This window comes from Meiothermus luteus, from assembly GCF_003574085.1.
GTDB lineage: Bacteria > Deinococcota > Deinococci > Deinococcales > Thermaceae > Meiothermus > Meiothermus luteus.
Genome location: NZ_QWKZ01000007.1, coordinates 1 through 45,260, shown reverse-complemented (window position 1 = coordinate 45,260; position 45,260 = coordinate 1). Strand labels below are relative to the sequence as shown.

Genomic DNA, 45,260 nt, shown 5'->3' with positions numbered 1-45,260 from the left:
GGGTTGGGGAGGGGGGTTGCCCACCAGCGCTTGGCGTAGGGGGTAAACACGGTGTAGGGGCCCCCATCGGGCTTTCGCAGGGTTCCGGGCTCGTGGATGTACTGGCCTGGCAGTAGGTGCAGGGGCCGGCCGAGGGCCAAGGCCACCTTCTCGTCGCGGAAGCGGGCATAGGGGGTGGTGTTGCGGACGGCGTAGACCGCGCGAACCCCTAGCTCCTCCACCAGCCGTGGCAGCACCTCCCAGGGCGCTCCGGTGCGCACCAAGAGCACCCCGCCCCGCTTTTGGTAGCCCTCCTGTAGGGCTCGAGCGTTCCGGTAGAACCAGGCCCGCCGCCGGGGGGTGGTGGCCTTTAGGATCTGGGGATCAAGGACCACCACCCCTAGGGTGGGCCCCCCCTGGAGGGCCTGCTGGAGGGCCGGATTGTCGTGTAGGCGCAGGTCGGCGCGGTGCCAGACCAGGTTCACGAGGCCATGATGCCCCAGGCGGCCTGGGGGAAGTTGGGGATGGCTTACAGGCTAGGGGCCTACGCCGCGGGTCGGCCGTCGGGAAGAGGGGGTGGGAGGGATGGCCTAAGCCCCCTGCGGGGCCCAAGGGGGGCCTCTCGGTAAGCGCTGCGGATAGCTTCGTGTGCGGCCCGTTTGCCGCTGGCGTAGGCCCCGTGGACCGTGGACGCCCAGGCGTTGGGTGCGGTGTGCTCCCCGGCGAAGAAGAGCCGGTTTCCCACGGGTTTGGCCAGCACCTGCCGGGCTTCGGAAGCCCCTACCCGGGCCATGCTGTAGGCGCCTAGGGTGTAGGGGTCGTCCCGCCAGTGGACCAGGCGTGCCTTGCTTGGGGTAAGGCTAGGCTGGCCCAGGGCCTGCTGTAGGGCCTGCAGGGCTTCCCGCAGGGCCCTTTCCTCCGGCAGGGCCATGAGCGCGCGGGCCTTTTCGCCGGTGGCCAGGGCGGTCAGAACCTCTATCCCCTTGCTGTGGCCTAGAGGGTTGCTCCAACATTCCTCCAGGGCCGCCCCAGGGGCGTATAGCTCCACAATGCCAGGTGGGAAGACCGGCCGGTCAAAGCGGAAGAAAAGCTTGACCGCGTCGGTCAGCCCCAACCGCTCTATGGCCTGCCGTTTCTCTTCGGGTAGTTCGGGAACAAAGCGCACCCCTTCGGCTTTGAGCACCCCTAGGGGCAGGGCCACCACCGCCCGGTCGGCTGGGTACACCCGCCCGTCGGCCGTGAAGGCCCGAACCCCCCACGGGCCCCACTCGAGCCGCTCCACCGCTGCCCCCAGCCTTATGTCAAGGCCGGCTGCAAGTTTTATCGCTAGTTAATCGTAGCCATCAAGAAGGCGGTAGTCACCCTCCTCTGCTGAGGGGTCACACAGGTACTCCCGCGCAGCTTTGGCGCTCAGGTACCTGGGGTGGTCAAAGTCGGAGATGTATTCCTGTAGCTTGAAGGGAATCGGTCTTTCGCCTAAACGCTCCAGGTAGGCTTCCAGCGACTCCTCGCCGTTCACCTCTGGCCAGTCCACCAGCCGGACGTTGTCGTAGCCCTGCTTTTGGGTGCCCACCTCGGCGATGGTGCGCAAAGCGCCGTCGGGCAGACGCACCAGGGTATCGTTGTGCTGGTTGTAGTGGAAGGTGCGGAGGCCAAGCTTCTGGGCTAGCGAATAGGTGGGAACCTGGCTGCTGTGGATAAACTCAGCCCCCAGCTCAATGGGGACCTCGGCGAAGCTCCGGTCGGTGTGGATGCGCCCTCCGACCCGGCTTCGCGCCTCCAGTAGGATAACCTGATGGTTGGCTTTCCTAAGCTCTTGGGCTGCCGATAAGCCGGCGATGCCGGCGCCTATAACCAGGGTTTTCATGAGAGAAACCTCTTTTTACACTTTTTTACCTTTCCCCCGAGAATTGTTGTGGATGCTCGGGCATCACCCTGCCGACTTGGCCGCACCACCACCGCGGCGGCATACCGCGGAGTGGGGTTTCGTCGAGTTGCCTATAGGCCGAGATGCCTTGGATGTAAGGCGGTCTCTACCGAACGCTCACCTCCCTTTTGGGTCTGGATTCCCCAGATGGGGCAGGTCTGAGTGTAGCAGATGGGCTTTGGGCCAAGTTGGAGAACTACACACAATTGCCCCTCAGAGGGCGTAGCACTCAAAGGCCTCCGGGTCAAAGCCACACCCCTTTAGATCCTCCCAGTACAGCCAGCCCTCCTTGAAGGGGGGGAAGGGGCAGAACCCCCCTTGGGCCTTGAGGTGGAAGGCCAGCTCGCAGGGCTCGCTCACCCCTTCTTGGAAGGCCAACAGGGCGGTCTGGTAGGCGCCGAAGCTGGATAGGGCCTGGGAGCCCACCATGACCCGCTTGCCTTCGCTTCTGGCCAGGGCCAGCATCTCCAGGCTCTGGGTGTAGCCGCTCCGGGCTGGTTTGATGTTCAGGATGTCAAAGGTCTCGAGCTGGACTTCCCGCCACAGATCCCGCAAGGTGAAGGCCGAGTCGTCGGCGATGAGGGGCAGCAGGCCGAGCTGCCGCAGCCGCCGCCGGGCCAGCACCTCGGCCACCGGGAGGGGCTCCTCCACGTACATCAGCCCCGCCTCGGCCCACCGCCGCAGGTAGGCCTCGGCGTTCTGGGGGGAGAGGGTTTCGTTGGCGTCAGCGTAGAGGGCCGCGTCGGGCAGGTGCTCCTGGAGGGCTGCGATGCGGGCTAGGTCGCCTTCCAGATCGCGCCCTACCTTTACCTTGAACACCCGCACCCCCGCCTGGTAGGCGGCCTGGGCGTCGGCCAGCATCTCGGCCTCCTCTGCGATGCCCAGGATGTAGCTGACCCGTACCCGGGGGTGGTGTGGCTCTAGAACCTGCCAAAGCTCCTGGCCCTCGCTCCTGGCCCAGGCCTCCCACAAGGCGATGTCCAGCCCACCTTTGAGCGTGAGGTGGTTGGGAAATCCCTGCAGTACCCCCTGGATGGCCTCGGTATCGTCCACCTCGAGGCCCAGCAGCCTGGGGGTCAGGTACTCCAGGGCTGCCCGCACCGTGGCCGGGGTCTCCCCGTAGATGGTGGGGCGAGGGGGAATCTCGGCCCGGCCCACCGAGCCATCGGAGAGCTCTACCTCCAGCAAGAGGTGCTCCAGGGCTTCCAGTTCTGAGGCCCGGCCCCAGCGCAGGGCCCCCCGCAGGGGCAGACGGAAGGGGCGGAGGGTGATGCGGCGCAGGGTGGGCACCCTAAACCCTCCCATGAACTACTCGCAACCAACTGCGTTTGGTTGGAGTTTCGCGCGACCATCCTCACAAGCTTTGACGTGTGTGGGGCACTCGCTTGCGGCTCCCTTTACGCGCATCCCCGTTCCAGGGATGACCCACGAAAGTATTATACAGGGCTTTGCCCTGGTGGGGCTATCCTTCCCCGGCCAAGGTGGAGCGCTTTGGCCGGGGACTGCCGCCCCACACCCCTATGGTTCAAGCTGGGCTACGAAGGCCCGGATGCGCTGGGCCTCCTCCTCGAGGGACAGCGCCTCGGTGTCCAGGAAGAGGGCTCTAGGGGAGCCTTCTAAGACGCTTCGGGCCCCGCTGGGGTCGTAGTTCTTTCGCTCCTCGGCCACAATTTTGAGCTTGGCGATCAGCTCCTCCCGAGGCACCGGCCATCCCAAGGCCTCCTCCAGCTCGCTCGGGCTGAGCACCCCTTGGGCCAGCTCTTGCACCTGGGCCCGCTCGGCCTCGCTCAGGGCCACCCGATCAAAGCGGTCCTCCCTTTGCAGGAGCCGGGCCAGCCGGGTTAGGTCGCGGGCCTCCAGGACGATGAAGTGGCTCTTTGGTAGGTTCTTTAGGGCGAAGGCCACCTCCTCAGCCCCCCGCAGCCCGTCTAGGAGGAGGGGCCAGGTAGGCTGGGCCCAGCTTTTCGCCAGAATCTCCGCAACCCCCCCTGGGTGCTCCTCCCGGAAGCGGCGGGTGAGGGCGAAGCGCTGGCCCCGGTCTAGCTGGGCCGTTGGGCTATGGCCGTAGCGGGGAAGCACGTAGCGGTCCACAATTTCGCGCCGGTCGGGTAGGGTGGGGTAGCCCAGCTGCCTTAGCAGGCTGGTTTTGCCCACCCCGGTCAGCCCTACCAGAATCAGTAGGGGCAGCTCGGGAAGGGGCCGGGCTTCCTTGGGGATGGCCTCACCAGGGAGAAAGAGTTGGGCTTTAGGCGGCATGGGCATCTCCGAAAGGAGTGTTTTCAGTAGCGCCGTCTGCGCTGGGGCAGGAGGAGCAGGATGACCCCCACCACCACACAGGCGTCGGCCAGGTTCCAGATGGGGTAGTTGTCCAAGAAGGCTATGCCGGTGCGGTTGATGTCCACGTAGTCCACCACCCAGCCGTGGCCCAGCCGGTCTATGGCGTTGCCCAAGGCCCCTGCAGCGACCAAGGAGAGGGCCACCTGGGGGAGCAGGCCGATCCGACGGGAGGGGAGGCTCAGGTAGAGGAGAAGCCCGAACCCCACCGCCAGGCTGACCCAGACCAGGACCCGGGCTCCCCCTTGGAAGATGCCAAAGGCCGCGCCGCTGTTGGGGATGAAGGTGAGGTCTACCACCCAGAAGAGGTGGGCGATGAAGACAGCCCCCACCCCAGGCTCAAAGACCTTGGGCCCCACCGCCCAGAGTACGGCCAGCTTGATGGCCTGGTCGGCCACGAGAAGGGCAGGCACCAGCCAGGTGGCGATGTTCATCGCCGGAAGTCTAGCACGGGGGGGTGGAGGTGTGCTATACTTGGCGGCGTTGCCCTTGCGCCGGGGGCCTCCCCCAGGCCGGAAGAGGAGCTTGTCATGTCAAAGGTTTGCGAGATCAGCGGAAAGCGCCCCATTGTGGCCCGCAGCATCATCACCCGGGGCAAGGCCAAGCGGGAAGGTGGGGTGGGCAAGAAGGTTACCGGTTACAGCAAGCGCTGGCAGGAGCCCAACATCCGCAAGGTGACCGTGGTGGTGGCGGGCCAGCCCGTCACCTTCCGGGTGGCGGTGAGCCACGTGCAGAAGGTCTACGAGCTGGTGGAGCGCGCCCGGGGGATGAACCTGGAGGGCCTCACCGCCAAGCAGATTAAAGCCCGCCTGCTCAGCCTGCTCTGAGCCCCGACGGGGCTCCGGGGGCCGGGCTGCCGGCCCCTTTTTTGCCCTAGAATAACCCCATGCCGATCAAGCCCGGCTGGATTTTGCTGGTCCTGGTTGCCCTTCTGGCCCTTTGGCAGGGCCTGCATCTATCCGGGGCGCGCCGCCAGGTGGCCAGCCTTCAGGCCGAGGTGGACCGGTTGAAAAAGCAGCTCGAGCTGGGCCCTGAGGGGTTTACCCTGCCCCTGCCGGGGGCCTGTCTGCCTAGGAGCGAGGCCAACCTGCCGGGGGCCCCCCGCCCTTACCGAAAGGGGGTCAACCCAGGGTTTGTCTTCGTGGATGGGGATGCCTGCGTACCGGTGCGCTACGGCATGGGGGTGGTGGCCGCGGCGGGGGGCGAGGTGATCAAGGCTGAGCTGGACTACAAGGAGCCAACCCGCGCCGAGCTCGAGGCCCTGTTTAGAGCGGTGGCCAATGGGGCCACCCCGGCCCAGATGGACCGCCTGCGGGGGCGGGAGGTCTGGATTCGCCACACCCAGGGCTTCACCACGGTCTACGCCCACCTCTCGGAGATTGCCCCCGGGGTGCGGGTGGGGGCGAGGGTCCACAAGGGCCAGTGGATTGGCCGGGTGGGCAACAGCGGCACCGAGGCCGCCCTAAGAGGCCAGGAGGGGGCCCGGCTCCTGTTTGAGCTTTGGGATGGGGAGCCCGACAAGGACCGGTACTTTGGCCAAGGTCTAAGCCCTCAGGCGCTGCGGGCCAGGGCTCGGCTCGAGTTCGGCCTGCCCTAAAGACGGAGGCCCACCTCGGGGGGCGGGCCTTCCTAGGTGGTGGGCCGTGCAGGACTCGAACCCGCGACCTGGCGATTATGAGTCGCTTGCTCTAACCGGCTGAGCTAACGGCCCAGGCAGGGACTAGTCTAGCGGGTTTGGGCTTTTTGCTCAACGCGGGGGGGGGTGCCGGTCCTGGCCGGTGAGCTGGTCCTCCAGCTCCCCGATGTAGGCCGCCAGGGTGTTGCCGGCTTTCTCTATGTCCTCCCGCAGCTCTTGCTCCGCCCGGTCTATGCGGGCCATCACCTCCTGCAGCTTAGCCTCGAGCCCGGCGGGGTTCTGCGCCTTCAAGGCAGCGAGCTCCCCCTCGAGCCACTTTCTAAGCTCAGAAAACCGGCTGGCCTCGGCCTCATCGGCTAGCTTGCGGGCCTGTAGGAGTTCGCGCGCGTACCTTTTGATCTCCAGAAGCGCGGCGGTCTCCAACCCCACCGTATAGAGGAAGTAGACCACCACCAAGGCCGCCATGATGCTGAGCATGAGGAGGCCAAAGGGCGCGGTGAACTCTGTGAAGAAGAGCGAGAGGGTTTTTCTCTCGCTGAAGACTGCCCAGTTGCGCCAGGCGAAGAGGCCCATCCCGGCGATGAGCAGCAGTAAGAACAGATTCCGCCCCCGCATTCCTAGGGGATTATATTCCTTTTTCTGGGGTCGCTTTCACCCGGCGGGGGCAGCGTCCTCGGTGAGCCGAAGAAAAAACTCCTCCAGGTCGGCGCTTTGGTGCTGGTGGAGAAGGGCCTTGGGGGGGCCCAGGGCGAGGAGCCGTCCTTTGTGCACCAGGGCCACCCGGTGGGCCACCTGCTCGGCCAGGTGGAGCTGGTGGGTGGCGTAGAGCACCGCCCGGTCCCCTTGGGGGTAGCTTCGCAGCAGCTCCCGCACCAGCCGGGTGGCGTGGGGGTCCAGGCCCACCATGGGCTCGTCCAGGATCAGGGCCCTGGGGTTGTGCAGCAGGGCCAGGGCCAAGGAGAGCTTCTGGCGCATCCCGTGGGAGTAGGTCTCAATGAGGGAGGAAGCGAAGCGTTCCAGCCGGAACTCGAGCAGCAGAGCCTCGATGCGGGCCTCGGCCTCGCGGCGGGGCAGCCGGTAGACCCCGGCCGCAAAGCGGAGCAGCTCGAGACCGGAGAGCTTCCCGTAGAGGTAGGGCCTATCGGGGACGTAGCCGAAGAGGGCCTTGGCCCGGACCGGCTCCTTCCAAACATCCACCCCATCCACCAAGGCCCGCCCTCGGCTGGGCCGGAGCAGCCCCACGAGGGCCTTCAGGGCGGTGCTCTTTCCCGCGCCGTTGGGGCCCAAAAGGGCCAGGGTCTCTCCGGGGCGCACCTCCAGGTTAAGGCCTTCCAGCGCCACGAACCGCCCGTAGCGCTTGCTCAGGTCCTCGAGCCGGATGACGCTTTCCACAGCCGAAGCCAGGCTAGCGAAGTTCTTCCAAGGCCCGGCGCAGGATGGCATCTTTGGCTAGGTCAACCTCGGCCTGGCCCCGCTCGGCGGGCAGGGTGATGGCGGGGCGGGGCTGGCTGAAGCTGAACTTGCCCTGAGCGTCGGCCTTGGTGGTGAAGGTTTGATTGCCGATGGTCAGGGTAACGGTCTCGCCGGGCTTGGCCCCGGCCCCCTCAAAGGCCACCGGAACCTCAAAGCGGGTGTCTTTGACCTCAATGTCCGGCTTGATGCCCTGTTTGTTGATGGCCCGCCGCTTGGGGGTGAGCCACTCAAAGGTGACCAAGGTCAGGTCGCCCCCGTTGGCCAGGTCAATCACGTTCTGCCCCACCCCCTTGCCGAAGGAGGTTTCGCCGATGACTTTGGCCCGCCCGGTGTCCTGCATGGCTCCGGCCACAATCTCCGAGGCCGAGGCGGAGTTGCCGTTGATAAGGACCACCATCGGCCCCGTCCAGCTCACCTGCCCGGTCGCCTCGCAGTAGAGCTGGGTCTCGTTCCGGGTACGCACATAGACGATGGGGCCCTCGCGGATAAAGGCCCGGGCCACCTGGCAACCTTGGTCCAGGAGTCCTCCGCCGTTGTCCCGCAGGTCGAAGACCAGCTTCTGCACCCCCCGCTGGCGCATCTCGTTCAGCGCGGCGTTGAGCTGCTCAAAGACCCGCACATTGCCGAAGGTTTCTAGGGCGATGTAGCCCACGTTTCCGGGTAGGACGGTACGGGAGACGGAGATAATCTCCACCCGCTGGCGAATCATCTCAAAGCGCAGGATGGCGTTGGTGCCCTCGCGCCGCACCCCCACGGTGACCTTGGTGTTCTGAGGCCCCCGGATCTGGGCCACGATTTCATCCAACTCGAGCTTGGTCACGTCCTGGCCGTTGACCTCAACGATGATGTCCCCGGCCTTGATGCCCGCATTAAAGGCCGGCAGCCCCCGGATGACCCCCTGCACCCGGGCCCCGCCCCCGTTCTCGTTGGGGGCCAGGGTGGCCCCAATGCCGAAGAACTCCCCCTGCAAGTCCTGGTTGCGCAGGTTGGCCCGGCGCGGTGGGGTATAGCTGGTGAAGGGGTCGTCGAGGGCCCCCAGCATGCCCCGTATACCCCCCTCCAGCACCCGGTTGAGCTGGTCGGGCTCGAGCCGGGTCAGGTACTGGGTTTGGAGGAGCTGGTAGGTTTGCAGGAGGGCTTGTCCGCTGGGGTTGCGGGCCAGGTCCGTTCCCCCGCTGGAAAGCTGCGCATAGACCAGGGCTGCCAGGATGCCGCCCACCACAAAAATCCAGGCTCTACGCTTCATGGTTTCGCTCACCTAAAGGGCAGTTTAACAGCTTCGGATGAGAGCCGAGTGTTCCTTGGAAGAGGAGCGTTTATCGCTCAGGCTGCAGCTCGCGCAGGAGCCTCATGGTGCGGCTCAAACTGTCTGATTTTACGCGGTGACAATTAAGGTCATAAATAAAATACCTTCGTGTGCTACTTGATCTGAAGCCCTGGGGTGTGAAAAGAAGGGGGGTGCTATGGAAGCTCACCGCGAGCACCCCCTTTACTATCTTGACGCAGAAACCCTCCTGGTCGCCACCTACTGCTGGGTAGACGACGCCCTAAAGGCCCTCCAAGCCCAAGGCATCAAACTCCCCAAGAGGCAGAAGCATCAAAAGGCCACCCTGGCCGAACTCCTCACCCTCGCCCTCTTCATCCTCCTTCAGGGCCAAGACCGCCTTGGGCTACGGGCGGGCCAAGGTGTTCGCCCTGCGGGAGGGGGATGGGTAGGCTCCTTCTGGCCCCGGCCCTCCTGGGGCTGGCCTGGTCTTGGGTGCGGCCCAAGCCCCGCCCCCGGTGCAGGGGGCCTTGGGGCCGGAGGATCCCCGGGCCCTCGTAAAGGGCCCCTACCGGCTTGGGCCCCTGGCCCGTTTCCTCAGCAAGGGCCGCTACCCCTACGACCGGGGGGCCGCCATCGCCCCTTGGGGCTTCGCCTTGGGCTGGGGGCGGGTGTTGGTCGCGGCGGCGGGAGCCTGCGCCATAGTCTGGGCGGCCCGCTTCGCCGTCCGGTAGGTACGGGAGCTGGCACGGAGCTCTTGCGCCGGGGCGCACTTCCTTGGTAGGCTTCCGCCATGAAAAGGGAGCGGCTGGTGCCCCTCACGGAGTGGGCCCGCATGCAGGGGATCTCGGAAAGCTTGGCCCGGAAGTGGATCCGGGAGGGCCGGGTGGAGGCGGTGCGCCTCGGCCACTACTGGTACATCCCCGAGGAGATTGACGGCCCCGAGCGGGGCAGGCAGGTCTACACCCTCTTCACCCACGCCGGGGGGGCGGGGAAGACCTCCTTGGCCCGGGATTTGGGGTTTGAGCTGGCCTCGAGGGGCTAGCGGGTCCTCTTGGTGGACGCCGACCCCCAGGCCAACCTCACCGCCTGGCTCGGCGTGGACCCGAGCACCGTGGAGGACGGGGAAACCCTCCTGCGGGTCATCCGGCAAGACGTTCTGCCCCGGCCCCGGGAGGTGGGGCGGAACCTCCACCTGGTGCCCGCCTCCGTGGACCTGGCGGTGGGGGAGCTGGAGCTGGAACGCAAGCCCTTGGGGGCCTTGGCCCTGCGCACCGCCTTGGAGAAGCTCACGGGCTACGACCTGGTCTTCGTGGACTCCCTGTCCTCCCTGGGCTCCTTGGCGGTGATGGCCGCCTTGGCCGGGGACGGGCTCATTGTGCCCGTGGAAACGGGCGCCAAGGGGGTGCAGGCCCTGAAGGCGGTGATCGGGGTGGCCAAGGAGTACCGGGAGGCCTTGCGCAAGGTGGACCCCGAGCGGGTGGCCGGGAGGCCGCACATCATCCGGGCCTTCGTCCCCACCAAGTACGACGCCCGCACCGCCGGGGACAACCGGGTGTTGGACACCATCAAGGAGCTTGAGGAGATCGCCCCCGTGGCCCCCCGCATCGCCTACCGCCCGGGGCCGCACCGCCGGGCCACGGAGGAGCAGGTGCCCATCCAGCTCACGGGGGACAAGGAGGCGGCGGAGGAGATCGCCAAACTGGCCGACTTCCTGCTCAAAGAGGTCTTCCGCTACGAGGAGGTGGTGGCGTGAGCGCCATCCGCGCTTACCTAAAGGGACTGGTGGAGGAGGCGAAGCGCCCGGCTTCCTCCACGGCGCTTTTGGGCGAGCTCGTCCCCCGTCCCCAGCCCCGCCGCCGCTTTGAGGAGGCCTCCCTGAAGGCCCTGGCGGAGTCCATCCGGGCCCACGGGGTCTTGGAGCCCCTCCTGGTGCGCCCCACGGGAGAGGGAAAGTACGAGATCGTCGCCGGGGAAAGGCGCTACCGGGCGGCCCAGATGGCGGGCCTCGCGGAGGTCCCGGTGGTGGTCCTGGAGGTGGACGAGCGGGCGGCCCAGGCCATCGCCCTCATGGAGAACCTGCAGCGGGAGGACCTGAACCCCTACGAGGAAACCGTGGGGGTCCTGGACCTCCTCGCCCTGGAGCTCGGGAGGGGCAGGGAAGAGGTGGCGAGCCTCCTCCACCGGATGCGGAACGAGAAGGGGGGTAAGGCTACCCAAAACGTTTTGGGTAGCCCCGAGGCCCAGAAGGTGGAGGAGGTCTTCCGCCTCCTCGGGCGCATGTCCTGGGAGTCCTTCGTGCAGGCTCGCCTCCCCCTCCTCACCCTCCCCGAGGACCTGAAGGAGGCCCTGGAAGGGGGCGCCATCCCCTACACCGCCGCCCTGGAGCTCAAGAAGGTGAAGGAGGAGGTCGCCCGGAAGGCCCTCTTGGAGGAGGCCAAGGCGGGGCTTTCCCTGAGGGAGCTCAAGGCCAGGGTGCGGGAGCTTCTCAAGCGGGAAGCGGTCCCCAAGCCCTGGCATCACGAGGTGGCGGAGAGGCTAAAGCGTCTGGACCTCGAGGCCCTCCCCCGCCATAAGCGCCGCCAGGTGGAGGAGAAGCTAAGGGAACTCTGGGCGCTCTTGGGCGAATAGGGCTCTGGGCAAGGGCTTCCTTCCAGGCTGGGGTGGGCGGATGGGACCCGTACCCAACGGCTCAGAGGGGACGCGGCTCCCCATGCCTGTCCTGACTGGGCCCCGCCGCCCGCGCCGTTCTGGAGACGGGGAAAGGGGTGCGTGATGGCCCTTTGGCTGGTGCGCGCTGGGAAAAGAGGAGAATATGAGGATCTAGTTCTGAAAGAGGGCGTGGCGGTCGTAGGCTGGGAAAGGTTGGGAGATCTTTCGGGCGTCCCGAGCCGCGAAGCCCTTTTGGCCGAGCTGGAAGAGGCTTACCCCGATAAGGGGAAGAACACCCTCCTTAACTGGCTGGGCCAGATCTGGCCTTTCTTGCGGGAGATGCAGCCGGGAGACTTGGTGGCGTTGCCCCTTAAGCAACGACCCCTGGTGGTGTTGGGCCGCGTGAAGGGCCCGTACCAGTATCGGCGGGAGCTTCCCCCGCCTTGCCGCCACACGCGGCCCGTGGAGTGGATCAAGGAAATCCCCCGCACCCGCATAGACCAGGACCTTCTCTATTCCTTGGGTGCCTTCATGACGGTTTGCCGGATTCAACGCAACAACGCCGAGGAGCGTTTCCGGACCTATCTGGAAGGACAGCCTTCCCTGCCGAGCGCATCTCCCCTTGAGATCCCAGAGGGGGGTGGAGAGGCAATGGACCTCGAGGCGGTGGCCCTGGACCAAATCCGGAGCTTCCTCTCCAGGCGTTTTAAAGGGCATCGCCTCACGGAGCTGGTGGCCGCGGTGCTTTCCGTCCAGGGGTACAAGGTATGGATTTCGCCCGAGGGGCCGGATGGAGGGGTGGACATCCTGGCGGGCTCCGGGGAGCTGGGGTTTGACCGGCCCCGGATTGCGGTACAGGTCAAGTCCACGGATAGCCCTGTGGACATCAAAACGGTGCGGGAGCTCCAAGGGGCTATGAAGAACTACCAGGCCGACCACGGCCTTTTCGTCTCGTGGGGAGGGTTCAAGCAGTCGGTGGACAAGGAGAAGGCCCGACTTTTCTTTGAGATCCGCCTTTGGGACTCAGACGATCTCTTACGGGAGATCCTCCGCTTTTACGAGAAGCTTCCCGAGGACCTACAAGCCGAGCTGCCCCTCAAACGCATCTGGGTCTTGGTCTCGCCGCCCGAGGGGGAGCCCTGAACGTAAGAACGGGGGTTGAGGCGCGGCCCAGCCCGTGTAGCGCACCTGGGCGAGGGGGTCCGGCAAGGTTGCCGGGAGGGGACGCTCACGGGGCCGGAACGCTAGGGGCAACCTAGCTAAGACTGCTTCTGCGCCGATCCAGGACGGACGAGCCGCCCAAGTTCCGCAAAGGGAGCATCCCAGTCCTCCCCTTCGGCAAAGACCAGGAAGGGGATGCCCAAAAGGGTGAGGCGCTCCCGTATTTGCCGGTCCTTTTCGCTCCGCTCTGGGCTTAGGTGTGGGGGGCCGTCCACGTAAATGCCCAAGCCCTGCTCGTAGTAAAAGTCAAACCGGGTGAAGGTGTCCTCCAGGCTCAGGGTGTGCTGGGCTCGCTCGGGCAGGGGAAGGCCCCGCCTATGGCATTCCAGGAGCCATCGCCGCTCCAGGTCGCTTTGGCACTGCGCGAGCAAATGCGCCAAAAGGTCCGGCCCGCTCTCTTCCTGGAAGGAGGCTTGCGCCAGCTCCTGGAAGAAGGGTAGCACGAGGCGGCGGTCTAAGACGGGGTGGTCCGGCTGGTTGCTGTAGTCCATGAGGCAGTCATAACAAGCCCGTTCGCAGGCCTCCGGTTCGCCCTCGTGCATGAGGCGGAGGGCGGTCTCGGCCAGCTCCTGAAGGGGGTGGGGTTTTTCCTCCGAGGGCCATTCCGCCAAAGCGGCAAGGGCCCCGAGCCCCCCTTCCTGCCCCTCCACCAGGACGACCCGGTAGGGCACCTCTAGGGTAGGGGAAGGCTGGAGAAAGCCGAAAAGCTCGTCTTCCGCCAGCTCCAAAACCACCAGGGCCGCCTTGCGGAAGGCGGCGAGCAAGCTCTTGTAGAAGGCCACCTTCTCCGGACCCTCGAGCCCGGGTGGAACGGGGACTTCCAGCGCTAAAACATCGCTTTCCGCCCGTGCCTCCAGGACAATCCCGCCCCGAAGATCCTCCGGCCCACCCCCGGCGGGGCACCGCCCTTCCTTCCCCTCCTTCCAGGGGTGCTCTTCCAGTTCCTTTTCCGTGAGGAGAAAGCGGCGGCACCGCCGGCAATAGACAAAGCCCTCTTGCAGGGGGTTCGCCTCCTCCTCGTCCAAAAACCAGGCCCGAAGGCCTTTGTTCATGGCCACCACTTCGGCGTTGTGCTCGTAGAGGAGCCGGACATTCCCGTGGCGCAAGGCCTTGGGCGCTTTGGGGCGCCAGTCCCACTCCACCTCGTAACCCAGGCGGGAGCGGTCCTCCTCCTCGCTACTGATGCGCCTTTTGGGGAGGCCCAGGAGGGGAGGTGGGGGCATAAGGCGGACGCTCGGGGGCTCCGTGCTCAAGTCCTTCCCACAGGCCCGGCAGCGGCCACCTAGAGCCTCCACGTGCCCGCAGGTGCAACGCTTGGCGGGCCGGAAGGCCTCCTCCTTGGGCAAGTAAGCCAGCCGGTCCAGGTGGTACCGCCGGGCGCCAAAGTAGACGCTATTACCGGGGGCGAGCTCGGTGAGGGCGATGAAGGTGGGCCGTTCCAGGCGGTGCGTCTCTCCTCGCGGGCTGAGGAGCTCGGCCCAGGCGTTCACCCGTCCGAAGGCGTAGTTGGGCAGAAAGCCCCGGGCTCCCAGGTAGTCCCGTAGCTCCAGGTCCACCAGGTGGCGGCGCTGTTGGTCAGCGCGCTTGGCCTCGGTTTCCACCTCCTCGCGGTTCGGGTGTCTGGGCCCCATGTGGGTGAGGCGGGTCATGTACTCGGTGTAGCGGGCTTGGGCGTCGTGGTACTCTTCCCGCCAGGGCCTAAGCTCAGCGTCCAGCTCGGCCACGAAGCCTTCCACCGTGGACCGGGCCAGTTCCTCCGTGAACCAGGGAAAGGCCGCCATTTCCCGGGCGAACGCTTCCCGCACCGCCTGAAGGATGGCCTCCTTGTGCCGGGCGATGCCCGCCTCGAGGGCCTCGGCGAAAGCCGCCTTGAGGGGGTAGAAGTGGGCTTCGTCGGCGGCGTCCACCGCGTCTAAGAGCTTTCCGGGAAGGGAAAACCCCCACTGGGCCAGGGTTTCCAGGACCAAGGCCCGGAGGTGGGCCTTCACCAAGCGGGGGTTGTCCAGGAGGAAGCGGGGGGCTTGGATGCTTCCCCGCACCATGCGTTCCGGGAAGCGGTAGAAGTACTGGTCGTGGCCCAAGGCCCCGGCGAAGGCCTGGATGAGGGCCGGCTGCCCCTTCCGCCCGGCCCGGCCCGAGCGCTGGGCGTAGTTGGCGGGGGAAGGGGGGATGTTGCGCAGAAAGACCGAGGAGAGCGCCCCGATGTCTATGCCCATCTCCAGGGTGGGCGTGGCCACCAAAACGCCTAAAGGATCGTTGGGGTCGCGGAAGCGTTCCTCCAGCTTGCGCCTTTCCTCCCCGGGAACCTGGGCGGAGTGGGCGCGGGCCTCGAGGGGCAGGGGAAACCGCCGCCTTTGGTACAGGGTTTCGTAGAACGGGTGAACCCCCCGCTCCTCAAGCGCCTGGGTGGGGTGTTCGGGCGAGATGCGGAGGGTGTAAAGGGGCCCGGTGTAGCCGCTCCGGGGGCAGAAGAGGTACCGCCCTTCCGTCCTTTCCAGGAGGATGGCGCTCGGGTTTAGGGCCAGGCCCGCTACCCTGCTTCGGCCCCAGGCGGGAAGTTCCCAGGGTATCAGGACCCGCTTTGCCTTAAGGGCCCCCACCACCCGCCTGAGCAGGGCCGTGGCCTCTTCCCGGGGAAGGCCTAGGGCCCGCATGGTCCAAGCCTCAAAGCGGCTTGTGTACTGCTGCCCCAAATTTGGACCACCCCAAGAGAGAGGCCAAGGGGTGTAGTCTGAAGGGGTAGCGAGATGCGCAGGTGGTCAGCGAAGGAAAAGGCAAAAATTGTGTTGGAGGTCTTGTCGGGTCAAAGGACCGTGGCCGAAGCCTGCCGGGCTTATGGGGTGGCGGAGTCCCTCCTTTACCGCTGGCAGCGGGAGTTCCTGGAGAACGCCCACGCCGCCTTCACCTCCGGCTGCGCGGAGCAGGAGGCCCGCATCCGCGAGCTGGAACGCTTGGTCGGCCAGATGGCCCTGGAGCTGGAGGTCCTAAAAAAAGCCTCGGGGCTCTACCGGCAAAGGAAAGGCGGGAGCTGGTGAAGGCCCTCAAGGGAGCCTACCCCCTCCGCCTGCTTTCCCGGGTCCTCAGGGTGCCCCGGAGCACCCTCTACTACCGGCCCCAGGACCCCCCTCCCGAGGAGAGGGCCCTCCGGGAACGCTTGCGGGCCCTGGCGGCGGCCTGGCCCCGGTACGGCTACCGGCGCCTCACCGCCCTCTTGCGGGGGGAAGGTGTCCAGGTGGGGGAGAAGCGGGTGCGCTCCCTGATGCGCGAGGAGGGCTTGCTCCTTCCCCGCAAGGGGCCCTCCCCCAGGACCACCTCCCCAGGGGGCCTTCTCCCGGAAGGGGTGAAGAACCTCCTGCCGGGACTCGCGGTGACCCGCCCGCACCAGGTGTGGGTGGCGGACCTGAGCTACGTGGTCCTGGGGGAGGGGGTGGCCTATCTGGCGGTGGTGATGGACCTCCACACCCGCAAGATCCTGGGGGTGGCCCTGGGGCCGAGGCTGTCCCAGGGGCTTGCTCTTGCGGCCCTGGAGATGGCCCTGAGGGAGGGGTGTCCCGAGGTGCACCATTCGGACCGGGGGGTGCAGTACACCTCCAGGGCGTATGTGGAGCGGCTTTTGGGGCTAGGGGTGCGGCTCAGTTACGCGGGGACGGGGAGGCCTTGGGAGAACGGGCACGCGGAGCGGTTGATCCGGACGATCAAAGAGGAGTGGGTGGCCTTGCGGGAGTACAGGACCCTGGCGGAGGCGCGGGCCTCGGTGGAGCGGTTTGTCTTCCAGGTGTACAACCGTAAGCGTCCTCACTCGGCCTTGGATTACATGACGCCCGAGGCCTTTTCGGAGAGCCTGTTGAAAGGGGATGGGAGCCCTGACTAAACTGACCGGTAAGGTGGTCCAAATTTAGGGCCGCAGTACACCCCACCTGAGCCCGTACACCTCCAGCACCCGGTGAGGGTCCAGGTCCGTAGCCACAATCAGCCACTCCCGGACCCCAAGGCGCAACCCCACCACCCACATGCGCCGCCCGTAGACCCAGTACCGCCGCCTGGGCACCCGGCTCTCTCCCACCTTCAGGGAGGCAAAGAGCTCCCAGGCCCGAGGGCCCGAGCCCAACCGCCACATCCGGGTGTTGGCCTTGATTCGGATGCACCGGGGGATGCCCTTCTCCTCCAGGTACCGGAACCACGCCTCCCCTATGAACTCCCGATCCGCCAGGAACCCCTCCACCCGGAGGTGGGGGAAGTGGGCCCTCAGGAAAGCCAAGGCCCTCTCCATCAGGGCGATGCGTTCGGGGGTGGAGGAGTTGCCGTCGTGGGGAAGGAAGCTCCAGAACAGGGGGACGGCCAGGCCTTGGTACAGGAAGGCCAGCATCAGGAGGTTGACCTTGCTCTTCCCCAGCTCCCACTCGGTCCGGTCCATGACCAGGAGGAGCCCTTGGGGTCGGAGGAGGGCGAAGATGAAGCGGGCATAGCCCTCCCCGTCCAGCCCCGGCCAGGCCAAGAACCGCTGGAACCTTCGGTAGGCGGAGCGGGGGTCAGGGCTGGCTATGGAGCCGAGGGAAAGAGCGAGTCTGGGGCCGCTTGTGGTGCGGGCGGTGACCAGAGCCATCACCAGGGCGGCCAGGAAGGTGAGGCGCCTGAGGTCGGCCTTCCAGTATCGCTTCAAGGCGTTGATGAGTGGGGTAAGCTGTTCCATGGGGACCACCTCCTATGGGTACCTGCCCATCCACGTGGGCGCAGGTCCATCCTAAAGGGGTGGTCCCACGTTTTGACGTGTACTGAGCGCTCCCACACAGATCGGACGGCCACCTGGCCCTCATAGCGTGCGCCATCCGGGGGTGGATAGGTGTTTTCGAACACACAGTCCTCGGTCATGGCTGCCATCACCGCATCGACATCGTGCCTGTTAATGGCGTCGTTGAAGCGCCGAACCGCCTCGAGGGTGATCTCGGTCAGCGTTTCTTCGGGCACGCCGGCGGGCATCTTGACGATATCTGCCAGCTCGATCAACACATTCGCTTCGTCACCTACTACCCAGGCGTCATGCCCAGGATGCATGACCGCCACGTCCCCCGGACCGAATTCCATCTCAGTACCGTCATCCATCCGGACCCGTTGCCGTCCTGCGAGAAAGATCTTCACATGGAACCGCTGGCAGCTGTTGCCACCCACGACCGGTTTGACGTGCCTGGACCACTGCCAGCCCGGCGCAAGGGTTTCACGGTAGAATGGCAGCCCCCCGACAGTGATCACGTCAATCTTGCCTTTTTCAAACGGTCGCCGCGTTTCATCTGGGGTGTCGAAGCTCTTGCCCGTGATCTTCTCGACTTTCTCTTCCATGTGTATCCTCCTTAAGCTAGACTGGCCCGACAACTACAGCAATGTGCCGCCTTTTTTTCCCTCCGTGCCCTACCCAGCGGTCAACCCAGCCGGGTAAAGCTAGCCTAGGTAGCCCAAGATGACTCGAGGATGACAGGCTCAGGAGGACTCGAAGCGGAGACCAAGTCAAGCTCCTCGAGGCTTCCGTGTAAGACTGGGCAGTAGGGAGTGTGTGCTAAGATAACTGCATACCGGGGTAGGAAATGTACAAGTTGCCAGACCAAACCGTGGGCAAGAGGCTGATGCTGGAGGTCTCCGGCCCCGTGCTGGGCCTCGGGTTCCGGGTTCCCATGGAGAATCTGGACCGGTACACCAAGAACTACCGGGCGCACAACCCCCAGGAGCCCGCTGCCTTCGGTGAGTTCATCGAGGAGATTCCTCTGGGCGGCCCCGTTTCCGGGGTCGGGGTGGTGCTGAGGGATCTGGGCCGGGGACCCCAAGGGGGCCGTACCGTGGAGGCGCTGGTTTACACAGAAAACTCCTTTGAAGGGGCACGGGCCGAGGCCCTCGAGGCCCTCCTCGCCTACGCGGTAACCCGCACCGCCGAAGCCAGCTCCTACCTCCTCATGGAGGTGCTGCCCCAGGAAGAGGTGGAAACGATCCGCCGCCTCTTTCGGGAGGAAAGGGAGGAGGAGCTTATGGACCTCATGGAAGCCCTCTTCCAGAAGCACGGCCTCAGCGTCTAGGCCCAATCCTCTTCAGGCCGCCCAGGGTTAAAGCCCAGCCAGCGGACCACGGAGGTGCAGGCGAAGCTGGCATCTTCCGGGTGGGCCGTAAGGAGAGCGTGGGGCTTACCCTCCAGGAAGTGGCGGGCCAGGGCGGTCTTACCGATTCCCACCTCCTCCAGTTCCGGACCACCACCAGGGACTTCAATCGCCCTTCCTGTGCCTCGAGGGGACTTGCCAGCCCCAGCAGCGCGTTCCTGGTGGGCAATAGCCCCGAAGTCTCCCCGTGGGATGATGGCTGAAGGGGTTTGTTCCTGCGGATCCACTCCGCCAGGAATGCCTATGGAGCGGGCCCCTCCAGCCACGGATTACCCAGGAGGTAACCCGTTTAGCACCAGAGGTGAGGGCGACAAGCCTGGGCTGGCCTACAGCTCAAGTGCGTACGTTTCCAAACCCACGCGTGTCACGGTTTTATGCGTCCTAGAGCCTTCTTCGCAAGCTTAATGGCCATATCCTTGTTTTGTACCGAGATCATCAGGAGCCCTCCCTTGAATTTGCAGACGAAAAATCCGTAGGTGGGGGACCAAAGGGCCCCATCGCCAAGTCCCTTGATGGTTTCGCTCTTCGGCATGGAGGACCAGGAGTTCCACCGTTCCTGAACATCGCTCCGCGTGTAACCAACTGTAACGACCGGAATCTTCAGAATCTCGTCAAGGAGTTTCTCCTTGGTATAGTAGATGCAATTCCCGTACCCTGGCTGGACCTCCACAATATCGATCGTTTGGCCGATAACCTCCTCCACCTCCTTCTTGGTCACAAGATCACAGGCATTGCCCCCGCTACCGGCTTTGCCGAAAGGCAAGAGCACCGGGCACAGGGCTAAAGCCAAAGCGACCACGAGCTTTCCTTTCATGCTTCGCACCTCCCGTTATCCCAGACCGGAGCACGCTCCGAAAATCTCCAAAGCGGCGACCCTAAGCCTGAAAGCCAATGCCTTAAACCTTCCCATCCACCACCCCCTTAGCGGATCCGCCCCGTTGCCAGCTTCGCCAGCTGGATGGACAGCTCCTTCTGGTTAGCCCTGAACCCATGGTCGATGACCAGGAGCCCGCCCTTGACCCAAACGTAGAGGCGTACGTTGTCCACCCAATAGGCCTCCTCGCCCAGACCACGGAGGGGCTCCACGGAATAAAAGGTCTTGCGCACGTTGCTTTTAACCTCCCGTAGTAGTTGCGGGGCTCCCGGGTCCCGCTGGTAGGAAACGCGGATTCCATAGCTCCACTTGTCACCCTTGGCCCACTCAAGGCTGTAGCTGTAGATGCACCACCTTACGCCCTCCGGGAACTCATCCTGACCCGCCCCCTCCCATGTTATGGCGGGTGGTTTCCCCGGCTTCTTCGCCTCCGAAGCCTTGATGGCCTCGAGGACCTCCTGCTTGCTGAGGAGGCTGCAGGGCCCTGCCGTGGGCCCCGGGGTCGGCTGGTTCGCCTGGGCAAGGCCTATGGTAAGGACGAGGACAGCTAGAAGGAACAAAACCTGTACATGACGCCCGGGCATTGGTGGGCCCGAGGCACTGAACGTAGTCCCCGACAAGCTCCTAAGGCACCGAAAAAGCTGCCTTTCCCTCACCGTACTCACCTCCAAGAACAGGTTGGTGGGCAGGGCGTCAGGTTGTACTGCGGCCCTAAATTTGGACCACCTTACCGGTCAGTTTAGTCAGGGCTCCCATCCCCTTTCAACAGGCTCTCCGAAAAGGCCTCGGGCGTCATGTAATCCAAGGCCGAGTGAGGACGCTTACGGTTGTACACCTGGAAGACAAACCGCTCCACCGAGGCCCGCGCCTCCAAGCTTCTCCCACAGGTCTGTGTTGCGGTCCTCCCCGTAAGGGAGCAGTCTTGCCGCCCGCTCCCGCAAGGCGGAAACGCTATATTCCCGCTCGTAAACCCAGGAAAGCTCCCCGCCGCTGGGGATGAGGTTGCGGCTTTCGGCGTAGAGGAGGAACAGGAGGCGGTGGACCAGGCGCAGGAGCTCGGCGTGGTAGGCGCGCAGGCGCTCCTCGTCCTGGAGTTCTTCCCGGAGGGCCTCGGTGAGAAAGGCGTTGCCCAGGACCTCGAGGGCCTCCACCACCCCCTTGCGCAAGGCGTCGCGGGCCTTGATGCCGCTTTGGCGGGCCGCTTCGTAGTAAAGGTCCAGGGGGGTATTCTCGCCGTTACCTTTTTGGAAGCGGCTAGGGGAGAGGAGAAGGAGGAGGATTTGGAACTCCTTGAGGGCTTGTTCCCGAGGGGCCTCAAAGAGCTCCACCAGGTTGAAGGCCACGTACCCCGGAAGGGAGACGTGGTAATACTTCCGCAAAAGCCGCACCTCCCAGGGGGCCGCCAGGATGCCCCAGCTTTGCGTGGGGTGCAGGTTGAGGTAGGTCTGCAAAAGGGCCTGCGGGCTCTTTTCCCTGCGGCTTGGCCGTAGGTCTAGCTCGGTGGCCACCAGGTGCAAGGGTGGGGCATCCTCCCCGTCCCAGCCCCGGTGGCTGATGGGGAAGGACTGGTCCCCCGCCGCAAGGTGGCTTCGGTTGAAGACGGGCTGGAAGCCCAGGGCGCGGAAGAAGGGCAGAAGCCAGGACTCCCGGGCCCGGGAGGTGTCCCTAAGTTGGGATAAGGGCGGCTGGCGCTCGTAGAGGCTCAGCAGGGCGTAGAAGCGGTGCCGCACCTCCTCAGGGGTCAGGGCGAGCTCCTTGAGGGCCTCGAGGCGGGTCAGGCTTTGCAAGAACTCCTCGGTGAAGAGGCCGCCGGAAACGCGTATGGCGTGGAACACCCACAACCTCCTTTAGCTCGGCACAGGGGCCAAGAGGGTGATGGCGAGCAGCTCGGAGCCCAAGACCTCCAGCTGGTCTAGGGCTTGGAAGGCCTGGGGCAGGACGCCGTAGGCCCGTTCTAGGTCCCGCTTTAGGGCCGTTCGTTCGGCCTTTACCCGGGCCAAGGCTTCCTCGGCTCCCCGCTTCCCTAACTCCTCCAGGGGAGCCTTGAGGGCCCGCTCGGCCAAAGCCTTGGCCTGGTCCTGGGCGAGGGGGCGTGCCTTGAGCCGGGCGCGCCAAAGGGCTTCCGCCTCCTCGGGGGGGAGTTCGCTTAGATCCAAAAGGCGCACCGCCCGGCGCACCAGGGTTTCCAGCACCTCGCCGCCCGGTCCGGCGAAGCGGGCCCGGTAGTGGTAAAGGGCGACAGGGGGGGTACCCAGGGGGCCGGGAAAGGCCATGAGGGCGGTGCGGGCCCCGTCCAGGTCCCGGTAGGCCCGGTAGCGCAGGTGGGCTATCAGGTGCTCCACCAGGGGATGGGAGAGGTCCAGCACCTCCACCCCCAGGGGCGCTTCCGGATGGAAGCTGAAGGGGCCAAAGGCGTTGGGCAACCCGGGCACCGCTTCCCCCGTGCCCCGGGTGGCGGTGTAGGGGTCTTCCCCCTCCACGCGCCAGCCCAGGTAGCGGAGCCCGTCCAGCACGAAGGCTTGCAAGACCTGGGGACTCCCGGCCCGTTCCAGGGCTTCTTGAAGGTGGCGCTCCACGTCGGGGAGGCTAAACTCGCTGTGGCCGTAGAAGCCTTCCTGGATGGCCTTCTTTGCCGCCTGCAGCTCTGTGGCCTCTTCCTCGGCAAAAAGGGGGGTTTGCAGCCGCCGTTCGCCCCGCCAGTCCTGGGACCACAGGGCCTCGAGGCGGCGCCGCAGGTAAGCCTCTTCCCCGAAGAAGGCGGGTACCACCCCCAGTTCCTTGCGGATGCGCTCCGCCTTTTCCAGGAGGAGGCGGAAGACGGCCACGTCAAAAGAGCGTTCATAGTAGAGGGTCCGGATGCGGACCACGGGCTCGGGTTGACCGAAGCGGTCAATCCGCCCGTTGCGCTGCTCCAGGCGGTTGGGGTTCCACGGCAGGTCGTAGTGGACCAGCTGGGCCGCGTAGTGCTGCAGGTTGAGGCCTTCGGAGAACACATCCGTGGCCACCAAAACCCCCACCTGCTCCTTGGCGAAGGCCTGGAGCACCTCGTTGCGTTCTTCCTCATCCATCTCCCCGTGCACGGCGAAGACGGGTTGGGGAATGGTCTCCCGAAGCTTTTCCACCAAGTATTCCAGGGTGTCCCGGTAGCGGGTGAAGATCAGGGTCCGGCCCTTCCCGAGCCGTAGCGGGTCCTGGAGCATTTCCCGTAGAACCTCCAGTTTGCTGTCTTTGCGCCAGGTCTTCAAGTGGCGGAGGAGGGCCTCGAGGTAGCCCTTTTCCGCCTGGGCTCGGGCTTGGTCCGCCAAGCTAAGTTCCAGGCTGGCCTCCGCTTCCTCGGGCAGCAAGCGCTCCGGCGCGGTGTCAAACAGGGCCGCCACCTCGTCGGCGGTGGCGTCCATTCCCCCGGCCAGGACGCTTTCCAGGAGGGCCTTACGCCGTTCCAAACTCCTTTGCAACGCCCGGGGGGAACTGGTGGCGCGGCGCATCAGGTGCATGGCGAGCCAGCGCCCGAGAACGGGCACCTTGGCCGGGTCGGGGTCGTAAACCTCCGCTTGGTAGCGGCGCACCGCCTCAAAGAGTTCCAGCTCGGCGCGGTTGGGCTCCACCGCCACCTCCTTGGTGTCCCGCTCCGGAAAGGGGCTTTTTTTGCCTTCCTTGCGGAACCACTCTTCCACGTCCTTTCGGCGGCGCTGCACCACGTGCTTCTTGGCCGCTTCCCGGTCCAGGCTTCCCCCTTTGAAAAGCCCCAACTCCCGGGCGTCCAGGTGTTCCAGGAGGCTATAGAAGCTTTCCGTGTAGCCGTTGTGGGGCGTGGCGGTGAGGAGGAGGAGGTGGGGCACCCGGCGGGAAAGCTCCCGTACCAGGCGGTAGCGCTCCATCTGCTTGCCCTTTTCCGTGGGGGGGCGGGCGGCCATGTGGGCTTCGTCCACCAAAAGGAGGTCCCAGTCCTGCAAGAGGACCAGGTTCCGGACCTCGTCCTGTTTGGCGTAGTCCACGCTGGCGATGACCCGGTCAAAGTGGGCCCAGGGGTTTGCTCCCGGGGGGAGGGTGCGGGTGAGGCGCTTCAGGTTGGGCCCGGATAGGATTTCAAACTCCAAGTGGAAGAAGCGGCGGAGCGCCTCTTGCCACTGGGCGAGGAGGTGGGCTGGGGCCAGGACCAAGACCCGTCGGGCCTTGTTCCGCAGAAGGAGCTCCTTCACGATGAGGCCCGCCTCCACGGTTTTGCCTAAGCCCACGTCGTCGGCGATCAGGAGGCGCACCTCCGGCAGCCTCAGCGCCATGAGCAAGGGCACGAGCTGGTAGTTGGCGGGCACCACCCGCGAGCGCTGCAGGGCCAGGAAGGGGGCGTCGGCGTGGAGGGTGGAAAGCTCTAGGGCCCGGAGGAGCAGGTCGTGCAGGGCGGGATCCCCAGGGGTGGTGGGGGGAAGCCCCAAGGAGGTGAGTTGGAGGGCTTCCCCTTCCAGCGGGAGGTAGAAGAGGGCTTCCTCATCGGTGTCCACGGCGCGGGCAAAGAGCACGTCCCCGTGCCGGCGTTCCAGGCGGTAGTCGCGGCCTCGAGCCCGAAACAAGGTCCCGGGTTGGAAGGAGTCCACTGGGTTCACGTTGGCCCTCCTTTGGGTAGGGGATGGGAAAGCACCTTGGGGGCACGGTAAAGCGCCCCATGCCAGCCAACCCAGGAGGGGGATGGCGTTCTGGCCCGTCCAGCCATGTTCTAAATCCTAGTACCTTGTGGGCCAGGCTTCCACAAAAAGCGACACTTCTGGGCTAACCCCCCGTCATGGTGCGGGGAAGCCAGGTGGCGAGCCCCGGGAAGGCCACCAGTAGGGCCACCATGAGGAGTGAGGACCCCCATGAAGGGCAAGGCGTAGCGGGCGATCTGGAAGAGGTCCTCCCCGGTGAGGGACTGGAGGACGAAGAGGTTGAAGCCCACGGGAGGGGTGATCTGGGCCAGCTCCACCATGAGCACCAGGTAGACGCCAAACCACAGGGGATCCACCCCGATGGCCTTCACCACGGGGAGGTGCAAACAGTTGAGCAATAACAGCTTTGGGCTACAATAGCCCCCAGATGCCCCTGCTTCTCCTTACAGCCCATCAGTTCAGGGAGCGCTACGGCATTCACCGCGACACCCCGCGCGCCTGGGAACGGCATAAAGTTTCCCGCTTCGCCGCGCGGACGCGCGTCAGGAGGCGGCGGGATGCCCAAGGGCAAGGACAAGAACGCTAGCGCCTTCCGAGGCGTCCAGGCCAAGCTCCACCTCCCCTCCCAGGAGGACCGGAAAGCTCTCCTGGACCTCATGCGGAGGTTTTCCTCGGCCATGCGCTTCGCCTACCAGAGACTCTTGGAGGGGCACAGCCGCGAGGAGCTCAAACGGGAAGACGGCCCCCTCTGCCAGCTCTTCCGCCTCAACACCCGCTACGCCGACGAGGCCATCCTCAAGGCGCAAGGGGTCCTGGACTCCGCCAGGGAACGGGGTGTAGACCCCCGCGCGGTGGTCTTCGGGCGAAGGGGCCTCTTTGAGGGACTCAAGCGCAAGCACCTCTCGGGGAAGCGGCTCCTCCAGCTGAAGCGGGAATGGCGGGAGAAGCGCCAAGGTTTGCTCTACAGCAGGGGAGACCGGAGCAAGGGGGGCAACCTCAACCTGCGGCTGGAGGTGGAGGACGGGGCCCTCTGGCTCCGGATCAACCTTGGGCACCGCGCCCACATCCGGGGTTTGGTCCTCACCTCCCACCCTCAACGGAACGCCCTGGTGGAGCGGGCCCGGCTGGGAGAACCCTACAACGTGGAGCTCAATCTCCGGAACGGAGAAATCCACGCCCACTTCACCTGGCAAGAAGCCTTGCCTCCCATCGTGGCCACGAAGGAGCGGGGCGTCTTGGCCCTAGACGCCAACGCCCACCCCTACCACCTGGCCTTAGTGTTGGTCAGTCCCGATGGGGAACTCAGGCACCACTCCACCATCCCCCTGAATGAGGTGGACAGGGCCTCCAATCGTGGGGCCAAGGAGATCGCCCTCTGGATGGCGGCCCACCAGGTGGTGGACCTCGCCCTCTCCCGGGGGGTAGCGATTGCCACGGAGAGGCTCAAACACCTCCGGAAGTCCAGGAGGGGGGATGGCTCTGGGAGGTGGTTCAGGAGGAAGCAGCACCGCTTCGCCTACGCCTCCCTCCTCCAGAAGGTCCACACCCTGGCGAGGAAAAAGGGTGTCCAGGTGCTGGAGGTGAACCCCCAGGACACCTCCACCCTGGGCATGCTCAAGTACGCCCCCCTGCTTTCCCTCTCCAAGGACACCGCTGCCGCTCACGTGATCGGCAGGCGGGCCCTGGGCCTCAAGGAGGAGCTTCCCCAAAGCTACGGACGCCTGCTGGAGGACCCCACCTTCCAATCCGACGCCCAGAGCTTCTACGAGGGGTTGCTCAATGACCTTTACGGGCGAAAGGAGGGTGAGAACAACCCGTACCTGAAGCGAAAGCCCGCGAGAGAGATCGGTAAGACCAAACAAGCTTTAGGTCTTCTGTCAAGCCTTCGGAGCTCGCCGGGGAGCCAGCGGGGGTCAACCGAGGGAAGGAACCCCCCTGGCGCCAATCCCTGGAGGGTTCTGAGGGTAGGCCTCTTTCTTCCCCTCCTTGGGCGGGAGGTGCCGAGGGACCTCTCTCCCCTCAAGCCCATCCTCCTTGGGGGATCGTGGGAGGGGGGAAAGGCGAGGCTTAGGTCCTCACCCTGGGGGAGGGCCCAAAGCGCTAATGGGCGCTTTGGTTGACCAGGGTGTGGGTTTTTGCGGGGTGTTCGGGTGGTGCAGGCTTTGAGGTAGAAGGGCCTAGCAACCGCCTCAGAAGGAGAATGAGCCTCTAGGGCTTCTCTGGAGGTAGCTTGCGGTTGGTGCTCAGGTCAAACGCCGAGACGCTTCGTAAAAGGGCTTCCTCGTTTACCAAGAGCCATTTCCTGACCTCAAAAGGAGCGTTCCGCATTAGCCAATCCTTGGCTGCGGCTCCGCGACCAATGACCAAAGCGTTGGCCCAGTAACCCAGGGCGTTGCCCTTCATCGCTTCCAGATCGCCTCGTTTCTTCCCCTCCAGAAACCCCTTCCGGTAGCGTTCCATCTCTCGCAGGCTCAGCCTGGGAAAACGCCGTGTGGCCTCGTAGAATACCATTCCATCATAGGCGTAGACCCGAACCACTCCCGGGGAGAGCGCAAACGGGAGGTCGCCAAAATAGCTGTAGATGCGAGTGAGGACCGGCTCGGAGCGGCCGTCCCCATCTAGGTCCCGAAGCTCAAAAACCCCATCCCCCAATTCCTCGTAAAGCAGGTTTCGCAGCTCCCCCTCCTGGCTGAAAAGGTAAAGGGTAAGGCAGCAGTGAGCTCCACCCGAAAAATCCGTGACCAAGAGTTCCCTCGGGGCCTTGCCTGTGACTTCCACAAAGGAGGCGCTGAGCAACCAGCCCTCGATTTCCACCGCTGTGCGCCCGCCCGCCAGAATTCGGGCCACCTGGCCTCCTCCAGGGCTTCCTTCTATGCGCACCGTGTAGCTACCCCAGGGGAGGGTTTTTAGAGGCTTCTGGGCAAGGCCTGAAAGGCTCAAGACCAAGGACACCAGGACAAGGGAAAGGGGGAACTTCACGACGTCATTTTACCCCCTTAGAGGTCAGGCTTTTCCCCTTGTTCCAGGTGGTCATGTCAAGAGTTATGTGTCAAGGTCTGTGTACGGGGGGCATACCGCTCCTAAAGCATCCGCTCCAACACCTCCCGCGCCTCGGCAAACCCTTTCAGCCTTCGCTCCCCCCACCTCCCCTCCAGATGCTCCCCCTCCAAGTACAAAAGCTTGAACACCGCCTCCGGCCGAGGAAACTTGTGGTCCCGCACCTTCGTCCCCCGCCTCACCTCTCGGATAAACCGCTCCATGAGGTTGGTGCTCCGCAAGTACGGCCAAAGCACCCTTCCACCAGGCCGCCACCAAAGCGGGGTACTTGCCCCCCCAAACCTCCCTCAACCGCTCCAGCGCCCCTAAAGCCTCCCTCCGGCTCTCCGCCATGTAAACCCCCCGCAGGTCCTGGGCCAGGGCAGCCCGGTCCCGAGACCGCACCTGGTGCACCACGCACCGCTGCCACCCCGCCAGGGGATACACCCCCGGATGGCCTCCTCTATCCCCGGTAGGCCATCGGTGATGAAGAGCAAAACCCGCCGCAGGCCCTTCCCCCATAGCTCCAGCAAAACCCCCTCCCAGGCCGAGGCGTTCTCCGTGGGCAAAAGCCAGAAGCCCAGCACCCGCCGCGCCCCATCCGGCGTCACCCCCAGGGCCACGTACACCGATTCCCGCTCCACCCCAAGTCCCTCCCTCAGCACCTTCAGGGAAAACCCATCCAAGTACACAAAGGCCATCTCCTCCGGTAAGGGTCTCCCACAGTAGGCCTCCGCCTTCTCCAGCACCTCGTCCGTGATGGCGCCCTTGGTCTCGTGGGTGTAGCGGTGGCCCAGGAGGAGGCTCATCCCCTCCGCCGCCTTGCGCTGGGTGACCCCGGCGGCGTCCAGGGCCACCGCCACCTCCCCCACGTCCACCTGGCGGCGGGCGTAGGGCTGGAGGAAGCTGGGGTAATACTGCCCTTCCCGATCCCGGGGGATGGCCCGTTCCACCTGGCCGAAGGGGGTCTCCAGCTTGCGGGGGTGGTGGTCGCTTCCCGTAGCAGGGCTTGCAGGGTAGACGGGTCCATGGGGTACCTCCTCTCTAGCTTCTGTGCCCCCCCTTTTTTACACAAACCCTTACACATACCTGGAGTGGCTCCATGCTCAGGGCTGGTTTCTCGTGACGAGACTCAGGGCTAACCGATTGCTGGAGGGTATCCAGCTGAAGGGACTTTCTTTTGCGGTGCAGGTGGTGGGTCGAGGGAGGGGGTTTTATGCCAGTTCCGCTGTGGACTCGGAGGGAAAGAGGACGGTGGAGGTGTACCGGTTGCGGCAGGGGATTGAGGAGGTCTTCCGGGGATTGCAGCAGGAGCTGGGGTGGAAGGGGCACCGACACTGGCGCCGGGCTAAAGTCTTGGGGCATCTGGCCTTGGGGCTGGTGGCCTATGGGCTCATCGAGTGTCAGCGAGAGCGGCTGAAGTTGAGTTTCTACCAATGCCGACGCAGACTCATCGCAGGTAAGCTGAGCCTGGATTTGAGCCCTCTGTTATCGCTGCAGGTGGAGGCCGCGTAAGTCCAGTTCGAGGAAAAGTTGCTGGCGATCGCACGAACCGACACTGCCCAACAAAGCGCTGCAGCGGGCGGGCTGACACCCGCCGATGAGCGCTAGCGTTACCTTATGTTTCGCAGGAAATCTTCCACCAGCCCCAGCACCAGGGCCTCCTTTTCCCGGTGGGGCACGTGGCCGCAGTCGGGCAGCAGCTCCATGCGCGCGGGGCCCTGCACCCCCTCTACAATGCGCTTTGGGAAGGCCAGGGAGCCGTACTCGTCGCGGTCGCCGTGTAGGGCCAGCACGGGGCAGCGTACCCCTTTCAAGCAGGGTTCCAGCGTCCAGCCCCGAAACCCCGGCGCGAGCCAGACCCCCGTCCAGGCCTCCAGCACCCAGCGGGCTTTTTCGCCGTGCCAGCGCTCCAGCCGGGCGAACTGGGTGGGGTCTTGGAAGCCCTGCTGGGCGGCCCGGATGCCCTGTAGGGTGCGCTCTTCCACAAAGGCCTGGGCCGCCTCGGTAATCACGGCACGGCAGCGACCCGGCTGATAGGCGGCGATGCACAGGGCCATGGCGCCCCCCACGCTGTGGCCAAAGAGGATGTATTCCCTGAGCTCGAGCCCCTTGGCAATAGCCGGAAAGTATAGCCAGGCTTCCTCGAGAATAAAGCCCAACGAAGGGGGCTTGGTTCTGGGCGAAGACCGTCCAAAACCCAGCCGGTCGTAGGCCCAGACCTCCCGTCCGGTGGCCTGGGCCAGCGCCGCGGGAAACCCGCGCCAGAGCTCCACCGAGCCCAGGGAGTCGTGCAGCAGGACGATGGGGGCCTTGTGTGATTCTGCCAGTGCCCACCGCCGGGCGAAGACCTGGCCGCCGGGCACCTCTACCCAGCGGTCGCTTACAGCAAGCCCCCGCATCTCTTTACCGCAGGACACCTTGCAGAACCTGGGGCACCGGGCGCTCTAGAACGCCGGGGATGCGCGCGCTGAGGCCCAGCTCCACGCTCACCCCCCCCGTGCCTGGCACCCCCGAGAAGCCCAGCCGGACCTCTCCTCGGCTGCGCCCGCCTGGGCCCAGGCCAAAGCTGAGCCCACCCTCGGCCACGCTGCGCCCGCCCACCAGGAGGCGGAGGGGGCCCTCCAGCGTGAAGCCTATGGGGTTGGGGTTTTCCGCCTCCAGCACCAGCCGGATGGATAGGCCTTCCAAGCGAGCCTCAACGAGGCGGAGGGTGGGCGGCTGGAAGGTGAACTGGAGGCGCACATCGCGGTCCACCAGGGTTAGGGGGCCGATGGGCACCACCGCCGGGCCCAGCCGGGCCCGCAGTTCTCCTAGCAGGCGCAACCGGGTATTCTGCCCCCCCAGCAGGCCGGCCAGCACCCGGGCGCCCTCCACCACCGGGGCGCTCAGGCGGGTCTGGGCTTCGCGGCTGGCCCCTGGGGGGATTTCTAGGGCGGGGAGGGCCAGGCGGAGCTGAAGGCTGCCTAGCTCTGCGGTCAGCGCGCTTTCCATCAGAGGCAGCGCGAAGGGGTTGGGGTTGGTCAGGCGGAGCCGCAGGTCAAACTCGGCGCGCCCGCTGAAGGGGTCTAACGAGACCAGGCTGAATTGCAGGAGCTCCACCTGAGGGGGCTGCGGCTGAGTAATCCGGGGGGCGCAGGCACCGAGCAGGGCGAGGCATAGCAACCACCAGGTTCTTCGGCTCATGCTTTGAGCTTACCGGATGAGGCGGAGGGAGCTGGGTTATTCCACCGTCCAACTCCTCTCCCGGAAAGCCTCCAGGAGGGGCTTAAAGGCGGGCCAGGCCGGGCTTTCGCTGGGGTAGGGGGGCCGGGGGTAGCCCCCAGGCAAGCCCAGGTAGCGCAGGGCTTGTTTGAGCAACACAAAGCCTCCCTGGGCCAGCACCCGGCCGAAGGGCTCGAGCTCGGCCTGCAGGGCTTGGGCCTCCCCCACCTTGCCGGCCTGCCACAGCTCGAGCAGCCGCTTGTAGGGCTTAGGGGCCAGGTTTGCGGCCGCCAAAATGCCCCCCTTCGCCCCCAGGGCCAGCGCGCCCAAGAAGGTAGGGGCGTGCCCTGTGTAAACTTCCAAGGCCAGCTTTTGCGAGGCGTAGAAGGCCAGCCGAGAGAGTTCACCGCTGGAATCCTTGATCCCGGTGATCCTGGGATGCTGGGCCAACTCAGCCACCACCGACAGCGGAAGTTGGGCCTTGGTGTTGGCCGGCACGTGGTAGAGCCAGACCTCGCTTTGGCCCGCCTCGGCCAGCCCGCAAAAGTAGCGCAGCAGCCCATCCGGCCCCAGGCTGGCCTCGTAGTAGCGGGGGGGTGTGGCCAGCACCCGTGCCCCTAGGCCTTCGGCCTCTGCCAAAGCGGCGGTCGCCTGGGCCAGGGTTTCCTCCATAAGGCCCACCAGGACGGGCTTCTTTGGGCTTTGGGCCGCCAGCCCTTGGGTCCGCTCCTCGCGGCTTAGGTGCACTCCTTCGCCGTTAGAACCGTAGAAGAGCAGGCCGTCCACATGGGGCTCAATGGCCTGGGCCAGCTCGCGGAAGGCCTGGAGGTCAAACCGACCCTGGGGGTCAAAGGGGGTGGGTAGGGGAGGGATGATCATGTCAAGGCCATTCTAAGGGCCTTGGCTGAGGTTAGCTGCGCCGTCGGTAGACCAGGGTCAGCCAGAGAACCAGGTGGGCGCCCAAGGCCAGCAGGGCCAGGGCCAGGCCGGGGCCTGGTTCAAAGCGCCAAAGCCACACCCCTGCGCCAAAGACCAGCAGCACCAGCACCCCCCAGCCCTGGCTGTAGGTGGGGCTTCCCGGGAAGAGGAGCTGGACGGTGCGGCGCCAGACAACCCCATCCTGGGTGTTTTGGGGCCGTGGTAGGAAGAAGCACAATAGGTGGTATAGGGCTAGGAGCGCGGCCAACCCGGCCGCCCCCCAGGCCCAAAGGGGGGAGGGCCACAAGGGGAGGTCGTGCCAGACCTCGAGGAAGTTGGCGACAAAGTTGTGCAGGTGGCTCAGACCGATGGCTGCGATGATAACCCGCGGGGTAGGGACGGCTTCGCGGGCCACCCCGGCCTCGTGGTAGACCCCAGTCCAAAAGTCCCCCCCAAGGCCCAAGGCCTCCCGCACGGGGGGGGCGTGGGGGGCCTGCCGGTAGGCCTGAGCCAGGGCGGCTGGGGTTCCACGCCCCAGCAGAACATGGGTCCAGGCCGGGGCGGTTTCGTAGAGGCGGCGGGCCTCGGCAGGGTTTTCCTGGGCCAGCGCGTAGGCCAACAGCCCCCGCGCGGGGCCGGTATTGGCCAGGTTGCGCAGGGTTTCCTGGGCGGCGCTCGAGCGCAGCGTGCCCCGGTTGAGCTCCTCCTGGGCGGCGAGGGCCTCAGCGCGGCCTAGGAAGCCCCAGGCCAAAAAGGCCAGGATGGTCAGCCCGAACAGCAGGAGCAGCAAGGCCCGCTCTCCTAAGGTGGTGTAGGCCAGCACGCTGTGGCGAAGGCGCAGGAGGGGGTGCCGCAGCCAACCCAAAAGCCACCCCCCGCTGGGGCGCACCCCCCGGAGCTGGGCGGGGAGGTAGAGCAGGCTCAGGTAGAGGACCATCAGGAGGTAAAGCCCACCCAGAACCCCGGTGAGCTGGGCCAGGTGGGCCGAGGTCAAGGGTGGCTGCCAGCCGGCCACTGCCCGCAAGGCGTCGCGGTAGCGCTCGGCCAGGTCGGGCCGCCCTTGGGCCTCGAGCCAGTCGGCCTGCTCCAGGAGCACGGCTCGAGCCCCAGGGAGCTGGGGCAGGTACTTTAAGAAGAACTCCGACCAGACCAGGCTTTTCTCCAGCCCCTCCTGTCGCGCAGCCCGGACCCGCATCAGCCAAGGCTCCAGCCAGCGCAATGCGCCGGTTCCCCAGGCCAACTCGGGCCGATGGCCCCTTTGCAGTAGGTCGCGCCCGACGGCCTCGAGGTCGTCCGGGCTTAGGCTGCTGGCCTCCCGGGTGAAGTAGTACCAGTACGGCCGCTGGGCCGAGGTGGGCGCATGGTCCTTGAAGTAGTCCTGGAGGATCGAGAGGCTTTCCCAGCGGCCCTCGTAGGGTTTTCCGGCTAAGGCTGCTAGGCTCAGCCGGCGCCCGTCCTCCAGGAGCACCGCAGGTTCGGGGTCCGTCTCCAGGGCCCGTACCTCGGCCGGGGGAAAGTGTTCGGCCACCACCCGGGGGGTCTGCAGGTCAATTTCCAGTACCAATGGCCCTTGGGCGATGAAGGCCCGGGAACCCAAAACCTTGGGGCCGATCCAGGGACCTGAGAGGGGCAGCTTCCAACCTCCCACCACCAGCCCATCCGCTTCTAACTGGGGGGTAGGTAGGGGAGTCTGGAGGGTTACGCGGGTCTGGGCCTCCACCCTCCGCCCCTGAAGCTCCACGCTGATTCTAAAGACCCCGGCCCTTGGGGGGGTCCAGGTGAAGGTGAACTGCCCACCCGGGGCTTCCAGCACCGCCTGGCTGCGGCCCGTATCCGACTCTATGGTGAGGGTATGGCGGCCCGGGGGGAAGTCGGCGCCCTGAATCTCCAAAGGCACCCCTACCCGGGCTTCTGGGGCCACCGTGAGGCTTTGGGCCAGCGCCAGCCCCCCCAGGAGAACTCCGGCTGTCCAACGCATGGGGCCATTTTATTCCAGGGGCCTGGGCAGGTTGACAGCCTCGGTATACCGATTTTACACTTGCGGTATGCTTATACGGGCTAAAAAATCCAGCGCCGGGGGCTAGCGCACCGCTAGTTCGCGCGCTTGCGTAGCCCGGCCCGCAGAGGAAGCGGGCGGTTTTTTTTAGGCCTATGCAGACAGACCAGCGCATCGTAATCGTAGATACCACCTTCCGCGACGGCCAGCAGTCGCCGCTCCTGTTTGACACGGAGAAGTACCGCTTTTCTCTGGAGGAGAAAAAGCAGCTGCTCGCAGGCCTAATCGAGCTGGGGGTGACCCATTTTGAGTTTTTCTCCCCGGTGGTGGGCGAGGCCGAGGCCGAGGACGTGCGGGAGCTGATCGCCTACGCCAAGGAGCTTACCCCCAAGCCGCTTCACTTCTTGGGGCACTGCCGCACCAACCTGCTTGATGTGGAGAAGGCCCTCGAGGTGGGCTGCAACGGCCTGAACCTGTACCTGGGGGTCTCGCCCTTGGCCCAGCGGCACAACGCGCAGAAGTCCTTGGACGAGGCGGTGGCCCTGGCCGAGGGGGTGCTGCGGGAGGTGCGGGCGGCCTACCCCCAGATGTACCTGCGTTTTAGCGCCGAGGACGCCTTCCGCACGCCTCTGGCGGACCTCTTCCAGCTGTACGATGTGGTCTATCCCTACGTGAACACGCTGGGTCTGCCCGACACGGTGGGCATCGCTGAGCCGGAGGACGTGGCCCAGGTGGTCTCTGCCCTGCGCGAGCGCTACCCCAGGGCCGCGCTCGAGGGCCACTTCCACAACGACCGGGGTCTGGCCCTGGCCAACGTGTTGGCCGCGGTGCGGGCCGGGGTGCGCTACATAGACGCCTCCATCTGGGGTTTGGCCGAGCGCTCGGGGATTCCCTCGGTCACGGGGGTGCTGTTCAACCTGTCCAAGCGCTATCCGGAGATCAAGGAGGAGTACAACCTGAGCCAGTGCTACCCCCTGAACGTACTGATGGCTTCCATCCTGGGCACCCTGGTGCCCTACACCGAGCCAGTCTCCCTCACCAACCGCACCCATACCGCCGGGGTGCACCAGAAAGCTGTTCTAAACGAGAAAAAGGTGTACGAAGCGCACAACCTGCACGACTTCGGGGTAGACAAGAACCAGCTCCTCCTGGGGCCCCTATCGGGCTGGAACCTGATTTACTACTATCTAAAAGAGGTGGAGGCCTTTGAGATTACCAAGGAACAGGCCAAGCGCATCGCCCAGGAGTTCAAGAGCCGCACGGGTGAGATTGGTCGGCGGAAGAAGCCCGAGGAGCTCTTGCGGGAAATCGCCCTGGCCCACGGCCTCTCCCGGCACCCCATTCCGGAGGAGGTGCCCACCGCGCGGTTGGAGAACCTGGACTGAGGGCTAGGTGAGCGAGCCTTTGTTGAGAGGTGAGAAGATGGGCCTGACGCTAGCCGAAAAAATCCTTTCCCAAAGGGCCGGCCGGGAGGTTCGGGCCGGCGAGCTGGTGGTGGTGGAGGTAGACCAGGTGATGGTGGTGGACTCCATTGCCGGGAGCTTCTTCAAGCGGCTTCAGCAGCTTGGGGCCGCTCCGCGCTTCCCCGAGAAGGTGGCCATCGTGATTGACCACGTGGCCCCGGCGGCCAATGTGGAGGTGGCCAAAGCCCAAAAAGAAATCCGCGAGTGGGGCAACCGGTATGGCTGCCGGGTGTTTGATGTGGGCCGGGGCATCTGCCACCAGGTCTTAGTAGAAGAGGGCCTAGCCCAGCCGGGGGGCATCGTGCTGGGCTCGGACTCGCACTCCACCACCTACGGTGGGATTGCCTGTTTTGGCAGCGGGATGGGGGCCACCGACATCGCCCTGGCGGCGGCCTCGGGACGCACCTGGCTTAGGGTACCCGAGACGGTCAAGGTGACCTTCCGGGGGCGGCTGGCCCCCGGAGCCACAGCCAAGGACGCAGCCCTGGAGATGGTGCGTGTCCTCACCGCCGACGGGGCCACCTACATGAGCATTGAGATACACCTCTTGGACGGGGCCGAATCCCTCACCCGCAGCCAGCGCCTGACCCTGGCCAACCTCACGGTGGAGGCCGGAGCCAAGTGCGGGCTGGTGGTGCCCAGCGGCGAGATTCTGGAACTCTACGACGTGCCCACCTGGCTCTACCCCGACCCGGATGCGGTCTATGCCAAGGAGGTGGAGATTGACCTCTCCACCCTTACCCCCCGGGTTTCGGTGCCCTTCTACGTGGACAACGTGGAGGAGGTGGCCGCGGTCCGGGGCAAGAAGGTGGACCAGGTGTTCGTGGGCACCTGCACCAACGGGCGCCTGGACGACCTGCACGAAGTCGCCGCCATCCTCAAGGGCCGCAAGGTGGCGCCAGGGGTGCGGATGCTGGTGATACCGGCCTCTTCAGAGGTGCTCGAGGCCGCCGCTGCCGACGGTACCCTGCTCACCTTGCTGCAGGCCGGGGCCACCATCGGTACCCCCGGCTGCGGGCCCTGCATGGGGCGGCACCAGGGGGTGCTGGCCCCTGGGGAGGTCTGCGTGAGCACCTCCAACCGCAACTTCCGGGGGCGGATGGGGGCGGCGGACGCCGAGATTTACCTGGCCAGCCCCAGGGTGGCGGCGGCCACGGCGGTAGCGGGGTACATCACCACCCCGGAGGAGCTGGAGGTGGCCCGTGCCTAGGGTCTGGAAGTTTGGCGACGCCATCAACACCGACGACATCCTCCCCGGCAAGTACGCCCCCTTCATGGTGGGGGAGGACAAGTTCCACACCTACGCCTTTGCCCACCTGCGCCCCGAGTTCGCCTCGGGGTTCCGCCCGGGGGATATCCTGGTCTGTGGCCGGAACACCGGGCTGGGCTCCTCCCGCGAGTACGCCCCGGAAGCCCTGCGCAAGCTGGGCCTTAGGGCCATCATTGCCAAGAGCTACGCCCGCATCTTCTACCGCAACCTGGTCAACCTGGGCATCCTGCCCTTTGAGGCGCCGGAGGTGGTGGACGCGCTTCAGGACGGCGACGAGGTGGAGCTGGATTTGGGAAGGGGGCTTTTGCGGCATGGGGAGAGGACCTATCAACTCACCCCCCCGCCCGATTTTCTGCTGGAGGCCCTGAAAGAGGGGAGCATCCTGGACTACTACCGCAAGTACGGCCGGTTTCCCGGGGAGGGCGGAGGAGGGTAGACTGAGGGGGTTGAGGTCTATATGGAAGACCTAGAGGTAATCTGCCCGGTGTGCCGCGAGCCCAACTTTATCCCTCCCGAGGACCTGGAGGAGCTTACCCCGGAGGACTACTTTGAGTGTGAGTCCTGCGGGGCCTACCTGCAGATTCTCTCCACTGACCCTTTAGAGGTGGTGGTGATTGAGGATGGCGAGGAGGGGCTTTTCGTGGACTGCCCGGAGTGTGGCTTGACCTTTGAGCTAGAGGGCCGGGAGGAGGCGGTCTGCCCAGAGTGCGGCCACCGGTTCACGCCCGACTGGTCGGAGCTGGAGGAAGAGGAGGAGGATTACTGAACCTAACCCGGTCTGCCTGGTCGTAGGTCGGGCAAGCCCTTCGCAAAGGGACCCTGGGTGAGGGAGAATCTGAGGGGCACCTGGCTGCCATTCCTTGGGGTCAGGCCAGCGCCCAAAGAGCGAATCGGAGGAGATGGGAGATGACGGCCGAGTGTGTGGAGTGTGGAAGCGAAGTGGAGCTGAGCAACCCTGAGCTAGGAGAACTGGTGGTCTGCGAGACCTGTGGGGCGGAGCTCGAGGTGGTGGGCCTGGAACCCCTCAGGCTCCAAGCGGCCCCCGAGGAGGCGGAGGACTGGGGGGAGTAGCGGGGTTTCTAGCTGGTTTGGGAGCTGATTCCCCCTGTTCTTTGCTATGCTGGCCATTCTCTACGACCGCATCCGCCCCGACGAGGAGATGCTCTTTAAGGCCGCCGAGGGGCTGGGCATTCCCTTCAGGAAAATCTACGCCAAGCAGCTGCCCATGAGGCTAGGGGAGCGGCCCCCGGAGCTACATGGCATCACCTGCGCGGTGGAGCGCCTGGTCTCGCAGAGCAAGGGCCTAGCGGTTTCGCGCTACCTGAAAAGCCTGGGGATTCCAGTGGTGAACGCGCCGGAGGTGATTGAGGTCTGCGGTGACAAGTGGGCCACGAGCTGTGCGCTGGAGGCCCACGGGGTGCCCCAGCCCAAGACCGCCCTGGCCACCGAGGTCGAGGAGGCCCTGAGGCTCATCGAGGAGCTGGGCTACCCGGTGGTGATGAAGCCGGTGGTGGGGAGCTGGGGCCGCCTTCTGGCCAAGGTGAACGACCGGGACGCAGCCGAGGCCCTGCTGGAGCACAAGGAGGTGCTGGGGGGCTACCAGCATCAGCTCTACTACATCCAGGAGATGGTCAGGAAGCCCGGCCGCGACATCCGGGCCTTTGTGGTAGGGGACACCTGCATCGCGGCCATCTACCGCACTAGCGAGCACTGGATTACCAACACCGCCCGAGGCGGCAAGGCCTCCAACTGCCCTGTCACGCCCGAGCTGGCCGAGCTGGCCGTGCGGGCGGCCAAGGCCGTGGGGGGTGGGGTGGTGGCGATAGACCTCTTTGAGAGCGAGCGCGGGCTTTTGGTCAACGAGGTCAACCACACCATGGAGTTCAAGAACTCGGTGAGCACCACCGGGGTGGACATTCCAAGGAAAATCCTGGAGTACGCCTGGGGTCTGAGGTAGATTGGGGCTATGCTCTACACCATCGGCCACTCCAGCCACAGCCCAGAGCGGTTTTTGCAGCTTTTACGGACCCACGGAGTAGAGGTGCTGGCCGATGTGCGCTCGAGCCCTTTTTCCCGGCACTTTCCGCACTTCAACGCCCCTGAGCTAAGGGCCTTGCTGAAGGGGGCTGGCATCCTCTATGTGCCCATGGGCCAGGAGCTGGGAGGGCGGCCCCAAAGCCCCGACCTCTACGATGCCGAAGGGCACGCCGACTACGCCAAGATGTCCAAGACGGAGGCCTTTCGCAGGGGGCTGGGGAGGCTCCGGCAGGGAATGGAGCGGTACCGGGTTGCCCTCATGTGCAGCGAGGAGAACCCCAGCGAGTGCCACCGCCGCCTGCTGGTGGTGCGGGTTTTGTGTGACGAGGACCCTGGGCTATGCGCGCAGGTGCTCCACATACGGGGCAATGGCGAGCTGCAAAGCGAGCAGGAGCTTCGCCAAGAGGAGGCGTTGGAGCAGCCCCTGTTTGGGGAGGTGCGGCCTTGGCGCTCACCAAAATCTATACGGTTGGCTTCACCCACAAGACCGCCGAGCAGTTCTTCGAGCTTCTAAGGCGGCATGGCGTCCGGCGGCTTCTGGACGTGCGCCTAAACAATACCTCGCAGCTCGCAGGGTTCAGCAAAAAGGCGGACTTGGCCTACTTTCTGAAGCAGATTCTGGGGGCTGACTACCTGCACGAGCCGCTGTTGGCCCCCACCGAAGGCCTCCTCAAGGCCTACCAAAAGGGGAAGATAAGCTGGGCGGAGTATGAGGCCGGTTTTCTCTCCCTGATGCGGGAGCGGCGGGTAGAGCAGCGCGTTGACAGAGGTTGGTTCTCGCGCCCCACCGTCCTCTTATGCAGCGAACCCACCCCGGAGCGCTGCCACCGCCGACTGGTGGCGGAGTACCTGGCCCAAAGATGGGGCGATTTGGAGGTGGTTCATCTTTGAAGCTGGTCGTTACCCACCTAACCCGTATGGGCTATCCGAGGGTGTGCGTGGCAGGCATTGAGCTGGCGTCTGGCCGGTATGTCCGGCTGGTGACGAGGAAGGAGGAACCGCTGACCCTCGAGGCGGTGGATTCAGGCCTGTTTCGCTTAGGGCAGGTGGTTGAGCTGGGGGCTTACAGGGTGGGGGGGAGGCCCCCGGAGGTGGAGGACTGCCATTTTAGTCTAGGGAAGGCTCGAGCCGTGGAGCAGCTGACCCCTAAGGAGTTCTGGTCCATTCTGAAGGCCTCTGCCCGGGAAAGCCTCGTTGAGGTGTTCGGGGATGGGCTTCGCCCGCACCGAACCACCCTGGCCCTCCCCGTAGGTGCTGGAAAGGCCTCATTGGGCGACCTGGCGGTAGAGGGCCTTCGCCTTAGGCTGGAGATGCGCGAGAACCAGCCCAGGCTGCGGGCGAGGTTTAGGGTTCCAGACTTTCTGGAGGAGCTTAGCGTTGCCGTGACCGACCTGCGTTTTTACAAGGCCTACGGGGATAGCGGCGTGTACCGCTTGGATATAGGGAAGGTCAACTGGGTCAACCACGCCTTGCGCAAATCGCGGGTGATCCTGAGCGTGGGGCTGAGCCGGCCCAAGGCTTTAGGGGGACGAGAGCCCTTGCACTGGCTCCAGGTCAACGGCATACATCTAGAATCCGACCCTCTTTGGCCGGGCTAGGGCCGGGCCCGGCTCTGCCCGGTGGCCAGGCCACCCGCAATCAGGTGGGCCGCCCGCAGAGGCTCGGGGAGGCGGGAGTGAACGGCGAGGCGCCGAATGACCCGCTCGGCCTGCTCCAGGGTGAGCCCGGCCCGCTGCACATAGACCCCGGCCACCGCCTCAACAGGCCCGGCTTTTTGAATCAGGGCCCATTTCCGCTGGCCACCGCGCACCTTACGCAGGGCGGCCTCTATAGAGGGAAGATTGGGCTTGCGCCGTAGAACCACCAGCACCGGCAGGCCCAGGTTATCCGAGAGCGCTCGGATGTCCACCACGTTGAACCCAGCCAGGGCGATGCCCTGCAGCAGCACCAGCCGCAAGCTGGGGTAGAACTTGGAGCGCCGCACCAGCTCGGTCAGAACCGGGGTGCTGTTGCGCCCGTCCTGCCGAACCTGGCCGCTCAGCACGCCTTCCAGCCGCAGCCCGTTGTACACCACCCCCACCACCCGCACGTTGCCCTGATGGCGCTGGAAGGGGGCATCGTCAAAACCGATGGCGTAGGAAAAGGTTTGCATAAGGGTGTTTATCAGGTATTCTAGTGCGTTGATTGTATGGGCGAGAAGAAGACCGTTTCGATTGTGGGGGGCTCGGGCTACGCGGGGGGGGAGTTTCTGCGGCTGGCCCTGGGGCACCCTTACCTCGAGGTCAAGCAGGTCACCAGCCGCCGTTACCTCGGCGACCCCGTGAGCCTGGTGCACCCTAACCTACGGGGCCGCACCAACCTAAAGTTTACAGACCCAGCCAGCCTCGAGCCCTGCGACATCCTGGTGCTCGCCATGCCCCACGGTGTGGCCGCCAAGGAGCTCGAGAAGTACCGGGGCCTGGCCCCCATTATCCTTGACCTCTCGGCGGACTTCCGGCTGAAAAACCTGGACCTGTACAAAAAATACTACGGCGAGGACCACCCCCGCCCCGACCTCCTGGGCCAGTGGGTCTACGGCAACCCTGAGCTCTACCGCGAGGCCCTCAAGACCGCCGACCGCATCGCCTGCTGCGGCTGCAACGCCACCGCGGTCATCCTAGGCCTCTACCCGCTCGTGCGGGAGGGCCTGCTGGCGGCGGGGCCCATCTTCGCTACGGTGATGATCTCCACCAGTGCGGCCGGGGCCGAGCCCAGCCTGGCCTCGCACCATCCCGAGCGCGCGGGCAGCCTGCGGGCCTACAAGCCCACCGGGCACCGCCACACCGCCGAGATTCGCGAGCACCTGCCCGGAAGCCCCGAGGTCCACCTCACCGCTGTGGCCACCGACCGGGTGCGCGGCATCCTGATGACCGCCCAGACCTTTTTGCGAGCGGGCTTTACCGAAAAGGATGTGTGGGCGGCCTACCGCAAGGTGTATGGCGCGGAGCCCTTCATTCGCATCGTAAAACTCAAAAAGGGCATCCACCGCTACCCCGACCCAGCGGTGGTGGAGGGCACCAACTACTGCGATGTGGGCTTTGAGCTGGAGGAGGACACCGGGCGGCTGGTGGTCATCTCGGCAATTGACAACCTGGTCAAGGGCACGGCGGGGCATGCCATCCAGAGCCTGAACGTGCGGATGGGCTGGCCGGAGACCTTGGGCCTCGAGTTCCCCGGCCTGCACCCCTAGCCATGGTCGTCGTGGGAAGCACCAATCCAGCCAAGCTGGCGCCTGTGCGCTTGGTCTTCGCCGAGGTGTTCCCCGGGCTGGAGGTGCACGGGGTGGAGGTGCCGAGCGGAGTGCCGGAGCAGCCCATCGGCTACGAGGAGACCCTGCTGGGGGCACAAAACCGGGCCAAAGCGGCCCTGGCCCAGCCGGGGGCGACCTGGGGGCTGGGCCTCGAGGCCGGGGTGGAGTTCAACGCACTGGGGGCCTGGCTTTTCAACGTGGCCGTGATCCTGCGGGCCGACGGGCGGTGGGGGGTGGCCCGGGGTGGCTCGGTGCTGCTGCCGCCGGCGGTGGCCGAGCGGGTGCGCGCAGGAGAAGAGCTCGGGCAGGTGATGGACGACCTGGTGGGCCAGAAGGGCACCAAACGGGGCGTGGGGGCGGTGGGCATCCTGACCCTCTCCCGCCTCGAGCGGGTGGAGTTTTGGCGGCACACCCTAGAGCTGGCCCTGCCCCCCTTTTTGCGCCCGGAGCTGTATCCCCAAGGTATGATGGGGCTTTAGAGGTTGGCCGATGATTGTGGTAAAGGTAGGGGGTTCGGAAGGCATCAACTACGAGGCCGTGGCTAAGGATGCAGCAGAGCTCTGGAAATCGGGCCAGAGGCTGATTCTTGTCCACGGCGGCAGCAGCGAGACCAACAAAATCGCCGAGGCCCTGGGCCACCCCCCGCAGTTCCTCACCCACCCGGGCGGCCTGACCAGCCGCCTCACCGACCGCAAAACCCTGGAAATCTTTGAGATGGTCTACTGCGGCCTGGTGAACAAGCGCATCGTAGAGCTGTTGCAGCGGGAGGGCGTGAACGCGGTGGGCCTCAGCGGGCTGGATGGGCGCATCTTTGAGGGCAAGCGCAAGGAGGCGGTCAAGTACCTCGAGAACGGCAAAATCAAGATTCACCGGGGGGACTACACGGGTTCGGTGGAAAGGGTGAACACCGCCTTGCTAACCCTCCTCTTGGAGGCGGGTTACCTGCCGGTACTCACGCCGCCGGCGGTCTCCTACCAAGGCGAGGCCATCAACACCGACGGCGACACCGCCGCGGCCATGCTGGCCACGGCCTTCAAAGCCGAGGCCTTGCTGCTTTTGTCCAACGTGCCGGGCCTGCTGGCCAACTTCCCTGACGAGTCTAGCCTGATCCAAGAAATTCCGGCAGCCCGGGTGAACGACCCGCAGTACATGAGCGTGGCCCAGGGGCGCATGAAGAAAAAGGTGCTGGGCGCGGTGGAGGCGGTTCAGGGAGGGGTGGGCCGGGTGGTCTTTGGCGACGCCCGGATAGAGAACCCCATTTCGGCGGCGCTGGCGGGTAGGGGGACTGTGGTGCGCTGAAGGGCTTTAGCGGGGGGTCTCGAGCCGGCTTCCTGGGTAGAAGTGCGCCAGAATTTGCCGGTAGCCGTAGCCCTGGCGGGCCAGGCCCAAAGCGCCGTACTGGCTCATCCCCACCCCGTGGCCCAGGCCTCCACCCCAGAGGGTAAGGTAGAGCAGGTTTCCTTGAGGGTCGCGCTCCTCCGCTATGGCGAAGGCGGCGCTGGGCAGAAGGGGGAAGTTGGGGCGGGGCGGGCCCTGCCAAAGCTCGAGCAGAACGTCTTCACCGCCGCTTAAGGCTTTGCTGGGGCGGAGCAGGGCGCGGATGTGGGACTCCCGCCGCACCACGTAGCGCCCGGTGCTGGTGGTGATCTGAAGCGCGCTCACGTAGCCCCCTCGGCCCCGCTTCAGCACCGCCACCTCCCGCAAGCGGCCCAGGCTGAACCCAGGAGCCTCGGGCGGGAGCGCACCCTCTAGGGTTTCCACGTACTCAGGGGCCGTCCGGGCCCGCTCGGGCAGGGTCTGGCTTAGAAGCCGCTCCAGCTCCGGGCGTGAAAAACGCACCCGCCAACGCCAAAAGGGCGATTCGGCGTCGAAGAAGCCCGCTGGGTTCCAGTTCTTAAAAAAGACCTGGGCCTCTTCTTCACGCTTGAGCGGCCCGGCGGATAGAATCCCTTGGGGGCGGGGCCTTAGGTAGGGCAGGGAAGGGCGTTCGGGCCAGACCTCCTCAATCCCGGCGGTGAACCCTGGGCTGGTGGAGAAGTAGAAGGCCTGGATAGGGGCTCCAGAAAAGGTCAGCACCTGGCCTCGAGTCTCCTCCACCGCCCTATCGCTGGCGGGCCTGGGAGGGGTCAGGTTGTAGGCCTGCTCGCTGACCGAGTCGCTCAGGTCGGCCCCAAACCGCCTCCAGAAGCCTTCGCTCTTCTGCCGGCTATAGGCGTAGGTGCGGGCTGCGACGGCCTGCGCTTTGAGGGCCTCTGGGGGGAAGACGGGGGGCATCTCGCTGGGCAGGACCCGCTTCAGGTAGTCTTCAAGGCCCACCCGGTTGACCAGCAAGAACCCCTCGGCTCGAGCCTCGAGCCAGAGTTCCCCCGGGTAGGCCGGGCGGGAAGGGCCGGGGAGGAGTAGGCGAAAGCCCACTGGTCGGGCCGGGTCGGCCGGGCGCAGCCGCACAAAGGGCTTTAGCTCCAAACGCAGCCCCTCAAAGTAGGCCACCACCACCCCTTGGTGCTTGCGGATGAAAAGGGGTCGCTCCGAGTAGAGGGTGACCACCGGCTGTAGCTGGTTGGGGCTGGAGCCGCTTAGGACCTCCAGGGGTCCCCCCACGACGGCCACGCCCAGCTCGGGAAAGATATGCCGGCTGAACCTCTCCTCCTCCTGGTAGGAGAGGAGCACCCGCACCTCCGGTTCGGGGGGAGGAGGCTGGGGCCGCGGTGGACCTAGGGCAGCCCACAGCGTCAGCAGCACCCCACCCACGAGAATCCAGGTGTACATTCTTATTCTTGCCCCCCTCGAAGGCCCTCTTGCGGTGCTAGGAGGGTCGTGGTCCTCAGGTCACCCACCGCGTAGCGCACATGGGCCAGCAAGGCCCGCTGCAGCCGCTCCAAAGGCCCCGCCTCCAGCACCTGGACCGCCTTGGCGCCGGGCCTCCTAAGGACCGCGGTAAGCACTTCCATCCCTTCAGCACCCAGGTATACCCCTTTTCCCTCACAGCGCTCACCTTCCCAAAGGTAAAGCCCCTTTCCCCCCAGGTTGGGGGCCAGCCCCACCGCTTTGAGCACCCGCCAAGCCGACCAAAGGAAGGGCACCTGGGGCCTGGGGTGCTTGGCGATGCCCCTCAGCCCGGCAATAAGGAGGGGCCAGACCCGCGGGGCGGCCTCGGGGGAGGCGGTCTGGTAGGCCAGCTCGGCCAGAAAACAGGCCAGCGGGAACCGCTCCGGGGCCTCCAGGCCCATAAGCCGCCCCACCAGCTCCACCTGGGTCAGGGTGGGCAGCTCGTTGCCGGGCTTCTGGTAGACCTGGTAGCGCAGGTGATGAAAAAGCGAGAGCCGCCCGCTGCGGCCAGTGGGCCGCTGGGCCTTGCGGGCGATGGCCTGGGCGGCCCCCTGAGGCCCCACGAAGAGGAGGATGACGTCGCCCCCAGGTAGGGGTTTCCGCCCCACCACCAGGCCCTCGGCCATGCGGTAGCGCTCCACGGCTTACATGCTAAACCTTGTGCTATCCTGAAGCCATGAACGAGCGCACGCTGCAAGATATCCTCGAGTGGATAGTGCTGGGCCTGCTCATTGCGGTGGCGGTGCTGGTGGTGCTGTGGGTGGGGGGCTGGCTCTTCACCTTTTTGGGCTCCCTTCTCAAAGGCCTGGCCGGCCTGGTCTGGGCCCTCTTGCGCGTGCTGGTTCCGGTTCTAGTCGTGGCCGCGGCGGTCTACTTTGTGGTGCGCCTTATCCAAAGGCCCAAAACGGCCTAGAAGCTGCCCCTGGGGGGATGCCAAGCCTCGTTCATGCGCCCTGGCCCCCACAACGCCATCACCGATGTTCCCAGGATCCAAGTAGGCCACCACACCGACCTGGAGCACCTTACTGGGGTTACGGTGGTCTATCCCCAAGGGGGGGCGGTGGCGGGGGTGGATGTGCGC

The 45,260-nt window shown here is 65.5% G+C and carries 48 protein-coding genes, 1 tRNA gene and 6 pseudogenes; 26 read left to right on the top strand and 29 right to left on the bottom strand.

The genetic code is table 11. The features are described 5' to 3' along the window. The 6 genes from Mlute_RS02115 to lspA all read right to left on the bottom strand — a co-directional run. Positions 1–464 (bottom strand): deoxyribodipyrimidine photo-lyase (locus tag Mlute_RS02115; protein WP_147371020.1); only part of this gene is annotated, 464 nt, incomplete at its 3' end. Between the two features lie 59 nt (positions 465–523). Then, entirely contained in the window at positions 524–1,303 is a 780-nt protein-coding gene (locus Mlute_RS02110; protein WP_119359104.1) for a flavin monoamine oxidase family protein, read from the bottom strand. 6 nt (positions 1,304–1,309) lie between these two features. Next, on the bottom strand, positions 1,310–1,846 hold the full coding sequence (locus Mlute_RS02105) for a flavin monoamine oxidase family protein (protein WP_220452052.1): 537 nt from the start codon (positions 1,844–1,846) through the stop codon (positions 1,310–1,312). Between the two features lie 273 nt (positions 1,847–2,119). Then, entirely contained in the window at positions 2,120–3,196 is a 1,077-nt protein-coding gene (locus Mlute_RS02100) for an enolase C-terminal domain-like protein (protein WP_119359109.1), read from the bottom strand. 228 nt (positions 3,197–3,424) lie between these two features. After that, complete coding sequence (locus Mlute_RS02095; protein ID WP_119359108.1) at positions 3,425–4,162, bottom strand: hypothetical protein; 738 nt, start codon at positions 4,160–4,162, stop codon at positions 3,425–3,427. 23 nt (positions 4,163–4,185) lie between these two features. Beyond that, on the bottom strand, positions 4,186–4,674 hold the full coding sequence (gene lspA / locus Mlute_RS02090; protein ID WP_119359103.1) for a signal peptidase II: 489 nt from the start codon (positions 4,672–4,674) through the stop codon (positions 4,186–4,188). Between the two features lie 96 nt (positions 4,675–4,770). On the opposite strand from lspA, the gene Mlute_RS02085 reads away from it, so the two are divergent. Both Mlute_RS02085 and Mlute_RS02080 read left to right on the top strand, forming a co-directional pair. After that, positions 4,771–5,067, top strand: a complete 297-nt coding sequence (locus Mlute_RS02085; protein ID WP_119359102.1) for a large ribosomal subunit protein bL28 — start codon at positions 4,771–4,773, stop codon at positions 5,065–5,067. 59 nt (positions 5,068–5,126) lie between these two features. Continuing rightward, positions 5,127–5,837: a M23 family metallopeptidase gene (locus Mlute_RS02080; RefSeq protein ID WP_119359101.1), complete on the top strand. Its 711-nt coding sequence runs from the start codon at positions 5,127–5,129 to the stop codon at positions 5,835–5,837. A gap of 37 nt (positions 5,838–5,874) precedes the next feature. On the opposite strand, the gene Mlute_RS02075 is transcribed toward Mlute_RS02080, so the two are convergent. The 4 genes from Mlute_RS02075 to Mlute_RS02060 all read right to left on the bottom strand — a co-directional run bounded on the left by Mlute_RS02075 (position 5,875) and on the right by Mlute_RS02060 (position 8,595). Further along, positions 5,875–5,951 (bottom strand) — tRNA-Ile (locus tag Mlute_RS02075). A 36-nt stretch (positions 5,952–5,987) separates the two neighbouring features. Next, a complete protein-coding gene (locus Mlute_RS02070; protein ID WP_119359100.1) occupies positions 5,988–6,491 on the bottom strand; it encodes a DNA cytosine methyltransferase in 504 nt (167 codons plus the stop codon). A 36-nt stretch (positions 6,492–6,527) separates the two neighbouring features. Continuing rightward, positions 6,528–7,268: an ABC transporter ATP-binding protein gene (locus tag Mlute_RS02065; protein ID WP_245958814.1), complete on the bottom strand. Its 741-nt coding sequence runs from the start codon at positions 7,266–7,268 to the stop codon at positions 6,528–6,530. A gap of 13 nt (positions 7,269–7,281) precedes the next feature. Next, entirely contained in the window at positions 7,282–8,595 is a 1,314-nt protein-coding gene (locus Mlute_RS02060) for a S41 family peptidase (protein WP_119359107.1), read from the bottom strand. Between the two features lie 217 nt (positions 8,596–8,812). Between Mlute_RS02060 and Mlute_RS16525 the strand changes: the two are divergent. From Mlute_RS16525 to Mlute_RS02040, 5 genes and pseudogenes are all read left to right on the top strand, one after another. Next, positions 8,813–9,010: pseudogene (locus Mlute_RS16525) on the top strand (transposase); the annotation flags it as partial. 94 nt (positions 9,011–9,104) lie between these two features. Then, positions 9,105–9,347, top strand: coding sequence for a hypothetical protein (locus Mlute_RS15560; protein WP_182482453.1), 243 nt, complete (start codon positions 9,105–9,107; stop codon positions 9,345–9,347). A gap of 59 nt (positions 9,348–9,406) precedes the next feature. After that, a pseudogene (locus Mlute_RS02050) lies at positions 9,407–10,369 on the top strand (AAA family ATPase). Then, positions 10,366–11,244 (top strand): ParB/RepB/Spo0J family partition protein, encoded by an 879-nt coding sequence (locus Mlute_RS02045; protein ID WP_119359098.1) that lies wholly within the window; start codon positions 10,366–10,368, stop codon positions 11,242–11,244. The pseudogene Mlute_RS02050 and the gene Mlute_RS02045 overlap by 4 nt, the downstream one beginning before the upstream one ends. A gap of 210 nt (positions 11,245–11,454) precedes the next feature. Continuing rightward, positions 11,455–12,408: a restriction endonuclease gene (locus Mlute_RS02040; RefSeq protein WP_245958813.1), complete on the top strand. Its 954-nt coding sequence runs from the start codon at positions 11,455–11,457 to the stop codon at positions 12,406–12,408. A 116-nt stretch (positions 12,409–12,524) separates the two neighbouring features. On the opposite strand, the gene Mlute_RS02035 is transcribed toward Mlute_RS02040, so the two are convergent. Then, the gene (locus Mlute_RS02035; RefSeq protein WP_119359096.1) at positions 12,525–15,140 is read right to left on the bottom strand and encodes a helicase-related protein; all 2,616 of its coding nucleotides are present in this window, start codon (positions 15,138–15,140) and stop codon (positions 12,525–12,527) included. 93 nt (positions 15,141–15,233) lie between these two features. Here Mlute_RS02035 and Mlute_RS02030 point away from each other — a divergent pair. Beyond that, positions 15,234–16,357 (top strand): IS3 family transposase gene (locus tag Mlute_RS02030; protein WP_119359095.1). Its coding sequence is split into 2 segments (ribosomal slippage): positions 15,234–15,471 and positions 15,471–16,357, totalling 1,125 coding nucleotides; the frame shifts between segments, so codons are not numbered across the junction. 24 nt (positions 16,358–16,381) lie between these two features. Here Mlute_RS02030 and Mlute_RS02025 read toward each other — a convergent pair. Next, a complete protein-coding gene (locus Mlute_RS02025) occupies positions 16,382–17,176 on the bottom strand; it encodes a transposase (protein ID WP_245958812.1) in 795 nt (264 codons plus the stop codon). Then, a complete protein-coding gene (locus Mlute_RS15555; protein WP_182482452.1) occupies positions 17,143–17,820 on the bottom strand; it encodes a nuclear transport factor 2 family protein in 678 nt (225 codons plus the stop codon). Before Mlute_RS15555 ends, Mlute_RS02025 begins: the two co-directional genes overlap by 34 nt. 242 nt (positions 17,821–18,062) lie before the next feature. On the opposite strand from Mlute_RS15555, the gene Mlute_RS02015 reads away from it, so the two are divergent. Continuing rightward, entirely contained in the window at positions 18,063–18,545 is a 483-nt protein-coding gene (locus Mlute_RS02015; protein WP_119359094.1) for a hypothetical protein, read from the top strand. Here the strand turns inward: Mlute_RS02015 and Mlute_RS15550 are convergent. From Mlute_RS15550 to Mlute_RS01985, 7 genes and pseudogenes are all read right to left on the bottom strand, one after another. Beyond that, positions 18,542–18,697 (bottom strand): hypothetical protein, encoded by a 156-nt coding sequence (locus Mlute_RS15550; protein WP_182482451.1) that lies wholly within the window; start codon positions 18,695–18,697, stop codon positions 18,542–18,544. The genes Mlute_RS02015 and Mlute_RS15550 overlap by 4 nt on opposite strands. A gap of 290 nt (positions 18,698–18,987) precedes the next feature. After that, a complete protein-coding gene (locus Mlute_RS02010; RefSeq protein ID WP_119359093.1) occupies positions 18,988–19,437 on the bottom strand; it encodes a hypothetical protein in 450 nt (149 codons plus the stop codon). Positions 19,438–19,544: 107 nt separating this feature from the next. Further along, positions 19,545–20,057 carry a hypothetical protein gene (locus tag Mlute_RS02005; RefSeq protein WP_147371019.1) on the bottom strand — a complete coding sequence of 171 codons (513 nt, stop codon included), beginning with the start codon at positions 20,055–20,057 and terminating at the stop codon, positions 19,545–19,547. 179 nt (positions 20,058–20,236) lie between these two features. Continuing rightward, positions 20,237–20,368 (bottom strand): annotated as a pseudogene (locus Mlute_RS02000) (integrase core domain-containing protein); the annotation flags it as partial. Then, positions 20,319–21,332: a hypothetical protein gene (locus tag Mlute_RS01995; RefSeq protein WP_245958811.1), complete on the bottom strand. Its 1,014-nt coding sequence runs from the start codon at positions 21,330–21,332 to the stop codon at positions 20,319–20,321. The gene Mlute_RS01995 and the pseudogene Mlute_RS02000, both read right to left, overlap by 50 nt. A gap of 12 nt (positions 21,333–21,344) precedes the next feature. Beyond that, a complete protein-coding gene (locus Mlute_RS01990; protein ID WP_119359091.1) occupies positions 21,345–24,098 on the bottom strand; it encodes a helicase-related protein in 2,754 nt (917 codons plus the stop codon). 163 nt (positions 24,099–24,261) lie between these two features. Further along, positions 24,262–24,517 (bottom strand): annotated as a pseudogene (locus Mlute_RS01985) (TRAP transporter large permease subunit); the annotation flags it as partial. 47 nt (positions 24,518–24,564) lie between these two features. Here Mlute_RS01985 and Mlute_RS15545 point away from each other — a divergent pair. Together Mlute_RS15545 and Mlute_RS01980 are read left to right on the top strand one after the other, a co-directional pair. Next, the gene (locus tag Mlute_RS15545; protein WP_182482450.1) at positions 24,565–24,723 is read left to right on the top strand and encodes a hypothetical protein; all 159 of its coding nucleotides are present in this window, start codon (positions 24,565–24,567) and stop codon (positions 24,721–24,723) included. Next, positions 24,695–26,257, top strand: a complete 1,563-nt coding sequence (locus tag Mlute_RS01980) for an IS200/IS605 family accessory protein TnpB-related protein (RefSeq protein WP_119359090.1) — start codon at positions 24,695–24,697, stop codon at positions 26,255–26,257. The genes Mlute_RS15545 and Mlute_RS01980 overlap by 29 nt, the downstream gene beginning before the upstream one ends. Before the next feature lie 88 nt (positions 26,258–26,345). Here the strand turns inward: Mlute_RS01980 and Mlute_RS01975 are convergent, their stop codons facing one another. Together Mlute_RS01975 and Mlute_RS01970 are read right to left on the bottom strand one after the other, a co-directional pair. Beyond that, positions 26,346–27,116, bottom strand: a complete 771-nt coding sequence (locus Mlute_RS01975) for a hypothetical protein (RefSeq protein WP_119359089.1) — start codon at positions 27,114–27,116, stop codon at positions 26,346–26,348. 101 nt (positions 27,117–27,217) lie between these two features. Continuing rightward, positions 27,218–28,162 (bottom strand): annotated as a pseudogene (locus Mlute_RS01970) (IS256 family transposase); the annotation flags it as partial. Positions 28,163–28,262: 100 nt separating this feature from the next. On the opposite strand from Mlute_RS01970, the pseudogene Mlute_RS01965 reads away from it, so the two are divergent. After that, positions 28,263–28,688 (top strand): annotated as a pseudogene (locus Mlute_RS01965) (transposase); the annotation flags it as partial. Between the two features lie 98 nt (positions 28,689–28,786). On the opposite strand, the gene Mlute_RS01960 reads toward Mlute_RS01965, so the two are convergent. From Mlute_RS01960 to Mlute_RS01945, 4 genes are read right to left on the bottom strand one after another with little or no spacing between them, the layout of a single operon-like run. Next, on the bottom strand, positions 28,787–29,575 hold the full coding sequence (locus Mlute_RS01960) for an alpha/beta fold hydrolase (protein WP_119359088.1): 789 nt from the start codon (positions 29,573–29,575) through the stop codon (positions 28,787–28,789). Positions 29,576–29,579: 4 nt separating this feature from the next. Beyond that, complete coding sequence (locus Mlute_RS01955) at positions 29,580–30,359, bottom strand: LEA type 2 family protein (protein WP_119359087.1); 780 nt, start codon at positions 30,357–30,359, stop codon at positions 29,580–29,582. Between the two features lie 36 nt (positions 30,360–30,395). After that, positions 30,396–31,256: a dihydrodipicolinate synthase family protein gene (locus Mlute_RS01950; protein ID WP_119359086.1), complete on the bottom strand. Its 861-nt coding sequence runs from the start codon at positions 31,254–31,256 to the stop codon at positions 30,396–30,398. A 31-nt stretch (positions 31,257–31,287) separates the two neighbouring features. Further along, positions 31,288–33,273, bottom strand: a complete 1,986-nt coding sequence (locus Mlute_RS01945; protein ID WP_119359085.1) for a hypothetical protein — start codon at positions 33,271–33,273, stop codon at positions 31,288–31,290. A 173-nt stretch (positions 33,274–33,446) separates the two neighbouring features. Between Mlute_RS01945 and Mlute_RS01940 the strand changes: the two genes are divergently transcribed. From Mlute_RS01940 to Mlute_RS01900, 9 genes are all read left to right on the top strand, one after another. After that, positions 33,447–34,676: a LeuA family protein gene (locus Mlute_RS01940; protein WP_119359084.1), complete on the top strand. Its 1,230-nt coding sequence runs from the start codon at positions 33,447–33,449 to the stop codon at positions 34,674–34,676. 37 nt (positions 34,677–34,713) lie between these two features. Continuing rightward, positions 34,714–35,964, top strand: coding sequence for a 3-isopropylmalate dehydratase large subunit (locus Mlute_RS01935; protein WP_119359106.1), 1,251 nt, complete (start codon positions 34,714–34,716; stop codon positions 35,962–35,964). Beyond that, positions 35,957–36,460, top strand: a complete 504-nt coding sequence (locus tag Mlute_RS01930; protein WP_119359083.1) for a LeuD/DmdB family oxidoreductase small subunit — start codon at positions 35,957–35,959, stop codon at positions 36,458–36,460. The genes Mlute_RS01935 and Mlute_RS01930 overlap by 8 nt, the downstream gene beginning before the upstream one ends. Positions 36,461–36,481: 21 nt before the next feature. Next, positions 36,482–36,790, top strand: coding sequence for a paraquat-inducible protein A (locus Mlute_RS01925; RefSeq protein ID WP_119359082.1), 309 nt, complete (start codon positions 36,482–36,484; stop codon positions 36,788–36,790). Between the two features lie 140 nt (positions 36,791–36,930). Beyond that, positions 36,931–37,095: a lysine biosynthesis protein LysW gene (gene lysW / locus Mlute_RS01920; RefSeq protein ID WP_119359081.1), complete on the top strand. Its 165-nt coding sequence runs from the start codon at positions 36,931–36,933 to the stop codon at positions 37,093–37,095. Between the two features lie 46 nt (positions 37,096–37,141). Next, positions 37,142–37,981, top strand: a complete 840-nt coding sequence (gene lysX / locus Mlute_RS01915) for a lysine biosynthesis protein LysX (protein ID WP_119359080.1) — start codon at positions 37,142–37,144, stop codon at positions 37,979–37,981. A 9-nt stretch (positions 37,982–37,990) separates the two neighbouring features. Next, the gene (locus Mlute_RS15820; protein WP_119359079.1) at positions 37,991–38,575 is read left to right on the top strand and encodes a DUF488 domain-containing protein; all 585 of its coding nucleotides are present in this window, start codon (positions 37,991–37,993) and stop codon (positions 38,573–38,575) included. Continuing rightward, positions 38,506–38,952 (top strand): DUF488 domain-containing protein, encoded by a 447-nt coding sequence (locus Mlute_RS01905; protein WP_220452051.1) that lies wholly within the window; start codon positions 38,506–38,508, stop codon positions 38,950–38,952. The genes Mlute_RS15820 and Mlute_RS01905 overlap by 70 nt, the downstream gene beginning before the upstream one ends. Then, positions 38,949–39,659 carry a dual OB domain-containing protein gene (locus Mlute_RS01900; RefSeq protein WP_119359077.1) on the top strand — a complete coding sequence of 237 codons (711 nt, stop codon included), beginning with the start codon at positions 38,949–38,951 and terminating at the stop codon, positions 39,657–39,659. The genes Mlute_RS01905 and Mlute_RS01900 overlap by 4 nt, the downstream gene beginning before the upstream one ends. Here the strand turns inward: Mlute_RS01900 and Mlute_RS01895 are convergent. After that, complete coding sequence (locus Mlute_RS01895) at positions 39,656–40,213, bottom strand: endonuclease dU (protein ID WP_119359076.1); 558 nt, start codon at positions 40,211–40,213, stop codon at positions 39,656–39,658. The two genes, Mlute_RS01900 and Mlute_RS01895, sit on opposite strands and share 4 nt — an antisense overlap. 36 nt (positions 40,214–40,249) lie before the next feature. Between Mlute_RS01895 and argC the strand changes: the two genes are divergently transcribed. Genes argC through Mlute_RS01880 form a run of 3 tightly spaced genes read left to right on the top strand, consistent with a single transcriptional unit; the run spans position 40,250 to position 42,649 of the window. Further along, complete coding sequence (gene argC, locus Mlute_RS01890) at positions 40,250–41,290, top strand: N-acetyl-gamma-glutamyl-phosphate reductase (RefSeq protein WP_119359075.1); 1,041 nt, start codon at positions 40,250–40,252, stop codon at positions 41,288–41,290. A 2-nt stretch (positions 41,291–41,292) separates the two neighbouring features. Next, positions 41,293–41,829, top strand: a complete 537-nt coding sequence (gene yjjX, locus Mlute_RS01885) for an inosine/xanthosine triphosphatase (protein WP_119359074.1) — start codon at positions 41,293–41,295, stop codon at positions 41,827–41,829. Between the two features lie 10 nt (positions 41,830–41,839). After that, a complete protein-coding gene (locus Mlute_RS01880; RefSeq protein WP_119359073.1) occupies positions 41,840–42,649 on the top strand; it encodes a [LysW]-aminoadipate kinase in 810 nt (269 codons plus the stop codon). A gap of 6 nt (positions 42,650–42,655) precedes the next feature. Here Mlute_RS01880 and Mlute_RS01875 read toward each other — a convergent pair whose 3' ends face one another. Beyond that, complete coding sequence (locus Mlute_RS01875) at positions 42,656–44,119, bottom strand: SpoIID/LytB domain-containing protein (protein ID WP_119359072.1); 1,464 nt, start codon at positions 44,117–44,119, stop codon at positions 42,656–42,658. Between the two features lie 2 nt (positions 44,120–44,121). Next, a complete protein-coding gene (gene recO / locus Mlute_RS01870; RefSeq protein WP_182482449.1) occupies positions 44,122–44,820 on the bottom strand; it encodes a DNA repair protein RecO in 699 nt (232 codons plus the stop codon). A gap of 35 nt (positions 44,821–44,855) precedes the next feature. Between recO and Mlute_RS01865 the strand changes: the two genes are divergently transcribed. Both Mlute_RS01865 and Mlute_RS01860 read left to right on the top strand, forming a co-directional pair. After that, on the top strand, positions 44,856–45,092 hold the full coding sequence (locus Mlute_RS01865; RefSeq protein ID WP_119359071.1) for a hypothetical protein: 237 nt from the start codon (positions 44,856–44,858) through the stop codon (positions 45,090–45,092). 33 nt (positions 45,093–45,125) lie between these two features. Next, a partial coding sequence (locus Mlute_RS01860; RefSeq protein ID WP_182482448.1) for a P1 family peptidase occupies positions 45,126–45,260 on the top strand: 135 nt, incomplete at its 3' end.

Coding starts and splice junctions, on each gene's coding strand:
- Mlute_RS02105 (WP_220452052.1), bottom strand. CDS start 1,846: ATGAAAACCCTGGTTATAGGCGCCGGCATCGCCGGCTTATCGGCAGCC.
- Mlute_RS02095 (WP_119359108.1), bottom strand. CDS start 4,162: ATGCCGCCTAAAGCCCAACTCTTTCTCCCTGGTGAGGCCATCCCCAAG.
- lspA (WP_119359103.1), bottom strand. CDS start 4,674: ATGAACATCGCCACCTGGCTGGTGCCTGCCCTTCTCGTGGCCGACCAG.
- Mlute_RS02085 (WP_119359102.1), top strand. CDS start 4,771: ATGTCAAAGGTTTGCGAGATCAGCGGAAAGCGCCCCATTGTGGCCCGC.
- Mlute_RS02080 (WP_119359101.1), top strand. CDS start 5,127: ATGCCGATCAAGCCCGGCTGGATTTTGCTGGTCCTGGTTGCCCTTCTG.
- Mlute_RS02070 (WP_119359100.1), bottom strand. CDS start 6,491: ATGCGGGGGCGGAATCTGTTCTTACTGCTGCTCATCGCCGGGATGGGC.
- Mlute_RS02060 (WP_119359107.1), bottom strand. CDS start 8,595: ATGAAGCGTAGAGCCTGGATTTTTGTGGTGGGCGGCATCCTGGCAGCC.
- Mlute_RS02035 (WP_119359096.1), bottom strand. CDS start 15,140: ATGCGGGCCCTAGGCCTTCCCCGGGAAGAGGCCACGGCCCTGCTCAGG.
- Mlute_RS02025 (WP_245958812.1), bottom strand. CDS start 17,176: ATGGAACAGCTTACCCCACTCATCAACGCCTTGAAGCGATACTGGAAG.
- Mlute_RS15555 (WP_182482452.1), bottom strand. CDS start 17,820: ATGGAAGAGAAAGTCGAGAAGATCACGGGCAAGAGCTTCGACACCCCA.
- Mlute_RS02015 (WP_119359094.1), top strand. CDS start 18,063: ATGTACAAGTTGCCAGACCAAACCGTGGGCAAGAGGCTGATGCTGGAG.
- Mlute_RS02010 (WP_119359093.1), bottom strand. CDS start 19,437: ATGAAAGGAAAGCTCGTGGTCGCTTTGGCTTTAGCCCTGTGCCCGGTG.
- Mlute_RS15545 (WP_182482450.1), top strand. CDS start 24,565: ATGCCCCTGCTTCTCCTTACAGCCCATCAGTTCAGGGAGCGCTACGGC.
- Mlute_RS01980 (WP_119359090.1), top strand. CDS start 24,695: ATGCCCAAGGGCAAGGACAAGAACGCTAGCGCCTTCCGAGGCGTCCAG.
- Mlute_RS01960 (WP_119359088.1), bottom strand. CDS start 29,575: ATGCGGGGGCTTGCTGTAAGCGACCGCTGGGTAGAGGTGCCCGGCGGC.
- Mlute_RS01955 (WP_119359087.1), bottom strand. CDS start 30,359: ATGAGCCGAAGAACCTGGTGGTTGCTATGCCTCGCCCTGCTCGGTGCC.
- Mlute_RS01950 (WP_119359086.1), bottom strand. CDS start 31,256: ATGATCATCCCTCCCCTACCCACCCCCTTTGACCCCCAGGGTCGGTTT.
- Mlute_RS01945 (WP_119359085.1), bottom strand. CDS start 33,273: ATGCGTTGGACAGCCGGAGTTCTCCTGGGGGGGCTGGCGCTGGCCCAA.
- Mlute_RS01940 (WP_119359084.1), top strand. CDS start 33,447: ATGCAGACAGACCAGCGCATCGTAATCGTAGATACCACCTTCCGCGAC.
- Mlute_RS01935 (WP_119359106.1), top strand. CDS start 34,714: ATGGGCCTGACGCTAGCCGAAAAAATCCTTTCCCAAAGGGCCGGCCGG.
- Mlute_RS01925 (WP_119359082.1), top strand. CDS start 36,482: ATGGAAGACCTAGAGGTAATCTGCCCGGTGTGCCGCGAGCCCAACTTT.
- lysW (WP_119359081.1), top strand. CDS start 36,931: ATGACGGCCGAGTGTGTGGAGTGTGGAAGCGAAGTGGAGCTGAGCAAC.
- lysX (WP_119359080.1), top strand. CDS start 37,142: ATGCTGGCCATTCTCTACGACCGCATCCGCCCCGACGAGGAGATGCTC.
- Mlute_RS15820 (WP_119359079.1), top strand. CDS start 37,991: ATGCTCTACACCATCGGCCACTCCAGCCACAGCCCAGAGCGGTTTTTG.
- Mlute_RS01895 (WP_119359076.1), bottom strand. CDS start 40,213: ATGCAAACCTTTTCCTACGCCATCGGTTTTGACGATGCCCCCTTCCAG.
- argC (WP_119359075.1), top strand. CDS start 40,250: ATGGGCGAGAAGAAGACCGTTTCGATTGTGGGGGGCTCGGGCTACGCG.
- yjjX (WP_119359074.1), top strand. CDS start 41,293: ATGGTCGTCGTGGGAAGCACCAATCCAGCCAAGCTGGCGCCTGTGCGC.
- Mlute_RS01880 (WP_119359073.1), top strand. CDS start 41,840: ATGATTGTGGTAAAGGTAGGGGGTTCGGAAGGCATCAACTACGAGGCC.
- Mlute_RS01875 (WP_119359072.1), bottom strand. CDS start 44,119: ATGTACACCTGGATTCTCGTGGGTGGGGTGCTGCTGACGCTGTGGGCT.
- Mlute_RS01865 (WP_119359071.1), top strand. CDS start 44,856: ATGAACGAGCGCACGCTGCAAGATATCCTCGAGTGGATAGTGCTGGGC.